43 protein-coding genes and 1 pseudogene (2 of these 44 running past the window's edge) are annotated in these 57,671 nt (G+C 64.4%); 26 read left to right on the top strand and 18 right to left on the bottom strand.

Annotated elements, in window-relative coordinates:
* The 6 genes from PW843_09565 to PW843_09540 all read left to right on the top strand — a co-directional run.
* Positions 1–502: the final stretch of a sodium/sugar symporter gene (locus PW843_09565; protein MDE1146854.1), read on the top strand. It extends 1,064 nt beyond the left edge of the window; the window shows 502 of its 1,566 coding nt (coding positions 1,065–1,566); the start codon falls outside the window, past its left edge; the stop codon is at positions 500–502.
* A 4-nt stretch (positions 503–506) separates the two neighbouring features.
* Positions 507–1,433 carry an SMP-30/gluconolactonase/LRE family protein gene (locus tag PW843_09560; GenBank protein ID MDE1146853.1) on the top strand — a complete coding sequence of 309 codons (927 nt, stop codon included), beginning with the start codon at positions 507–509 and terminating at the stop codon, positions 1,431–1,433.
* Positions 1,434–1,464: 31 nt separating this feature from the next.
* Positions 1,465–2,208 carry a FadR/GntR family transcriptional regulator gene (locus tag PW843_09555; protein MDE1146852.1) on the top strand — a complete coding sequence of 248 codons (744 nt, stop codon included), beginning with the start codon at positions 1,465–1,467 and terminating at the stop codon, positions 2,206–2,208.
* A gap of 169 nt (positions 2,209–2,377) precedes the next feature.
* Entirely contained in the window at positions 2,378–2,767 is a 390-nt protein-coding gene (locus PW843_09550; GenBank protein ID MDE1146851.1) for a methylglyoxal synthase, read from the top strand.
* Positions 2,768–2,912: 145 nt separating this feature from the next.
* Positions 2,913–3,440 (top strand): (2Fe-2S)-binding protein, encoded by a 528-nt coding sequence (locus tag PW843_09545; GenBank protein ID MDE1146850.1) that lies wholly within the window; start codon positions 2,913–2,915, stop codon positions 3,438–3,440.
* Positions 3,437–5,767: a molybdopterin-dependent oxidoreductase gene (locus PW843_09540; GenBank protein MDE1146849.1), complete on the top strand. Its 2,331-nt coding sequence runs from the start codon at positions 3,437–3,439 to the stop codon at positions 5,765–5,767. Before PW843_09545 ends, PW843_09540 begins: the two co-directional genes overlap by 4 nt.
* Positions 5,768–5,807: 40 nt before the next feature.
* Here the strand turns inward: PW843_09540 and PW843_09535 are convergent, their stop codons facing one another.
* Positions 5,808–6,380, bottom strand: a complete 573-nt coding sequence (locus PW843_09535) for a DUF4142 domain-containing protein (GenBank protein ID MDE1146848.1) — start codon at positions 6,378–6,380, stop codon at positions 5,808–5,810.
* A 159-nt stretch (positions 6,381–6,539) separates the two neighbouring features.
* On the opposite strand from PW843_09535, the gene PW843_09530 reads away from it, so the two are divergent.
* From PW843_09530 to PW843_09495, 8 genes are all read left to right on the top strand, one after another.
* Positions 6,540–7,163 (top strand): SIS domain-containing protein, encoded by a 624-nt coding sequence (locus tag PW843_09530; protein ID MDE1146847.1) that lies wholly within the window; start codon positions 6,540–6,542, stop codon positions 7,161–7,163.
* A 116-nt stretch (positions 7,164–7,279) separates the two neighbouring features.
* On the top strand, positions 7,280–9,085 hold the full coding sequence (locus tag PW843_09525) for an HAD-IIIA family hydrolase (protein MDE1146846.1): 1,806 nt from the start codon (positions 7,280–7,282) through the stop codon (positions 9,083–9,085).
* Between the two features lie 153 nt (positions 9,086–9,238).
* Positions 9,239–11,227, top strand: a complete 1,989-nt coding sequence (locus PW843_09520; protein MDE1146845.1) for a peptidase M61 — start codon at positions 9,239–9,241, stop codon at positions 11,225–11,227.
* Between the two features lie 484 nt (positions 11,228–11,711).
* Positions 11,712–12,266: an XRE family transcriptional regulator gene (locus PW843_09515; GenBank protein ID MDE1146844.1), complete on the top strand. Its 555-nt coding sequence runs from the start codon at positions 11,712–11,714 to the stop codon at positions 12,264–12,266.
* A gap of 246 nt (positions 12,267–12,512) precedes the next feature.
* On the top strand, positions 12,513–16,145 hold the full coding sequence (locus tag PW843_09510; protein ID MDE1146843.1) for a hydantoinase B/oxoprolinase family protein: 3,633 nt from the start codon (positions 12,513–12,515) through the stop codon (positions 16,143–16,145).
* The gene (locus PW843_09505) at positions 16,145–16,819 is read left to right on the top strand and encodes a DUF969 family protein (GenBank protein MDE1146842.1); all 675 of its coding nucleotides are present in this window, start codon (positions 16,145–16,147) and stop codon (positions 16,817–16,819) included. Before PW843_09510 ends, PW843_09505 begins: the two co-directional genes overlap by 1 nt.
* A complete protein-coding gene (locus tag PW843_09500; protein ID MDE1146841.1) occupies positions 16,816–17,775 on the top strand; it encodes a DUF979 domain-containing protein in 960 nt (319 codons plus the stop codon). The genes PW843_09505 and PW843_09500 overlap by 4 nt, the downstream gene beginning before the upstream one ends.
* Before the next feature lie 8 nt (positions 17,776–17,783).
* Positions 17,784–18,812 (top strand): DUF2891 domain-containing protein, encoded by a 1,029-nt coding sequence (locus PW843_09495; GenBank protein MDE1146840.1) that lies wholly within the window; start codon positions 17,784–17,786, stop codon positions 18,810–18,812.
* Positions 18,813–18,959: 147 nt separating this feature from the next.
* Here PW843_09495 and PW843_09490 read toward each other — a convergent pair whose 3' ends face one another.
* Positions 18,960–19,691, bottom strand: coding sequence for an SDR family NAD(P)-dependent oxidoreductase (locus PW843_09490; protein MDE1146839.1), 732 nt, complete (start codon positions 19,689–19,691; stop codon positions 18,960–18,962).
* A gap of 171 nt (positions 19,692–19,862) precedes the next feature.
* On the opposite strand from PW843_09490, the gene PW843_09485 reads away from it, so the two are divergent.
* Positions 19,863–20,795: an AraC family transcriptional regulator gene (locus PW843_09485; protein ID MDE1146838.1), complete on the top strand. Its 933-nt coding sequence runs from the start codon at positions 19,863–19,865 to the stop codon at positions 20,793–20,795.
* A gap of 25 nt (positions 20,796–20,820) precedes the next feature.
* Positions 20,821–21,699: a DMT family transporter gene (locus PW843_09480; protein MDE1146837.1), complete on the top strand. Its 879-nt coding sequence runs from the start codon at positions 20,821–20,823 to the stop codon at positions 21,697–21,699.
* Here the strand turns inward: PW843_09480 and PW843_09475 are convergent.
* A complete protein-coding gene (locus PW843_09475) occupies positions 21,696–22,463 on the bottom strand; it encodes an alpha/beta hydrolase (GenBank protein ID MDE1146836.1) in 768 nt (255 codons plus the stop codon). The genes PW843_09480 and PW843_09475 overlap by 4 nt on opposite strands.
* Positions 22,464–23,274: 811 nt before the next feature.
* On the opposite strand from PW843_09475, the gene PW843_09470 reads away from it, so the two are divergent.
* The 7 genes from PW843_09470 to PW843_09440 all read left to right on the top strand — a co-directional run bounded on the left by PW843_09470 (position 23,275) and on the right by PW843_09440 (position 34,154).
* Positions 23,275–24,807: an aldehyde dehydrogenase family protein gene (locus tag PW843_09470; GenBank protein MDE1146835.1), complete on the top strand. Its 1,533-nt coding sequence runs from the start codon at positions 23,275–23,277 to the stop codon at positions 24,805–24,807.
* Positions 24,808–24,845: 38 nt separating this feature from the next.
* Entirely contained in the window at positions 24,846–25,739 is an 894-nt protein-coding gene (gene mmsB, locus PW843_09465) for a 3-hydroxyisobutyrate dehydrogenase (protein MDE1146834.1), read from the top strand.
* Between the two features lie 150 nt (positions 25,740–25,889).
* A complete protein-coding gene (locus PW843_09460) occupies positions 25,890–26,816 on the top strand; it encodes a hypothetical protein (GenBank protein ID MDE1146833.1) in 927 nt (308 codons plus the stop codon).
* A 6-nt stretch (positions 26,817–26,822) separates the two neighbouring features.
* Entirely contained in the window at positions 26,823–30,332 is a 3,510-nt protein-coding gene (locus PW843_09455; protein MDE1146832.1) for a glycosyltransferase, read from the top strand.
* Positions 30,333–30,916: 584 nt separating this feature from the next.
* Entirely contained in the window at positions 30,917–31,966 is a 1,050-nt protein-coding gene (gene gmd / locus PW843_09450; protein MDE1146831.1) for a GDP-mannose 4,6-dehydratase, read from the top strand.
* Positions 31,967–32,045: 79 nt separating this feature from the next.
* Positions 32,046–33,626, top strand: coding sequence for a GDP-mannose 4,6-dehydratase (locus tag PW843_09445; protein ID MDE1146830.1), 1,581 nt, complete (start codon positions 32,046–32,048; stop codon positions 33,624–33,626).
* 3 nt (positions 33,627–33,629) lie between these two features.
* Positions 33,630–34,154: a hypothetical protein gene (locus tag PW843_09440; protein MDE1146829.1), complete on the top strand. Its 525-nt coding sequence runs from the start codon at positions 33,630–33,632 to the stop codon at positions 34,152–34,154.
* 12 nt (positions 34,155–34,166) lie between these two features.
* On the opposite strand, the gene PW843_09435 is transcribed toward PW843_09440, so the two are convergent.
* The 6 genes from PW843_09435 to PW843_09410 form a co-directional block, all read right to left on the bottom strand.
* Complete coding sequence (locus PW843_09435; GenBank protein MDE1146828.1) at positions 34,167–35,057, bottom strand: radical SAM/SPASM domain-containing protein; 891 nt, start codon at positions 35,055–35,057, stop codon at positions 34,167–34,169.
* A gap of 149 nt (positions 35,058–35,206) precedes the next feature.
* Positions 35,207–37,474 (bottom strand): glycosyltransferase, encoded by a 2,268-nt coding sequence (locus tag PW843_09430; protein ID MDE1146827.1) that lies wholly within the window; start codon positions 37,472–37,474, stop codon positions 35,207–35,209.
* A 113-nt stretch (positions 37,475–37,587) separates the two neighbouring features.
* The gene (locus PW843_09425) at positions 37,588–39,315 is read right to left on the bottom strand and encodes a glycosyltransferase (GenBank protein MDE1146826.1); all 1,728 of its coding nucleotides are present in this window, start codon (positions 39,313–39,315) and stop codon (positions 37,588–37,590) included.
* Between the two features lie 15 nt (positions 39,316–39,330).
* Positions 39,331–40,488, bottom strand: a complete 1,158-nt coding sequence (locus PW843_09420) for an acyltransferase (GenBank protein ID MDE1146825.1) — start codon at positions 40,486–40,488, stop codon at positions 39,331–39,333.
* Positions 40,485–42,815: a glycosyltransferase gene (locus PW843_09415; GenBank protein MDE1146824.1), complete on the bottom strand. Its 2,331-nt coding sequence runs from the start codon at positions 42,813–42,815 to the stop codon at positions 40,485–40,487. Before PW843_09415 ends, PW843_09420 begins: the two co-directional genes overlap by 4 nt.
* Before the next feature lie 302 nt (positions 42,816–43,117).
* Positions 43,118–43,969 (bottom strand): hypothetical protein, encoded by an 852-nt coding sequence (locus PW843_09410; GenBank protein MDE1146823.1) that lies wholly within the window; start codon positions 43,967–43,969, stop codon positions 43,118–43,120.
* Between the two features lie 488 nt (positions 43,970–44,457).
* On the opposite strand from PW843_09410, the gene PW843_09405 reads away from it, so the two are divergent.
* Both PW843_09405 and PW843_09400 read left to right on the top strand, forming a co-directional pair.
* Positions 44,458–45,582, top strand: coding sequence for a class I SAM-dependent methyltransferase (locus tag PW843_09405; protein MDE1146822.1), 1,125 nt, complete (start codon positions 44,458–44,460; stop codon positions 45,580–45,582).
* A gap of 99 nt (positions 45,583–45,681) precedes the next feature.
* A complete protein-coding gene (locus tag PW843_09400) occupies positions 45,682–46,449 on the top strand; it encodes a hypothetical protein (GenBank protein MDE1146821.1) in 768 nt (255 codons plus the stop codon).
* A 226-nt stretch (positions 46,450–46,675) separates the two neighbouring features.
* Here PW843_09400 and PW843_09395 read toward each other — a convergent pair whose 3' ends face one another.
* The 6 genes from PW843_09395 to rfbG are packed head-to-tail and all read right to left on the bottom strand — an operon-like array spanning position 46,676 to position 52,695.
* Positions 46,676–47,989: an NAD(P)/FAD-dependent oxidoreductase gene (locus PW843_09395; GenBank protein MDE1146820.1), complete on the bottom strand. Its 1,314-nt coding sequence runs from the start codon at positions 47,987–47,989 to the stop codon at positions 46,676–46,678.
* A 19-nt stretch (positions 47,990–48,008) separates the two neighbouring features.
* Positions 48,009–49,031: a lysylphosphatidylglycerol synthase transmembrane domain-containing protein gene (locus PW843_09390; GenBank protein MDE1146819.1), complete on the bottom strand. Its 1,023-nt coding sequence runs from the start codon at positions 49,029–49,031 to the stop codon at positions 48,009–48,011.
* Positions 49,028–49,807 (bottom strand): glucose-1-phosphate cytidylyltransferase, encoded by a 780-nt coding sequence (gene rfbF / locus PW843_09385; protein ID MDE1146818.1) that lies wholly within the window; start codon positions 49,805–49,807, stop codon positions 49,028–49,030. The genes PW843_09390 and rfbF overlap by 4 nt, the downstream gene beginning before the upstream one ends.
* Before the next feature lie 13 nt (positions 49,808–49,820).
* Positions 49,821–50,783, bottom strand: coding sequence for a glycosyltransferase family 2 protein (locus PW843_09380; protein MDE1146817.1), 963 nt, complete (start codon positions 50,781–50,783; stop codon positions 49,821–49,823).
* A complete protein-coding gene (locus tag PW843_09375) occupies positions 50,783–51,616 on the bottom strand; it encodes an NAD-dependent epimerase/dehydratase family protein (protein ID MDE1146816.1) in 834 nt (277 codons plus the stop codon). The genes PW843_09380 and PW843_09375 overlap by 1 nt, the downstream gene beginning before the upstream one ends.
* A complete protein-coding gene (gene rfbG / locus PW843_09370; GenBank protein MDE1146815.1) occupies positions 51,613–52,695 on the bottom strand; it encodes a CDP-glucose 4,6-dehydratase in 1,083 nt (360 codons plus the stop codon). Before rfbG ends, PW843_09375 begins: the two co-directional genes overlap by 4 nt.
* Positions 52,696–53,369: 674 nt before the next feature.
* Between rfbG and PW843_09365 the strand changes: the two genes are divergently transcribed.
* Positions 53,370–55,298 carry a hypothetical protein gene (locus tag PW843_09365; protein ID MDE1146814.1) on the top strand — a complete coding sequence of 643 codons (1,929 nt, stop codon included), beginning with the start codon at positions 53,370–53,372 and terminating at the stop codon, positions 55,296–55,298.
* Positions 55,299–55,339: 41 nt separating this feature from the next.
* On the opposite strand, the pseudogene PW843_09360 reads toward PW843_09365, so the two are convergent.
* The 3 genes and pseudogenes from PW843_09360 to tnpB all read right to left on the bottom strand — a co-directional run.
* Positions 55,340–55,561, bottom strand: a pseudogene (locus PW843_09360) (IS630 family transposase).
* A 107-nt stretch (positions 55,562–55,668) separates the two neighbouring features.
* Positions 55,669–57,321 carry an IS66 family transposase gene (locus PW843_09355; protein ID MDE1146813.1) on the bottom strand — a complete coding sequence of 551 codons (1,653 nt, stop codon included), beginning with the start codon at positions 57,319–57,321 and terminating at the stop codon, positions 55,669–55,671.
* Positions 57,322–57,380: 59 nt separating this feature from the next.
* Positions 57,381–57,671: the 3' portion of an IS66 family insertion sequence element accessory protein TnpB gene (gene tnpB / locus PW843_09350; GenBank protein ID MDE1146812.1), read on the bottom strand. The gene runs 57 nt beyond the window's last position; the window shows 291 of its 348 coding nt (coding positions 58–348); its start codon lies beyond the right edge, outside the window — the gene reads right to left on this strand; its stop codon occupies positions 57,381–57,383.

The following is a 57,671-nucleotide window of genomic DNA, read 5'->3' as shown; positions in this document are numbered from 1 at the left end:
CACCCTGGACCTCTACGCCCACGCCAAGAAGAACGCGACCCAGCATCACCTGGTGGCCGTCGGCCGCATCGTCAGCGTGCTGGCCGTGATCATCGGCATCGTGGTGGCCAAGCCGCTCCTGGGCAACTTCGACCAGGCCTTCCAGTACATCCAGGAATTCACCGGCTTCTTCACGCCGGGCATCTGCGTGATCTTCCTGCTGGGCATGTTCTGGCCGCGCGCCAACGCGGCGGGCGCCCTGACGGCGGCCGTCGGGTCCGCCGTGCTGTCGCTGATCCTGAAGATCTGGCTGCCCGAACTGCCCTTCATCGACCGCGTCGGCGTCACCTTCCTGGCCTGCCTGGCCGCGGCGGTGGTGGTGTCGCTGGTGGCACCCGCCCTGCAGCCCGGCCAGATCAAGGTCAAACTGAAGGGCATCGACTATTCCACCAGCACCAGCTTCAACCTGGGTGCGCTGGTGGTGCTGGTGATCGTTTCCGCCCTCTACATAACCTGGTGGTGAACCCATGAGCCTGAGGATAGACGCGCCGCTGATCGCCACCTTCCCCATGGGCAACACCCTGGGCGAAGGGGTGACCTGGGACCAGCGCGACCAGTCGCTGTGGTGGTCCGACATCCACGAACGGCGGCTGCACCGCCTGGACTGGGCCAGCCGGACCATCGAGACGTTCGATGCCCCCGAACGCGTCTGTTCCTTCGGCCTGGTCGAGGGCGATCCCCAGCGCCTGGTGGTGGCGTTCGAATCCGGCTTCGCCCTGTTCACCCCCCGCACCGGCCATGTCGATTGGCTGGTGCGGCCGGACCTGGCGGCGGGCGTCCGCTTCAACGACGGCCGCGTCGACCGCCAGGGCCGCTTCTGGGCCGGCAGCATGGTGGAGGATGAGGCGGCGCGTGAGTCCCGAAGCCTGGCCGGCGCGCTCTACCGCCTGGATGGGCGCGACCAGGCCACGCCCCTGGTGCACGGCGCCCTGATCTCCAACAGCCTGTGCTGGAGCCCGGACGGGACGTCCATGTACTACACCGACGGCCCCACCCGGCAGATCCGGGTGTTCGACGTCGATCCCGCCACGGGTGCTCCCGGCAATGAACGCGTGTTCGTGACGACGGCGGAGGGGGCCTATCCCGACGGCGCCAACATCGACGCCCACGGCCATCTGTGGAGCGCGCAGTGGGGTGCATCCCAAGTGGTGCGGTACAGCCCCGACGGCGGCGTGGCGGGCGTGCTGCCCATCCCCACGCCGCGGGTCACCTGTGTCGCCTTCGGCGGGCCGGATCTGGGCCTGCTGTTCGTCACCACGGCGCGTGAAGGCATGAGCGACGACGAAATTGCAACCGATCCACAGTCGGGCAACCTTTTCGTTTATGATACCGGTATCGCGGGCGTGCGCGGCCTGGTGGACAATGAGTTTAAATTATCCACGGCGGGGCTATAAGCTGGTTCCGGAAACGCGTTGGGGAGGCGGTATGATTGCCAAGTTTCGGGGCCAGAACCTGACGTTCAGCATCGTCCAGGATCTCGGGGCGGCGATCGTCACCGGGACCTACAGCGCCGAAAAGCCCTTCCCCATCGAGGCCGAGCTTTGCAAACACTACGGCGCCAGCCGCAGCGTCCTGCGCGAGGCGGTGAAGATGCTGACCGCCAAGGGCCTCCTGCGCGCCCGGCCCCGCCAGGGCACCTGGGTGGAGCCGGAGGAAAGCTGGAGCCTGCTGGACCCCGACGTCTTGCGCTGGATCCTGGAGCGCAAATTCTCCCTGCCCCTGCTGGCGGAATTCACCGAGATCCGGCTGGCGGTGGAACCCCTGGCGGCGCAGCTGGCCGCCGCCCGGGCGACGCCGGAGGAAAAGGCCGCCATCAAGGTCGCCATCGACCGCATGTATGCGGCCGAGCAGGGGGAGGATGATCCCCTGACCACCGACATCAACTTCCACGTTGCCATCCTGAAGGCCAGCGGCAACCGCTTCTACCTTCAGCTGCGGGAACTGATCGACACCGCCCTGCGTTTCAGCATCCGGCGCACCAACCAGCGCAAGGGCGTGCGCCTGGCCAGCGTGGCCGACCACGCCGCCGTGGCCGACGCCATCCTGGCCGGCGACCCGGCCCGCGCCGAGACGGCCATGCGCTCCCTGATCCAGGAGGCGCTGGATCTGCTGACCCGCGGCGATGAGGCGGAGCCCAAGCCCGCCGTGGCCGAGCCGGCGCTGATTTGATTGCCGGAATATGGGTCGCGGCGGCATGAGCCCGCTCATGCCGTAGGCCCCGACTGGGGCCGCCGGAGATTTCCGGGCAGCGTCAAGCGGACTGGGAATCGAGGATTAGCCAAGCCGGCGGATGTCGGCGCCCGGCGCCTGAGGGCACAAAAAAAACTGGAGCTTAAGAATGCGTGAGGACGGCCGCCGCGCCATCGGGCTGATCGCCCATGACGGCAAGAAACAGGCGATGGTGGATTGGGCGCTGGCCCATGCCGGCTTCCTGCGGGCGGGCAAGCTCTACGCGACCTCGTCCACCGGCGCCCGCCTGGAAGAGGCGATGGACGGCCTGGACATGACCCGCTTCCGCAGCGGGCCGCTGGGCGGCGACCAGCAGATCGGCGCCCTGATCGTGGAGGGCGGCCTGGACATGCTGATCTTCTTCGTCGATCCGCTGGGCACCCTGCCGCATGACGTGGACGTGAAGGCCCTGATCCGCCTGGCCACCCTGTGCGACCTGCCCTTCGCCTGCAACCCCGCCACCGCCACGCTGCTGGTCGGCTGCATGACGGCGGGCTGAGGGGCCTGGCCCAGCACGCCGCCGCATTCATGAAAGCCGTTCATAGGCTTATCCTGTTCCACCCCCCTAATGGCGGGCCGCCCCGCTCTTTATCTCTGGTCTTTGGCCCCGGTGACGGGCGCCCTGACCGATTGGGGGAACAGGCATGGTCACGATCGTCGTCAATGGCGAAAGGCGGGACGTCCAATCGTCGGCCGATACGCCGCTGCTGTACGTCCTGCGCAATGAACTGAACGTGATGACGCCCAAGTTCGGCTGCGGACTGGCGCAATGCGGCGCCTGCTCCATCCTGCTGGACGGGGAAGAGGTGCGCGCCTGCATAACACCGGTGGACATGGCGGTGGGCAAGGAGGTCACGACGGTGGATGGCCTGGCCGCCCGCTGGGCCAAACAGCGCAAGCTGACGCCCGAGGCGGCGGCCAAGACCCTGCATCCGGTGCAGGAGGCCTGGGTGGATGAGCAGGTGCCCCAATGCGGCATCTGCCAGTTCGGCATGATGATCAAGGTCACCGAATTGCTGGAGCACAATCCCAGGCCCAGCGACGCCGACATCAAGGAGGCGCTGACCAATTCCGGCCCGTCGCCCCACCTGTGCCGCTGCGCCAGCTACGCCGCCATCCTGGAGGGGGTGCACCGCGCGGCCCAGATCATGGCCGGGGGGGACGTGGGATGAACCACTGGCAATCCACCCAGGACCGTTCCATCCATGGTGCTGCGCTCAGCCGGCGCGGTTTCCTGGCGGCGGGCGGCGCCCTGGTCGTCGCCGTCGCCATGAAGCCCGGTGCGGCACCCGGCGCCCCCGCCACCTCCCTGGACGCGACGCGGCCGGCCTCGTGGATCGAGATCCATGCCGACGACACGCTGCTGATCCGCACCGGCAAGTGCGATTTCGGGCAAAGCTCCATCTTCACCGCCTATCGCCAGATCGTGGCGGAGGAATTGGGCGTCCCGTTCGAGGCGATCACCACCGTGGTGTCCGGCGATACGGACCGCACGCCCGATGGCGGCGGCACCTTCGGCCTGCTGCGCACCAATGTGATGAACCTGCGCAAGGCCGCCGCCTACACGCGTGAGGCCGCCCTTGAACTGGCGGCCCAGCGCTTCGGCGTGCCGCGCGACCAGGTGACGGTGGCGAACGGCGTGGTCGCCGGCGGCGGCAAATCCGCCACCTACGGCCAGCTGGTGGCCGGGCAGGATCTGCGCCTGACCATCCCCGTGGGGGGTGAGCTGACGGGCTTCGGCGGGCTTCAGGTGCTGGGCACGCCACCGCTGAAGCCCACCGCCGACTACACCATCGTCGGCAAGCCCTATAAGAACACCATCGTCCGTCCCAAGGTGTCGGGCGAGACGGTCTGGGTGGGCGACGTCAAGCTGCCGGGCATGCTGCACGCCCGCGCCGTGCACCCCGCCACGTTGGGTTCCAAGCTGGTGGCCGCCGGCAAGGTGGACAAGGCGCAGTTCCCCGGCGCGCGTGTGGTGGTGATCGGCAACCTGGTGGCGGTGGTTTCCGAAAACGAGTGGGAGGCGGTGCAGGCCGCCCAGCAGGTCGCCGCCGATACCAAATGGACGGAATGGAAGGGGCTGCCCGGCCATGAGGGGCTGCGCGACCATCTCCGCCAGTCGGTGAAGTGGGACGAGGTGCCGGCGGGCAAGGGTGGCGCCAACAAGGGCGACGTGGTGGTCGCCGCCGCGAAGACCCATGCCGCCGCCTATTTCATGCCCTATCTGAAGCACGCCCCCATCGGCCCCACGGTCTCGCTGGCCGATGTGCGGCCCGACGGTTCGGTGACCCTCCACACCCACACCCAGAACCCGCAATACCTGCGTCACCTGATCGCCAAGATGCTGGGCCGGGCGGAGGATGCGGTGGTGATCCGCACATATCCGGGCCCTGGGCATTTCGGCCGGTCGAACGGTGGCAATGCCGGGTCGGAGGACGAGGCGGTGCTGCTGTCGCGGGAACTGGGTCGGCCGGTGCGCGTGCAATGGATGCGGGCCGACGACATGCAATGGTCCACCCAGTCCTCGACCTCGCAGGCCGACATCACCATCGGCCTGGACGGCAAGGGCCGCATCGTGTCCTACCAGGCTGACCACAAGGGCCCGCCCATGCAGGACGACCGCCCCATCGGCGCCATCCTGGCCGGCCTGCCCACCATCGATCCGCCGGGGCCGGACAACAAATCCCCCGTCCACGGCGCGGTGATGAACATCGCTGACCGCTGGGTGTATGGTGCGGTGCCGAATGTGGCCGAGATCGGCCACGGCACCTATCAGATCGGCCAGCGCGAATCGCCCATCGGCGTGGGTCTGCGCGACCACAGCATGCGCACCCCCATCCAGTTCCAGCAGAACTTCCCGCGTGAGGTCGCGATCACGGAAGCGGCCGCCCTGGCGGGCATCGACGCCTTGCAGTTCCGTATCGACCATACGGATGACGGGCGTTTCAAGGCCATCCTGGCCCGCCTGCGGGAAGAGAGCGGGTGGACCACCCGGCCATCGCCGGCACCCCACGCCCGCGCCACGGGTGACGGCGTGGTGCGGGGGCAGGGTGTTTCCATCATGCTGCGCGATAACGGATACTGGGCCTGCGCCGCCCATGTCGCGGTCAACCCCGCCACGGGGGAGGTGCGGGTGGAACGGCTGACCATCGTCGTCGATCCGGGCATCGTGGTGAACCCGCTGCAGCTGCGGCGGCAGGTCCAGGCGGGCAGCCTGATGGGCGTCAGCCAGGCCCTGCATGAGGAGGTCGCGTTCGATCAGGGTGGTGTCACGTCCGAGGATTGGACCGGCTATCCCATCCTGACGATGGCGGAAATTCCGGACGTGAAGGTGGTCCTGGCCCCGAAACCGGATGTCGGCGTCTACGGCCAGGGCTCGGAAAGCGCCAACGCCTTGGCCGCCCCCGCCATCGCCGGCGCCTTCTTCGATGCCACGGGCAAGCCCGCGCGCCGGATTCCGCTGCGACCGGAATACGTCAAGGCGATGCTGGCGACCTGACGGTGGGCGGCCTCTGCGGAGGCCGCCCTGTCCGGTGCCCTTACTTGTCCAGCGCCTTGGCCATGTCCAGGTGGTGGGCGATGGCCGGTTCGGTCTTGGCGGCCCAGTCCTTCAGGGCCGCGTTCTCCCCGCCCTTGGCATAGCGCTGGAAGGCGCTGTCGGCGTCCTTGTGCGCGCTCACCTGGTCCTCATGGTATTGCTTCAGGAAGTCGGTGCCGGTCAGGCCCTTCAGCTTGTCCAGTTTCTTCTGGTGGGCGCTGTCCAGGGCCGTGGGGATGGTGGCCTGCACCGTGCCGCCGGTGACGATGGCCTTCAGTTCGGCCGAGGTCTTGGTGTGGGCGTCGATCATCCGGGTGGCGAAGTCCTTGGTGGATGGGTCGCCCTGCTGCTGGGCCAGCTGGCTGGACTCGATCTCGAACATGTCGCCGATGGCGGCCTCCTTGACGAAGTCCTCCGTCCGCGGGGTGACGCCCAGCACGGAATTGGCGCCGGTCTTCTCACCCACCGATTTCGCCTTGTCGCCCACGCTTTCCTGGGCCGATGCCAGGGCCGGGGTGAAAAGCATCAGGCATAGGGCGGCGGTGGTGGTCGCCTTGGCGCTGGGGATCCTCATGATGGCTGCTCCTCGCTGGGAAGGTGGGTCGCCGGCCTAAGGGCGCCCGATCCCCAGCAGAAGTGCCGAGCCGCCCGTCCGGTTCCCCACATCCCCGTACCGCCCGGCCACCCTTCGGTGTTATTTTCACCGTAGGATGGAGTTGCGGCGGCGGGGCCGATGCTGAAATTTCCGAACGCGCGTTATGACGATTGCGGCGCCTACGGCGACGATTATTTCGAACAATTGGCGCAGGCTGCCGCCAGCGTGGACCGGGCAGCACTGCACGCCGCCGCCGACCTGCTGGCCCGGACCATCGCCGGTGACGGCATCCTGTACGCCTGCGGCAACGGCGGCTCGGCCGCCATCGTCAACCATCTGGCCTGTGACTGCCTGAAGGGCGTGCGCACCGATACGGGCTTGCGTCCCCGGGTGCACAGCCTGTCGGCCAATGTCGAGATCCTGACCGCCATCGCCAACGACATCGCTTATCAGGACGTCTTCGCCTATCAGCTGGAATCGCTGGGCCGGCCGGGCGACGCGCTGGTTGCCATCTCCTCCTCCGGTGTTTCGCCCAACATCGTGCGCGCCCTTGAGGCGGCCCGGGGCCTGGGCATGGCCACCATCGCCATGACCGGCTTCACCGGCGGGGCCGCCGCGCCGGCCGCCGATGTCAGCCTGCACGTCGATGCCCACAATTATGGCGTGGTGGAGGATGTGCACCAGTCGCTGATGCACATCCTGGCCCAGTACCTGCGCCAGCGGCACATGGACGGCGGCCTGATCGCCCAGCGCAAGTTCTGACCGGCGCCACGTTTCGAGCAGGCGTGGGATTGCGCCGCCGGGGCCCGCCCTCTTATGGTGGCCGCCTGCCGGCGATTGGCGGCGATGGCGACGTTAGGGAGCGGTGCTTGGCCCAGGTGGTTATTCTTGCGGGTGAGGATGAGGCGCGCGCCCTGGTCGATGTGGCCGGCGTGCCGTTGCTGGGCCGGCAGTTGCGCATGGTCGCGCAGTCCACCCTGCGCGATGTCCTGGTATTGACCGGTTCCGCCAGCATCGCCGGCTATTGCGGCGATGGTGGCCCCTGGGGGCTGAACGTTCGCACCGCGCACCGCGGCGATGTCGGCACCCTGCTGGCCGATGTCGTGGTCGTCCTGCCCGGTGATGCCGTGATGGACGTGGATCTGGACCGGCTGCTGGACCATCACCATCGGCATGGCGCCGCGGCCACCCTGCTGCTGCGGCCCGCCGAACGGCCGGCGGCGGCCGACCTGGTCGATCTGGCGGACGACGGGCGGGTGCGCGGCTTCCTGCCCCCGGCACCGGCGGGGAATTTCCACAACCTGGCCTGGGCCGGCCCTTACGTCGTCGCCACCTCGGCGGTGGAGGCCAGCGACCTGCCGGGCCGCCTGATCTTCGACCGCATGCTGGTGGCCGGCCGGCCGGTGCGGGGCTATCAGACCCCTGAATATGTCCGCCGCATCGTGTCGGCCGGTGATCTGGCCCGCGCCCGGGCGGATGTGGCCAGCGGCCATGTCCGGCGACTGTCGTTGCGCCAGGCCCTGCCGGCGGTGTTCCTGGACCGCGACGGCGTGCTGAATGTGGAGCGGGACAGCATCAGCCGGCCGAAGGATCTGGTCCTGGCTCCGGGGGCGGCACCGGCGCTGGCCCGCCTGAACCGGGCGGACTATCGCACGGCGGTGGTGACCAACCAGGCGGTGGTGGCCCGGGGCGGCTGCACCCTGGACGGCCTGGCCGCCATCCACGCCCGGCTGGAAACGCTGCTGGTGGCGGAGGGCGCTTATTTCGACCGGCTGTATTTCTGCCCCCACCATCCGGACCGGAACCTGGCGGGCGGGGTGCCGGCCTTCCTGGGCCCGTGCGATTGCCGCAAGCCGCGGCCGGGCATGGTCCATGCCGCGGCGGCCGACCTGAACATCGACTTGGGGGCGTCCTGGATGATCGGCGACAGCTCCAGCGACATCGGGCTGGCCCGCGCCGCCGGCATCGGCGGCATCCTGGTGCGCGACGGCCATGGCGGCCGTGACGGCAAAAGCCCGGCCGTGCCCCATATGGTGGTGGATGACATGGCCGCCGCCGTCACCTTCATCCTGGACACCTGGCCCCGGCTGGCGCCCTGGCTGGACGGGTTGGCCGCCGGCGTCGCGGCCGGTGAGGTCATCTTGATCGGCGGCACCGCCCGCTCGGGCAAGACCACGCTGGCGCAATGCCTGTCGCTGCGCCTGGGGCAACTGGGCCGGCGCGCGGTGGTGGTCAGCCTGGACAACTGGCTGAAATCGCATGACCAGCGCGGTGAGGGCGATGGCGTGCTGGACCGCTATGACCTGGCGGCGGCGGATCAGGCCCTGACGGCGCTGCTGGACCGGGGCACGCCCGTCACCCCGCCGCGCTACGACGTGCTGACCCGCCTCAGCCACCCGGGGAAGCAGGCCGTGACCCTGGCGCCGGACGACATCCTGATCGTCGAGGGCGTGCCCGCCCTGACCCAGGCGGCCTGGCGCGCGCTGGCGGCACGGCGCTGGTTCGTGGGCGGGGACGAGGACCGGCGCCAAGCCCGCTTCGCGGAGGAGTACCGGCGGCGCGGCTGGCCGGACGACCGCGTGGCCGCGACCTATCAGTCACGCCTGCGCGACGAGCTGCCCATCGTGCTGGCCAGCCGGGATCATGCCGACCGGACCGTCAGCCTGGATGAGGTGTTAGGCTAGGGTGGGGCGCGACATTTCGATCAAGAATTTCGCTATTCAAAATATTAGAGAAACAATACAAGACTTTTGCACATAAATTGGATGGCTGAGCTGGATTCGGCCGTTGGCAACAGGCCTGCGCGGGGGCGGGCCAACAGCATGGGGTTTGTGTACGTGAAGCCTACCGTTCTGTCCCTGGCCGCCGTCCTGGCGGCCGGAACCGCCCTTGTCGGCCCGTTGGCGCTGCTGTCGCCGGCCCTGGCCGACGATGCTCCTGAGGCCGCCCAGGCCCTGCCGCAGCCGTTTCCGCCGGAACCGCCCATCCCCGAACCGCAGGACGTGGCCTATCCCGGCACCATCCGCCTGGCGGTGGACGCCACCGACACCGATCGCCGCATCTTCTGGGTGAAGGAGATGCTGCCGGTGAAGGGGCCGGGGCCCCTGGTGCTGCTGTACCCGAAATGGCTGCCCGGCAACCATTCGCCCACCGGCGCCATCGACAAGCTGGCCGGCCTGATCATCCGCGCCAAGGGCGGCCCCAATGACGGTCAGCGGGTGGAATGGCGGCGCGACCCGGTGGAGATCGCGGGCTTCCACGTCGACGTGCCCAAGGGTGCCACGGCGCTGGACATGGAATTCCAGTTCCTGTCGCCCACGGCGGAAAACCAGGGCCGGGTGGTCATGACCCCCGACATGGTGAACGTGCAGTGGAACGCCGTGGCCCTGTACCCCGCCGGCTATTTCACCCGCCGCATCCCGGTGGAGGCCTCGGTGAAGCTGCCCGACGGCTGGTCCTTCGGCACCGCCCTTGAGGCGGCGAAGGAAACGGGTAAGGACGGTGTCACCACCTTCAAGCCGGTGCCGTTCGAAACCCTGGTGGACAGCCCCATGTTCGCCGGCCGCTACTTCCGCCGGCTGGACCTGGATCCGGGCGGACGCTCGCCCGTGCACCTGGACATCGTCGCCGATCGGCCGGAACTGCTGGAGGCCACGCCCGACCAGATCGCCCTGCACCGCAACCTGGTGGTCCAGGCCGATAAGCTGTTCGGCGCCCGCCACTACGACCATTACGACCTGCTGCTGGCGCTCAGCGACAAGCTGGGCCACATCGGCCTGGAACATCACCGTTCCAGCGAGAATGGCACCACGCCCAATTACTTCACCGACTGGAACAAGTCGGCCGGGCATGACCTGATGAGCCATGAGTACACCCACTCCTGGAACGGCAAGTTCCGCCGCCCGGCGGATCTGTGGACGCCCAACTACAACGTGCCCATGCGCGACAGCGGCCTGTGGGTGTATGAGGGGCAGACCCAGTTCTGGGGCTGGGTGCTGGCGGCGCGCAGCGGCCTGACCACCCACCAGCAGGCGATGGACAGCCTGGCCAGCGTGGCCGCCACCCTGGAAACCCGCGTGGGCCGCGCCTGGCGCGACCTGGAGGACACGACCAACGGTCCGCCGGTCGCCATGCGCCGCCCCGCCCCCTGGGTCAGCTGGCAGCGGGCCGAGGATTATTACGTCGAAGGCCTGCTGGTCTGGCTGGACGCCGACAGCCTGATCCGCGAGCGGTCGGGCGGCAAGCGTTCGCTGGACGACTTCGCCAAGGCCTTCTTCGGGGTCAACGACGGCAGCTTCGTGCCGGCCACCTACACCTTCGACGACGTGGTGAAGGCCCTGAACCAGGTGGAACCCTACGACTGGGCGTCCTTCCTGCGCCAGCGGCTGGACACCCACCAGTCGGCCCCCCTGGATGGCCTGGCGCGCGGCGGCTACAAGCTGGTCTACACCGACCAGCAGCCGCCCGAGGCCAGCCGCGCCGGCGAGGCGCCCGGCTCCCTCGCCATGACCTATTCGCTGGGCCTGGCGCTGGACAAGGGCGGGATGCTGACCGCGGTGCAGTGGGACGGCCCGGCCTTCAAGGCGGGGCTGACCGTGGGCGCGCAGGTGCTGGCGGTCAACGGCGTGGCCTATGACGTTGAACGCATCAAGTCGGCGGTGATGGCGGCCAAGGGCCAGGGCCCGGCGGTGGAACTGATCGTCAAGAACGGCGATCGCTTCCGCACCGTGCGCTTGGACTACCACGGCGGCCTGCGCTACCCGCACCTGGAAAAGGTGGAGGGTCAGCCGGCCCGCCTGGACGACCTGCTGGCGCCCAAGGGCTGATGGCATGACAGCAGCGGCACGAGGACTTTCCTCGTGCCGCTGTAGGCCCCGACTGGGGCCGCCGGAGCGTTCCTGGGAGCCGAAGGCGGACTGGAAAGTGAGGATAGCCCAAGGGCGCGGATGCGCCCGTCCGGCGCCTGGGGGAACACGGACAAAGAAACCCTGCTTCCGGATGCGGCCGGAACCAGAGTTCTTGAAATAAAATGTCCCTGACCAAGTACCTACGCGCAATGCAGGCCCCGCCAACGGGTAATGGTCACGGAACAAAATTATCCTATGGTGGCAACGCTAAATTTTCCGGCTCAAAAATTTTGAGCCAATGCCATTCGTTGACAGGGCTGGGGCGGCCACCGCCCCGGTGGGGGGCCTTAAGGGTATTTCAGGAGGGGGCGTTGGGGGGCAGCCGGTAGGGCCGGGCCTGCCCATTGTGGAAGGTCGAGGATTCCCTATGCAGATTTTGAGTACCCGGACAAAAAAGCCGGCGATGCCGATTGGGGAGCAAATCCGCAAGCGTCGTAAGGAAATGGGCCTGACGCTGCAGCAGTTGGCCGACCGTTCCGGCCTGTCGGCACCCTTCATCAGCCAGGCCGAACGCAACCTCAGCGTCCCGTCGCTGGTGTCCCTGCTGGCGCTGGCCGAGGCGCTGGAGGTCGACATCTCCTTCTTCATGCAGGTGCCCAACACCGGCACCATCGTCCACCGCGCCGCCAAGCCCAACGTCATCGAGGTCGACAGCCCCGTCCAGTACATCGACCTGGCGTCGGACCTGGACGACCGCAAGCTGGACATCATCCTGATGCGGATCCCGCCCGGGCACGCCTTCCCGGTGGACACCCGCAACGGCGAACATTTCCGCTACGTCCTGTCGGGCGAACTGTACGCCACCGCCGGCAACACGCGCACCACGCTGAAGGCCGGCGACAGCATGCATTTTGACGCCCGCATGAAGCACACGGTGGAAAACCGCACGGAGGAAGAGGCCGTGCTGCTGTACGTGGGCACGCCCAGCGTCTTCAAGAAGATCGTGCGGGGGAAGTAGGTTTCTTGTCCTCAGGCGGCGGGCGCGGCCATCCGGCCGCTTGCCTCGTCCTCAATTTCCAGTCCGCCTTCAGCTCCCCGGAAATTTCCGGCGGCCCCGGTCGGGGCCTACAGCGGCACGAGTCAGAATCCCGTGCCGCTGGTTTCATTTTGCGCGGATAATTGGATAAAATATGCGCCAATAGCGCCTTGGCCCTGGCCGCCCGCCCGATGTAGGGTGCGGGCGGCAGGAACAGGGAAAAGTGTCATGGCGCATAGGCATGCGGACGCAACCGGCTGGGAATTCTGGGTCGATCGCGGCGGTACCTTCACCGACGTGGTGGCGCGCCGGCCGGACGGCAAACTGCTGACCGCCAAGCTGCTATCGGAAAATCCTGAGCAATACCGTGACGCCGCCGTGGCCGGCATCCGGTCCCTGTTGGCCGAGCATGCGGATTTCCCCGCATCCATTGATGCCGTGAAGATCGGCACCACCGTTGCCACCAACGCACTGCTGGAACGCAAGGGCGAGCCGCTGCTGCTGGCCATCACCCGGGGCCACGCCGACGCGCTCCGCATCGGTTACCAGGCGCGCCCCCGCCTGTTTGATCGCCACATCCGCGTGCCGGAGGCGCTGTACACCCAGGTGGTGGAGGTGGTCGAGCGGGTGGACGCCGACGGTGCCGTGCTGACGCCCCTGGATGAGGGGGCCACCCGCCGCGACCTTCAGGCGGCGTTCGACGCCGGTTACCGCGCCGTGGCGGTGGTGCTGATGCATGGCTATCGCTTCGACGACCATGAGAAACGGGTGGCCGCCATCGCGCGCGACATCGGCTACACCCAGGTGTCGGTCAGCCATGAGACCAGCCGTTTGATCAAGCTGGTGCGCCGGGGCGACACCACGGTGGTGGACGCCTATCTGTCGCCGGTGCTGCGCCGTTATGTCGACCAGGTGTCGGGCGCGCTGAACGACAATGACGGGGATGCCCGTTTGCTGTTCATGCAGTCCAACGGCGGGCTGGTGGACGCCCGTTCCTTCCAGGGCAAGGACGCCGTGCTGTCCGGTCCCGCCGGCGGCATCGTCGGCATGGTCAGCACGGCGGTGGAGGCCGGGTTCGACCGGGTGATCGGTTTCGACATGGGCGGCACCTCCACCGACGTGTCGCACTACGCCGGCACGTACGAGCGCACCTACGAGACCATGGTGGCCGGCGTGCGCCTGTGCGCCCCCATGATGAACATCCACACCGTGGCGGCGGGTGGCGGCAGCGTCTGTTCCTTCGACGGGTCGCGTTTCCGTGTCGGCCCGGAATCGGCCGGTGCCGTGCCGGGGCCGGTGTGCTATCGCCGCGGCGGACCGCTGGCCGTCACCGACTGCAACCTGATGCTGGGCAAGATCCAGCCGGCCTTCTTCCCCCACGTCTTCGGGCCCGATGCCGACCAGCCGCTGGATCTGGAGGCGGTCACGGCGCGCTTCCGGGACCTCGCCGAGGAGGTGAAGGCCGCGACGGGGGAGGCGCGGACGCCGCAGCAGTTGGCCGAGGGCTTCATCACCATCGCGGTGGAGAAGATGGCCAAGGCCATCAAGGAAATCTCCGTCCAGCGCGGCTACGACGTGGCGCAATACACGCTGGCCTGCTTCGGCGGGGCGGGCGGGCAGCACGCCTGCCTGGTGGCCGACGCCCTGGGCATGAAGCGGGTGATGATCCACCCCTTCGCCGGCGTGCTGTCGGCCTATGGCATGGGCCTGGCCGATCTGCGCGTCATCCGCGACGGCACGGTGGAACAGCCGCTGTCCGCCGACCTGGACCTGGCAACCCCGGCGCGTGCCCTGGCGGATGAGGCCAAGGCGGCGCTGGCGGCACAGGACGTGCCGGTGGCGGCGGTGGAGGTGGAACTGACCGCCCGGCTGAAATACGCCGGCACCGACACCAGCCTGACCGTGCCGCTGGGCGATGCCCAGGCCCTGGCCGACGCCTTCGCCGACGCCCACCAGCGCCGTTTCGGCTTCACCGCCCCCGGTAAGGTCGTGGTGGTGGAGGCGCTGGCGGCCGAGGCCATCGGCCACCCCGGCCGGGGGGCGGCACCCGCCGCCGATCTGGGCGCTGGCGGCGACCTGGCGTCGCTGGCCCAGGTTGAGACCTACATGGCGGGACAGGCCGCCCACACGCCGGTCTATGACCGCGCCCATCTGGCGCCGGGGCATGAGGTTGCCGGCCCGGCCCTGATCCGTGAGGCCACGGCCACCACGGTGATCGAACCCGGCTGGCGCGCCCGGGTGGACGCGCACGCCAACCTGATCCTGGAACGCGTGGTGGCGCTGGCGCCCCGCACCGCCATCGGCACCACTGTCGATCCGGTGATGCTGGAGGTGTTCAACAACCTGTTCATGGCGGTGGCGGAACAGATGGGCTACGCCCTGCAGAACACCGCCTATTCGGTCAACATCAAGGAGCGGCTGGATTTCTCCTGCGCCCTGTTCGACCGCGGCGGCGGGCTGATCGCCAACGCGCCGCACATGCCGGTGCATCTGGGGTCCATGGGCGACAGCGTGCGCGCCATCGTGGATGCGCGCACCCAGGACGGCCGGGGCATGAAGCCGGGCGACGTCTACATGCTGAACGCGCCCTATAACGGCGGTACCCACCTGCCCGACGTCACCGTGGTCATGCCGGTGTTCGATCGCGACGGCAGCCTCTTGGTGTTCGTGGCGGCGCGCGGCCACCAGGGCGACATCGGTGGCATCACCCCCGGCTCCATGCCGCCCAACAGCCGCACGGTGGAGGAAGAGGGCGTCCTGATCGACAACTTCCTGCTGGTGGAGGGCGGCCGCTTCCTGGAGGCGGAAGTGCGGGCCCTGCTGGCTGGTGGTGCCTATCCCGCCCGCAACCCCGACCAGAACATCGGCGATTTGCGGGCCCAGGTGGCCGCCTGCGCCAAGGGGGCGGAGGAGATGGCGACCATGGTGGCCCAGTTCGGCCGCGATGTGGTCGAGGCCTACATGGCCCACATGCAGGACAACGCCGAAGAGGCGGTGCGCCGCGTCATCGACGTGTTGCGCGACGGCACCTTCACCTATGAGATGGACAACGGCGCCGTCATCCAGGTGGCCGTCACCGTGGACCGCGATGCCCGCCAGGCCCTGGTGGACTTCACCGGCACCAGCGGGCAGCTGGAAACCAACTTCAACGCGCCGCTGTCGGTGTGCCGTGCCGCCGTGCTGTACGTCTTCCGCACCCTGGTGGATGACGAGATCCCGATGAACGAGGGCTGCCTGAAGCCCATCGTGCTGAAGGTGCCGGCCGGCTGCCTGCTGAACCCGGCCTATCCGGCGGCGGTGGTGGCGGGCAATGTCGAGACCAGCCAGGTGGTGGTGGACGCCCTCTATGGCGCCTTGGGGGTCATGGCCGGCGCCCAGGGCACCATGAACAACTTCACCTTCGGCGACGACGCCCGCCAGTATTATGAGACCATCTGCGGCGGCTCCGGCGCCGGCGCCGATTTCGACGGCACCAGTGCCGTGCAGACGCACATGACCAACAGCCGCTTGACCGATCCCGAGGTGATGGAGGTGCGCTACCCCGTGCTGGTGGAGGGTTTCGCCATCCGCCGGGGTTCCGGTGGCGCCGGGCGCCATCGGGGTGGCGACGGTGTGGAACGCCTGATCCGTTTCCGCGCGCCCATGACCGCCGCCATCCTGTCCAACCGCCGCCGTGTGCCGCCCTTCGGCCTGGACGGCGGCGAGGCCGGCGCGCCGGGGGTGACGGAGGTGCACCGCGCCGACGGCACGGTCCAGGTGCTGGCGGCCACCGACACGGTGGCCATGAACGCGGGCGACGCCATCCTGGTGAAGACGCCCGGCGGCGGCGGCTTCGGCAAGGCCAAGGGGACTGTTTCCTGATGCTGAGCCTGATCGGCATCGCCATCGTCGCCGCCGGTTTCGCCCTGCGCCTGAACCCGCTGCTGGTGGCGGTGGCCGCCGCCTTCGGTACGGGGCTGGCGGCGGGCATGGACGTACTGGCCATCGTCGCGGCCTTCGGCCGGCTGTTCAATTCCAACCGCTACATCTGCCTGGTCTATCTGTTCCTGCCGCTGATCGGCCTGCTGGAGCGGCTGGGCATCCAGGTGCAGGCCCAGCGCCTGATCGGCAGCCTGAAGGCCGCTACCGTGGGCCGCACCTACCTGGTGTTCTTCGTCATGCGCCAGGCGCTGGCAGCCTTGGGTGCGAAGGACCTCAGCGGCCACGCCCAGATGGTGCGCCCGGTGCTGGCCCCCATGGGCGTGGCGGTGGCGGAAGAGACGCTGGGCCGCTCCCTGGATGGGGCCGAGCGCACCGAGGTGCGGGCCCATGCGGCGGCGGCGGAGAACATCGCCCTGTTCTTCAGCGAGGACATCTTCGTCGCCATCGGCTCCGTCATCCTGATCAAGGGCTATTTGTCGGCCAACGGTATCGAGGTCAGCCCGCTGGACGTTTCCGTCTGGGCCATCCCCACCGCCATCGTGGCGGTCGTGGTGCACGGGACCCGCCTGCTGCTGCTGGACCGGCGCCTGCGCCGCAAGGCGGTGGCCCCATGATCACCATCACCCTGGCCTACGATCTGGCTGGCCTGATGTTCGCCGCCATCGCCTGGGTGGCGGCGCGCGACCGGGGCAACCCGCGCCGGTTTGGCGCCGGGCTGTTCTGGGCTCTGCTGGCGCTCAGCTTCCTGGCCGGCGATTACCTGGGCGACATGGGCAACGGCGTCCTGGTGCTGGCGCTGGCCGCATTGGGCGGCTTCGGCCTGATGGGCCGGGGGACGGAGGAATGCGCGCCGAAGGAGGCGCGCGAGGCCCAGGCCCGCCGCTGGGGCTATTGGCTGTTCCCGCCGCTGTTCCTGCCGCCCATCATCGCCGTGGCCGGCACCGTCTGGGGCCCGCATCTGACGTGGAACGGCCAGCCGCTGGTGGACCCCAAGCAGGGTACCCTGATCTGGCTGGCCGTTGGCATCGTCGCCGTGCTGGCCCTGGTGCTGGTGGTCAGCCGCCGGCGGCCGCCCACCGCGTTGCGCGACGCGCGGCGCCTGGTGGACCTGATCGGCTGGGCCGCCATCCTGCCCCAGGTGTTGGCCGCACTCGGCGGCATCTTCGCCCTGGGCAAGGTGGGTGACGCCGTCGCCACCCTGGTGGGGCAGTACCTGACCCTGGACCACCGCTTTCCGCTGGTCTGCGCCTATACCGTGGGCATGGCCCTGCTGACCGTCCTGGTGGGCAACGCCTTCGCCGCCTTCCCGGTCATGACCTCGGGCATCGCCCTGCCGCTGCTGGTGGGCCGCTTCGGCGGGGACCCGGCGGTGATCTCGGCCATCGGCATGCTGTCGGGTTTCTGCGGCACGCTGATGACGCCCATGGCCGCCAACTTCAACATCGTGCCGGCGGCCTTGCTGGAACTGCCCAACCGCAACGCCGTCATCCGGGTGCAGATACCCACGGCCCTGCTGGTGCTGGCCGCCAACACCCTGCTGATCGAATTCCTCGGCTTTCCCCATTCGTGAGTGATGCCATGACTGAAAGCGCTTTCTCCGGCCTTGATGAGGCCCACGCCGTGCGTTTCGCCGAAATCGCGCTGGGCCACGTGACGCGGGAATACCCCAACGTCATCACCCACATGCTGAACGGGCCGCAGGACATCCAGGCGCCGCGCGCCATGCACCCCATCTTTTTCGGCAGCCTGGATTGGCATTCCTGCGTCCACGGCCATTGGCTGCTGGCCCGCACCCTGCGCCTGTTCCCCGACAGCGCCGTGGCGGACCGCATCCGCAGCCTGTTCGCCGACAGCTACACGCCCGACAAGGTGGCGGGGGAGATCGCCTACTTCCGGCGCCCCAACACTGAAACGTTCGAACGGCCCTACGGCTGGGCCTGGTATCTGCTGCTGGCGGCCGAATTGCGCCACACCGGCATGGGGGCGGTGGGGGCGGCCTGGGCCACGGCGCTGGCCCCCCTGACGGCGGAGATCGTGGGCCGGCTGAAGGTTTACCTGCCCAAGGCCACCTACCCGGTGCGCACCGGCCTGCACATCAACACCGCCTTCGCCCTGGTGCTGTCCATGGCCTATGCCCGCCGCCGGGGTGATGACGGCCTGGCGGCGCTGATCACCCGGACGGCCCAGGCGTGGTATGGCGCCGATGCCGACGCCCAGGTGTGGGAACCGTCGGGCACCGACTTTCTGTCGCCGGTGCTGACGTCGGCCGCCTGCATGGCCGCCGTCCTGCCGCAGGCCGACTTCCGCGCCTGGTTCGCCCGCCTGCTGCCCGGCGTGTCGGCCGGCCAGCCCGTCCCCCTGTTCACCCCCGCCACCGTCAGTGATCGCAGCGACGGCACCATCGCCCATCTGGATGGCCTGAACCTCAGCCGCGCCTGGTGCTGGCGCGCCATCGCCGCCCAGTTGGACCCGGCCGATCCGGCGGCGGCCCAGGCGCTGGCCGCCGCCGACATCCACCTGGCCGACGCCCTGCCGCATTTGGACAGCGACTACATGGGCGAACACTGGCTGGCCAGCTTCGCCGTGCTGGCGCTGGACGGGGTGTGATGGGAGGGGATACGCGCGCCCTCAAGCGCCGGGCGCCAGCATCCGCTGGCTGGGCTATCCTCGGTTTCCAGTTCGCCTATGGCTCCCCAGAAACCTCCGGCGGCCCCGTCGGGGCCTAAAACGACATGAGCAAAGGGCTCATGCCGTTCACCAGGGCAACGGGCCATCCTCATTGAAGAAGCCGCCGGTGGGCCCAATCGCCGGCAGGGTTGCCAGGTCGATGATCACCGTTGCCGCCTGTTGCACCGTGCGCGGCCCGCTGTGGCCGTTCAGGTCGGTGGCGGTGTGGCCGGGGCAGGCGGCATTGACCTTGATGCCGGTGTCGGCCAGATCCTTGGCGAAGGCCAGGGTGACGGCGTTCAGGGCGGTCTTCGAGGTGCAGTAGGCCAGTGAATTGACGGCGTAATAGGGCCCGTTCGGGTCCGACTGCCCGGTCAGGGAGCCCAAGCCGCTGCTGACCATCACCACCCGGGCGGCGGTCGCCGCGCGCAGCAGGGGCAGGAAGGCCTGGGTGACGCGGGCGGGGCCGAAGACGTTGACCTCGTACACCGCCTTCATCGCGTCGATGCTTGCGTCGCTGGGCCGCGTGCGGGCCTCCGCCAGGATGCCGGTGTTGTTCACCAGGATGTCCAGGTGGGACATCTCCTGCGCCAGCGCCGCTGCCGCCTGGGCCACGCTGGCCCCGTCCGCCACGTCCAGGGCGATGAAACGGACGTCCAGCCCGGCCCCGCGCAAGGCCCCGGCCGCCGCCTCGCCCCGGCCGGTGTCGCGGCAGCCCAGCCACACGGCGTGGCCCTGTTCCGCCAGGCGCCTGGCCACCTCATACCCGATGCCCTTGTTGGCGCCGGTCACCAGCGCCGTCTTCTTTTCGGTCGTCATCTCGATCACTCTCCGGGTTGCGATGTCGCATCAGAGATGACGGTTGGGTCGCCATCGGCGTTAGCCGGATGCTGCCGCCTTCTTGCCTAATCCTCTCAAACTGCCAAACTGGGGCCGGCATCGGCTTGGCCGGGCGGGGGCGCCTGCCCACCTGTGCCGCATACTTTGGGGATGACGCTTGTGGATGAACTCAGCGACCTGATCGAACGGCATGCCGGCGGCCAAGGCCTGTGGCGCACCGCCGTGCCGCGCCTGTCGGTGGCCTGCGCCACCAGCGGCATGCCGCGATCCTGCATGACGGTCACGCCGCAACTGTGCGTCATCGCCCGGGGCAACAAGCGGGTGTCGCTGGGCGACCGGGTGTTCGACTATGGTGCTGGCGACCTGCTGATGGCCACCGTCAGCCTGCCTGCCAGTGGTGAGGTGCTGGGCGCCAGCCCAGCCCAGCCCTACCTGGCCGCCAGCCTGCATTTCGACCCGGCCGTGATGGCCGGCGTGCTGCTGGACATGCCGCCGCCCTCCTCGGCCCGCACGCCCGCCACCGGCCTGACCATTCGTCCCCTGCCGGCGGAGGTGCACGACGCCTTCCTGCGCCTGGTCCGGCTGCTGGACCGTCCGGCCGACATCCCGGTGCTGGCGCCGTTGGTGGAGCGCGAGATCCTGTATCGCCTGCTGTCGGGGCCGGAGGGCGCGCAGTTGCGCCAGATCGCCCTGCCCGACGGCCGCATGGCCCAGGTCAACCGCGCCATCGCCTGGATCCGCACCAACTTCGCCCAGCCGTTCAGCATCGCCGCGCTGGCCCAGGCGGCGGGCATGAGCCCATCGTCCCTGCACCGCCATTTCAAGGCGGTGACGACCCTCAGTCCCCTGCAATACCAGAAGCAGATCCGGTTGCATGAGGCCCGGCGCCTGCTGCTGGGCCAGCCCATCGATGTGACCGCCGCCGCCTTCGCCGTGGGCTATGAAAGTGCCACGCAGTTCAATCGCGAATACGGCCGCCAGTTCGGCGTGCCGCCCGGCCGCGATGCCCAGCGCCTGCGGTCGGCCCCGGGGCCGGTGCGGGGAAGCGCCCTTGACGAAACGCCGGTCGCCGGCATCTTGTAAGGCCCTATACCGCCTGGAAATTCCCATGCCGCGCGCCGCCGCCCTGCGCCTTTTCGCCCCCTGGATCTTCGTCCTGCTGTGGTCCACGGGTTTCCTGGTCGCCCGCGCGGTGATGCCGTATGCCGACGTGCAGCTGTTCCTGGTGGCGCGGTTTGGCCTGACGGCGCTGGTCTTCGTCCTCGCGGCGTTGGCGGCCGGGGTGGCCTGGCCGCGGGGGCGGGTCCTGGGTTTGCACCTGCTGACCGGCGCGCTGATGCTGGGCGCTTACATGGGGCTGTCCTACTGGGCCATTGCGCGTGGCTTGGCCGCCGGCATCATGGCCCTGCTGGGCGCCCTGCAACCGCTGTTCACCGCCCTGATCGGCGGGGTGCTGTTCCACCAGCGCCTGAGCGGCCGCGCCTGGGCGGGCCTCGCCATTGGTTTCGCTGGCGTCGCCTGCGTGCTGGCGCCGCGCATCGGCCTGTCCGGCGCCGGTGGCCTGACGCCCTTCGGCATCATCCTGGGATTGCTGGGCGTGCTCAGCGTCACCGTCGGCACCCTGTTGCAGAAGTCGCCGACCACGGCGGGCAACGACCTGCGCGCCGCCGGCGTGGTGCAGAACCTGGGCGGGGCGGCGGTGACCGGCCTGCTGTTCCTCACCATCGGCACGCCGCATTGGGACCCCCACCCCGTGCTGTGGGGCGCCTTGATCTGGGCGGCACTGGGCCTGTCGGTGGCCGGCATCTCCCTGCTGGTGTGGATGGTGCGCCACGGTGGCGCCACCCAGGCCACCGCCCTGATGCTGCTGGTCCCGCCGCTGGCGGCGCTGGAGGCCTTCTTCCTGTTCGGGGAAACGCTGACGCCCGTGCAGCTGGCGGGCTTCGCCCTGGCGCTGGCGGGTGTGGGTCTGACGCGGCGGGGTTAGGGCTTCAAGCCTTGCAGCCAATTGATCACCGCCGCCTCCAGTGCCACGCGGTGGTCGGACCAGCCATGGTCGGTGGCGGCGTGGGCTGTCGTCACCTTGGTGCCGCCGTGGGCGCGGATGCTGGCCACCAGGGCGTCGGTATGGCTGGCCAGGCCGTCGTCGGAGGTCAGGGCCAGCAGGGGTGTGGCCGTCAGGTCGGGCGCCAGGGCCGGGGTAGCGAAGGCGTCGGCGTTCTTGGCCACCTCCTGCGCCATGCTGTCGGGGGTCACCCCTTCCAGGGTTTCGCGGTTATCGGCCATCACGGCCACCAGCTTGTCGGCCGGCATCTTGCCCAGGACGCCCATGTCGCCCATGGAAATCAGGATCAGGCCGGCCAGTGCATGATCTTTCGCCGCCGTTTGGGCCGCCACCCAGGCGCCCATGCTGTGGCCGGCGATGACCAGGCGCTTGGTGTCCACGCCCAGTTCCTGCGCGTGATTGGGGTCGCGCAAATAGGCCAGGGCGGCGGCCGCGTCGTCCGGGTTGCGGGCGAAGCGGAAGCTGCCGGGGCTGCCCCACGATCCGCGATAGTTGAGGGTGACGGCGTTCCAGCCGGCACGCCGCACCGCCTGGGCCAGATCCAGGTTCTTCTCGTTGCCGGGCAGGCCGTGCAGCAGCAGCAGGGTGGGGTGGGGGCCGGCGCCGGACGCCAGGTAAGCGACGCCGTTGATGGCCACCGCGTGTCCGCCGGGCCCCTTGCCGGTGGGGATGTGCAGCACCGCCATGCGGGCCGGATGCTGGGCGTCGGGGGCCGGGTCGGCGCCGCATGGCGGCCGGGATGGTCTGGGTCGCCAGGTCGATGCTGGCGGGCGGCCCCTTGCCCCAGGCGCTGGCGGTCGCAATCATCAGGCCCGCCGTCAGGGCGGCGGTGAACAGGCGTGCGCGCATGGTCCCCCACTGGAACTATCAAGATCCCCAGCCCCATCCTGCCGGAAGCAGGGCCGGTCGCAAACGGTCAAGTTGTGGGATTGCTCAGCGCACGCCCCGGGGCGCGGGCAAAAAAAAGCCGGGACGACGCGCGTCCCGGCTTGGGGAGATAAGACCCTGGGAACGGGAGGGTTCTCACAGGGCCATCAGGTAACCCCTGCCGGACCATGAGCGGGCCATTGCAGGACTTGCCAGATGCGATGTGCCGGTGGTTGACCGACGAAACTCAACGATGTGATGTCTTGGAAACCGGAAGTGCCGGCCGTTGGGCCGACCCGCGCCCTCTCAAGGGCGGCGCTTACAACTTCGGGTCTATATCCATCCCCATCTTATGCGACCCATCCCGCCGGACCGGTCGCTTGAGAAATATATTATTTATTGGTCCGATGATCGTCAAGTGTCTTTTGTTAGCGGTAACAAATTTTAATGGCGTTACCTAAATCGCTTCCATCCCACCCTCATGCGCGCATTTTTGCACAATGGTTGGGCAGTCTTGGCGTCTATGCCGTTCGGGTGGCCGCCGGGATACTGGCAAGTGCCCGACGGTGCCGCCATTTCATGAATGCGGTACCGTGGCGCGCAGAATAAACATCAGGGAAGGAACGTCCGATGGCCCCCACCATCCCCCCCACTGGCCCCAACGCCGCCGGCGATGACTTGGCGCCGCAGCTGGATCCGCACGCCCTGGCGGATGCGCTGTCGGGCCGGCACCTGATCGGTGGCCAGTTGGTGCCGGCGGTCTCGGGCAAGACCTTCGACGTGATCAATCCCGCGCACGGCACCGTCATGGGCCGCGCCGCCTTTGGCGAGGCGGCGGATGTGGACGCCGCGGTCGCCGCCGCCGTCGCGGCCGGCCCGGCGTGGAAGGACACGCCGGCGCGCGAACGCGGCCGCCTGGTGGCGGAATGCGGCCGCCGCCTGACCGCGCATGCCGAGGAACTGGCCCGCCTGGTGGCGCTGGAAACCGGCAAGGCCCTGCGCACCGAAAGCCGGGTCGAGGCGGGGGTGCTGGCCGACGCCTTCACCTTCTTCGGCGGCTTGGGCGGCGAGTTGAAGGGCGAGACGGTGCCCTTCAATCCCAGGATGCTGACCCTCACGGTGCGCGAACCCCTGGGCCTGGTGGGCGCCATCATCCCGTGGAACGTGCCCATGATGCTGATGGCGCTGAAGATCGCGCCCGCCTTGGTGGCCGGCAACACCGTGGTGGTGAAGTCGGCGGAGGAGGCGCCGTTCGCCGTGCTGCGCGCCTGCCAGATCATGGCCCAGGTGCTGCCTACCGGCGTGCTGAACATCCTGTCCGGTTTCGGCCCCGACTGCGGCGCGCCCCTGGTGGCGCACCCGAAGGTCGCCAAGGTCACCTTCACCGGTTCGGTGGAGACCGGCCGCATCGTCTCAAAGGCCGCGGCGGAAAAGCTGATTCCCGTGACCCTGGAACTGGGTGGCAAAAGCCCGATGATCGTCATGGGTGACGCCGACCTGGACAAGGCCATCGCCGGGGCCGTGTCCGGCATGCGTTTCACCCGCCAGGGGCAAAGCTGCACTGCCGCCAGCCGCATCTTCGTGCACGACAGCCTGCACGACGCCTTCGTCACCGCGCTGAAGGCCAAGGTGGATGCCATGGTGATGGGCGATCCGCTGGATGAGAAGACGGACATCGGCACCATCGTCTCCCCCCAGCAGTACGACAAGGTGCGGGGCTACATCGCCGATGGCGAGGCGTCGCCGGGTGCGGTGGCCCACGCCTGCTCCGCCCTGCCCACCGACCCGGCCTTGGCCCAGGGCCTGTACGTGCGCCCGGTGATCTTCACCGGCATGGCCAACGACAGCCGTCTGGCGCGGGAGGAGATTTTCGGCCCCGTCACCTGCGTCATCCGCTTCACCGACTATGACGACGTCATCAACCAGGCCAACGACAGCGAATACGGCCTGGCCGCCACCATCTGGACCCGCGACCTGAAGACGGCGCTGGACGCCACCCACCGCCTGCAGGCCGGTTTCGTCCAGGTGAACCAGAACCTGGTGGTGCAGCCCAACCTGTCCTACGGCGGCGTCAAATCCTCAGGATTGGGCAAGGAGGCCACCTTGGAATCCATGCTGGAACACTTCACCCATAAGAAGACCATCATCCTGAACATGGGATGACCGCCGGCCTTTCAAAAAAACCACGGGAGAAAACGACCATGACCCGCATCGCGTTCATCGGCCTGGGCAATATGGGCCTGCCCATGGCCCGCAACCTGCTGAAGGCCGGTCACGCCGTCACTGGTTTCGACCTGGCGCCGCAATCGCTGGCGGCGTTGGCCGAGGCCGGCGGCGTCATCGCCGGATCGGTGGGGGATGCCGCCCAGGGGGCGGAGGTGGTGGTGACCATGCTGCCCGCCGGCCGCCATGTGCGCGGTGTTTATGAGGATGCCGGCAACGTGTTCGACAGCGCCGCGCCCGGCGCCCTGCTGATCGATAGCTCCACCATCGATGTCGACAGCGCCCGCGCCGTGGCGGCCGCGGCGGCGGCGCGCGGCTTCGCCATGGTGGACGCGCCGGTCTCGGGTGGCACCGGCGGGGCGGCCGCCGGCACGCTGACCTTCATGGTCGGCGGGGATGAGGGGGCGGTGGAGCGCGCCCGGCCCCTGCTGGCGCTGATGGGCCGGACGGTGGTGCACACCGGCGGCCCCGGCACGGGCCAGGCGGCCAAGATCTGCAACAATATGATCCTGGGCGTTTCCATGATCGCCGTCGGTGAGGCATTCGCCCTGGCCGACAAGCTGGGCCTGGACCGACAGAAGCTGTTCGATGTCAGTTCCACCGCGTCCGGCCAGTGCTGGTCGCTGACGACGTATTGCCCGGTGCCGGGGCCGGTGCCGACCTCCCCCGCCAACCGCGACTATGCCCCGGGATTCACCGTCGACATGATGCTGAAGGATCTCAAGCTGGCGCAGGCGGCGGCGGCAAGCAGCGGCGCCGCCACGCCCCTGGGCGCCAACGCCGCGGCGCTGTACGCCCTGTTCGCCGGCGCCGGCAACGGCCAGCTGGATTTCTCGGCGATTTTCACGATGCTGGCGGGGGAGGGGCGTTGACGGGACTGAAGGCAACAGTGTCCGGAAATATCCTCCGTGTGATGCTGGGCGATGCCTACCCCTTCTGGCCCCCCGGCTATGGCCGGGAACACCCCTGTCGGGCGCGTGGCGAATGGTATATGCCTGGGTGGAGGAGGAGCCGCTTCGCAGATGATCAACGATATCCTGAAGTCCTACGGGGCTGAATTCATCCAGGCGATTTACGAGAAGGTCCTCGGGCGGCAGCCCAGGGCGCAGGAGATGGACAAGGGCCTGGGGCTATTGCGGGATGGCCAGGGAAAGCGTCAGGTCCTGCTGGAGATCCTGCAGGCGGAAAAAGATCAATCGCCGTCAGGGGCGAAAGAATTCGATCCCACATTGGAAGACATGCTGTCGCAAGCGAAGCGGGAGCGGGGTGCTTGGGGCTGGCTCCGGCGCGGCCGGCGACTAGAGCGCGAAATCCATCAGCTCGAATGGATGCAATATGAGTCCACCGTAGAACTGAATACGGACGTTTCTCATATACATCAAACCATGACGGGTTTGGCTGGGAACATATTAAGTATAAACCATAAGGTTGGCGGTACGGCACAGGAAGTATATGAGAAAATCTATCCCAGCGTCATGGTATTGCAGCAATCAATTGAAGAGATATCACTGAGCGTACTGACGCTGTCCGCCAAAATTGATGCCATGAATCAAAAAATTGACAGAGAGATAACGGGCATTAAGAAATTTTCAGAAGATCTAAATGGAAAAATTATAGGGACGATGGCCGCCCTTGAGGGCAAAGTCTTGGATAAAATGCAAAGTCTTGAGGGTAGAATTCTGGACCTTGAGGGCGATGTCGCAAATGGAACGGAAAAAATAGAGAATAGTATTGATGGTTTTCAGGAAAACATTGAGAAAAAAACGGAGATGATCGCCCTGCGCTTGCGGGAAAACCTGGATACGCTTGAACATAGATTGGAAAATAAAGTTAAGCGTTTGGAGGCGCCGGTGGCGCCGGACATCGTTGTCGATATGACCCGTTTGCCAGAGGGTGCCCAACGGCTGGTGAAGCGTCGCCGCAGGCTAACCATTCGCGGACGGGAGTGAGCCAGGGTGCGGGTCGTTATTGATTTGCAGGTCTGCCAAGGGCGGGGCCTCCAGTGCGATGCCAGCCTTTCCGTATTGGCTTTTGCCTCGGCATTGGTTCGCCAGCAGGCGGCGCATGAGGTCATCATCGCCCTGAACGGTAGCGCGGTGGAAACCGTCGATGCGATCCGGGCCCGATTCCCGGCCTTGCCGCCACAGTGCGTCAAGGTTTGGAGCGCGCCGACCCCCGGCCATCCGGCGGCACCGTTGCTGCGTGAAGCCTATATGGCGGCGCTGGAACCGGATTGGGTGTTGCAGCCGCTGTTGCTGGATGCGGATGATGCCATCATCGGCCGCAATCAATTTTACGGCCTGCCGACGGTGCACCTGCTGCTGGGCCCGGCCTCATCCCCGGGCTGGCATGACCGCCTGGATGATGCGCGATGCGCCGACCTCATTCTGACGCCGTCGCCACAGGCGGGTGCACAGGCGGTCGACCGCTTGGGTTTCGAGCCCGAGCGGGTGATCACCCTGCCGGAATGGGCCGGTTTTGACGATGGTCAGGCCATGGACGAGGCCGCGTGGGACCGCGTGGCCCGATACGCCTGGTCGGGCTTGGCGCAATTCCACCAAGGCCGTCCCCCGCTGTCGATGCCGCAGGATCGGGGCGGGCGCCCCCGCTTGGCTTATGTCGTGCCCCAGCCCGTCCATCAGGACGGCGTTCCAGGCCCGGTCGCCGACCTGGTTCCGGAACTGGCCCGCTGGTATGAGGTCGACGTCGTCGTCAAGGCGCCGGAAATGGTGGGTGACCGCCTGGACCGCGCACACTGCGGCCTGGTCTCGATCGATCAGTTCTGGCGGTCGGCGCCTTCTTATGACCGGGTCGTCTACAACTTCGCGAACGTCGACGCCTGCGACCCGTTATTCGATCTGCTGCGGGACATTCCGGGCGTCGTCGTCCTGCGTGACTTTTCCCTTGCCGGGGCCCAGGAATATAGTGAGCGCCAGGGCCGGCGTCCCCATTGCCGCACCCGGGCGCTGATGCGGGCGCATGGTTACAAGGCCGTGGCTGAACGCGACCAAGCCGTCCCGTCCTATCCCGCGAACCTTCCCGTGCTGCAGGACGCATTGGGCATCATCGCGTCCGACCACCATACCCTTGGCCTGGCGGATGATTGGTACGGTGAGGGCACAAGCCGGGATTGGGCGGTGGTGGCACCCCCTCACGCGCCGGAAAAACCGCCCCGCCGGAATTCGGCGCGCGACGCGCTTGGGATGGATCCCGATGCGCTGATCGTCTGTGCCTTTGATGTGCCGGGCGGCACGACGCTCAGTCCCCTGCTGCTGGACGCCTGGTTGGAATCGCCGATCTCAAAGGCCGATAACGCCTATCTCGTGTTCGCGGGGCCATTGGCACCGGAAAGGTCGGCGCACCTCCGGCGGCGGCTGCGGCGGGATCCCCGTGGGCCGCGTGTTCTGGTCTGCGGCCACATCACGTCGGATGACTATAGAACGTGGTTGGCGGCTGCGGATGTCGCCGTGCAATTGCAGGAAACCGCGTCCGGCGACGGCATTGACGCGATCCTGGACTGCCTGGGCTTCGGTCTGGCAACGGTGGTGAACGCCATCGGCGGCGTGGCGGAACTGGACGATGGGGCCGTCCGCATGCTGCCGGCGGATGTCGGGCCGGCCCAACTGGCCGAGGTACTGACCGCCCTGTCCGTCGACGCGGCGGGCCGCGTAGCCTTGGGATCGGCCGCGATGCGGTTTGTCCGGGATCGGTACCATCCGCGGCACTGCGCCAAGCAATATGCGCACGTTGTGGAGCAAATCTATGCGCGGCTGCATCGTGGTGGCCATGGAGTGCCGGGGAAACTGTCGGGCCTGCGCCTGACGGGGGACGAGTTGGCGGACGCGGCGCGCGCGTTCAACCGGAATCATCCCCCCACGCCCCGCCCCCGGCAATTGCTGGTCGATGTCTCGGAACTGGTGCGCCATGACGCCGGCGCCGGTATCCAGCGGGTCGCCCGGGCGGTCTTGAGCGAATGGTTGCGTGACCCGCCGGCCGGTTACGTGGTGGAGCCTGTCTATGCCACAGCCGACAAGCCGGGCTTTCGTTATGCGCGCCGGTACACCGCCGCTTCTCTCGATATTTCCGGCGCGTGGATGGAGGATGACGCCGTCGAAGCATGGGATGGCGACGTGTTCGTGGCGGTGGACCTGCAACCGGTCGTCATTCCGGCCCAGGCGCCGACCTTGCACGACTGGCGAAACCGCGGCGTCAGGGTCGCTTTCGTCGTCCATGACGTGTTGCCGCTGCTGCTGCCGCATCGTTTTCCGCCGGAAACCTATGGCGCGTTCCTGAATTGGCTGACGACCGTCGCGCAGTTCGACGCCCTGATCGGTGTTTCGAAGACGGTGGCGGCGGATATTCTGAATTGGCTTGAAACCGTCAATCCCGAACGCAGCCGTCCGGTCGCCGTGGGCTGGTACCATAACGGGGCGGATATCGCCCGGTCGTGGCCGTCGCAAGGCCTGCCCGCGCAAGCCCAGGCGGTCCTGGAACAACTGCGGGCCCATCCGTCGTTTCTGATGGTCGGCACCCTTGAGCCCCGCAAGGGGCATGCCCAGACATTGGCGGCTTTCGAGCAACTGTGGCGGAAGGGGCTCGAGGCCAATCTGGTGATCGTGGGCAAGCAGGGATGGATGAATGAAGATGTGGTGAACAGGCTGCGTCACCATCCCTTGGCTAATTCCCGGTTGTTCTTTCTGGAAAAGATCAGCGACGAATATTTGGAACAAGTCTATGAGGCGTCGGCCTGCCTGATCGCTGCCAGTGAGGGCGAGGGTTTCGGCTTGCCCCTGATCGAAGCGGCCCACCATCGGTTGCCCATCCTGGCGCGGGACCTTGCGGTCTTCCGGGAAGTGGCCGGCGGCCACGCCAGTTATTTCCCCGATGATCCCGACCCGGCGACCATCGCGGCGGCGGTGCGCCGTTGGCTGGAGGCATATGGCCAAGGCCGGCATGTTCGCGCTGACGACCTCAGTCACCAAACCTGGCAGGAAAGCGCGCGTCAGTTGTGGGACGCCATCCGGGATCGCAGCCGGTCCGTCGACTGGTCGATGCGGTCCCGGGATGACCACGTGTTTTGGGGAAGCGACCGGCGGTTGAACACCAGCTGCGGTTCACGTCACGGGCGCGACATTGTGACGACGAATACGCGGGGTTTCCTTTTTTTCGGTCCCTATCTGCCGTTGCGGCCAGGAACCTATCGATTGACGGTCAGGGGACATGCCGGGCACATGACCGGCGAGGAGTTCCTGGACATCAGCGGCAAGGCGGGTAGCCGCACCTTGGTTCGATATGACGTCGGCGACCTGCTGCCGCTTGCCGATCCCATGGAAATCGGCGGCCTTGTCACAGTCGATGAGCCCATCGCCGATTTCGAGATCCGCTTTTTCGTCGTGGAAGAGACCGTGTGCACGGTATCGGAGATCCGGATGGAGTGGCTGGCGGACAGTCCGTCCGGGTCCTGAGTCTCTTGGCCAAGGCGGAATGATCAAAAGGGTGCGCAAACATCATTGCGGCGGCACGAGACAGAGCCTTGTGCCGCCGTATGCCCCTGTCCCCTTCAGGAGAGAGGCCGCCTGAGCTTTGGGAACTGGAGCGGGAATGTCCTTTGGGCCGTCACTGCCTTCCCGAATGATCGGCGGCTTGCTTGTGCATAAAATTCGAATTAGGGGAAAAGTCACGTCGAGGATATGATGGCAGAGATTTGACCATTTTGTTTGGCGCGAAGTCATGGCCCATTAATTATAGATCGTAATTTTGGGGTGTTTATTTGCGGTTATTGACCGCATGCTCGCGAATTTGGATGAAATCCAACGAAAGTCATAATGAAATATTTCGCAAATTCTTTTGCATGATTGTTTTTGGCATTTCTTCCCTGGGTAAATCTCCCCTTCACTCCTTGGTCGGCGGTTTGGTATAGTCCTGGAATAGATGGCGGTAACGACATTCTCAAGCGGATTTATCTTGACAGTGTTGTTTTCTTGTTTTCTGAACGCCTTGACGCGTTCGTGGTAATTTCCAGGAGGGGTAGTTGGGAAAAGTTGCTTTAATCACCGGGGTTACGGGGCAAGACGGGGCGTATCTGGCCGAAATCCTGCTGGCTAAAGGATATGAAGTCCACGGCACGATGCGGCGCGCATCGACGTTCAACCTTGATCGCATAGACCATCTCTTCAAGGAAGAGGTGACTGCGGCCTCGACGTTCCGGCTTCACCACAGCGACCTGACCGACGCCACGAACCTGATTCGTCTTGTCCATGAAATCCAGCCGGATGAGATTTACAATCTGGCGGCCCAAAGCCACGTGCAGGTCAGTTTCGAGACGCCGGAATACACCGCCAACGCTGACGGCACGGGTACCCTGCGTTTGCTGGAGGCCATCCGGATCCTGAAGCTGGAAGAGAAGACGCGCTTCTACCAGGCCTCCACCTCCGAACTATACGGCAAGGTGCGGGAAACCCCGCAAAGCGAACTGACGCCCTTCTATCCGCGCAGTCCGTATGCCGTCGCCAAGCTGTACGGCTATTGGATCACGGTGAACTACCGTGAGGCCTACGGCATCCATGCCTCGAACGGCATCCTGTTCAACCACGAAAGCCCCATCCGCGGCGAAACCTTCGTTACCCGCAAGATTTCCCGTGCGGTGGCCGCCATCAATCACGGCCGGCTGAACAAGCTTTCCCTGGGTAACCTGGACGCCCGGCGCGATTGGGGCCACGCCCGCGACTACGTCTACGGTATGTGGCAGATGCTGCAGCAGCCCGAGGGCGACGACTATGTCCTGGCCACCGGCGAGACCCATTCCGTCCGTGAATTCGTGACCCTGGCGTTCGGTCACATCGGCCGCACCATCGAATGGGTGGGCAGCGGCGCCGATGAAAAGGGCCTGGACGCGCGGGACGGTTCGTTGCTGGTGGACATTGATCCGCGATACTTCCGCCCCACGGAAGTCGACCTGCTGCTGGGCAATCCCGCCAAGGCGAAGGAAAAGCTGGGCTGGCAGGCCACTACGCCGTTCGAAGAACTGGTGCGTGAGATGGTGACCTCCGACGTGGAACTGTTGAAGGTGGAACCGATCCGCCACAGCTACCGCGACTGATGCCCGGATAATCGTAAATCGGCAGCCCCGCGTCACACCGGGGCTGCCGGCGGCATTTCTTCCCGTACGAGTTGCTAGAATGAGCCAGAAGACCGCTTTGATACTTGGGGTGAGTGGGCAGGACGGTGCTTATCTTGCCAAACATCTGTTATCGAAAGGGTATGAGGTTCACGGCTCGTCCCGGCGGGATAAATACCAGCGGATCGCCAATCTGGAACGATTGGGCATCCATGATGATGTGACCGTCCATTCCATTCAGACTGACGATTTCTACAGCCTGTACCGTACCTTGCGGGAGCTGCGTCCTGATGAGATTTACAATCTCTCAGGCCAGACGTCGGTGGGTTTGTCTTTTGAAGTCCCCATAGAAACCTTCGGCAGCATTGCCAATGGCACCGTGAACATCCTGGAATGCTTGCGCATGCTGGACACGCCCGCCAAGTTGTTCAACGCGGGCTCCAGCGAATGCTTTGGCAACACGCCCGTGCCGGCCACCGAGGAGACGCCGTTCCAGCCCCGCAGCCCCTACGCCTCGGCCAAGGCGGCGGCGTTCTGGATGACGGCGAATTACCGTGAGGCCTATCATCTGCCCGTCTGCACCGGCATCCTTTTCAACCATGAATCACCGTTGCGGCCGTCGCAGTTCGTGACCCGGAAGATCATTGCCGCCGCCGCCCGGATTTCCCGCGGTTCAGCTGAACGCCTGAAGCTGGGCCGGTTGTCGATCTATCGCGACTGGGGCTGGGCGCCGGAGTACGTCGATGCCATGTGGCGCATGCTGCAGCGCGACACCCTGGAGGATTTCGTCATCGCCACGGGTGAGTCCCGGTCGCTCGAGGACTTCGTGGCCCTGGTCTTCGAGACCGTTGGCCTGAACTGGCATGACCATGTCGATGTCGATTCCCACTTTTTCCGCCCGTCGGAAATCGATCACAGCGTCGGCAATCCGCTCAAGGCCCAGCGCCTTCTGGGCTGGAAGGCGGAGATGGGCATCTCGTCCACCATCGCCGAATTGATGGCCCACGAACTCAGTGACGGGCGACTGATACCAAGTAGCGATGATCCTGACCTACGGCCAGGCTCATCGCCCTCAGACGCCGGCGCCGTCATCGGGCGGCCGCCGCCGATACCAAACGGCGATGAGTTCCACTCAACGCAATTTGGTATGAGGCCGGGCGTTCTTTCCGGGAAGGCGTTGCCGCTGGTTCCAGGCGGCCCCGGCCTATTCGTCGTCGATCAGGTCGGCCAGCCGCTCACGGCGCCCGCCCGAGGGGTGCAGGCAAAGCAGGTTGATGAACCCGCGGCTTTCCACCGGGATGCGCCGCTCAAGCCAGGACGCCACGTCGTCCTGCCTCAGCCGCGTCAGGCGCGGTTCCGTCTCCAGCAGCTTGTACGTGGCATACCCCAGCGCATCCAGCTGCCGCCAGAGGGCGCCGGCGTCATCGCCGGTGCCGTGCAGGCCGTACGGCCAGAATTCCAGGATCATGTCGGGCCGCCAGCCCTGGCCCAGCAACTTGCCAGCGCCCCGCAGGACGCGGGCCTCCGATCCCTGGGTGTCGGACTTCAGCAGCGTCGGCAAACGCTTGCGCCCGAGAAGCAGCTCATCCAGCGTCCGGATGTCGATGGATATGGAATCGCGGTTTTCGTGATGGGCGAATAGGTTGTGGTCGCCGCGATTGATGGGCGACAGGAACAGGGTGCCTTTCTGCCGCCCGTCGCCGATGGCGATGTTGAAGGTGCGAACCTCGGCCGCCGATGGAATCAGGCCCACGTTCTTGCGAAGGATGGCGTAATTCGTCGGATCCGGTTCAAACGCGTACACGCAGCCGCGGCTGCCGGTCACGCGGGCGCCGACGCCGGTGTACCAACCGATGTTGGCGCCTATGTCCAGGATGAACTCATCTTCCCGGCAAAGCCGGCAGTAAACCTCGGTTTCGAAGGCTTCCCAGATGCCGTCCTTCTCCAGCTCGGTGGAGATGTACTTGTCGCCGCCGGTGTGGATGTGGAAGCGGAAGGGGGCGAGGCGGGGGGTTTTTACCTCCACGACCTTGGTCTCGACGGGCTTGGCGGTCAGCGACCTGACGAATTCCCGGAACCTGTCGATGAACAATATCGCCTCCATGGCCAAGTCACGCACCGCCATCCCGCTGAACCGACGCGGTTGCTTCAGCATATGTGGGCAGTATAACGGCTTTATTATCTACTGGCGCAGGGATTCGCAATTGCGACAGAGGGGATTTTCGACGCGGTTGGACAGGAATTCCAGGCGCAAGGCGCGCAGGGCCGGACCATTCCAAATATCGGCCAGCGATTCCGACAGGACGTTCCCAAGGACATAACGCTTGTCGAAGTCGAAACAGCAAGGGACGACGTCGCCATCCCAGGTGATCGTGACGCTCTGCGACGGGAACTTGCAGCTGACGGGCGCCGTATCCGGTGACGCCTCACGACGCCTAAGGGCGGAGACTTCCGGGGAGTTGCCGTCAAAGGTCGTGAACGGCTTGTCCAAAAACTGGTCGATGCCCTCCCTGTTTTCCCAATAGGCGCGCATCTTTTCGATGCTTTCGATATTGGCGTCGAAATGAATCATCGAGAGGATGACGCGGGTGGCGGGGCTCAGCGCCCTTTTCTGCTCCAGAAAGGCCAGCAGCCGTTCCACGGATTTCTGGTAGGCGTTCTCGACACCACGAATGCGGGCGAAGCTTTCGTCGTCATGGCCGTCAAGCGACAGGTACAGCTTGGCGGGTTTGGCCATCAGCAGGCGCTCGGCGGTCTTTTCGGTCAGCATCAGGGGATTGACCGACAAACCGGGGGCGACCCCGCGGCCGGCCGCATAAGCCATCAGCCGGTCGAATTCCGGATGCACCAGGCTTTCGCCGAAATGATGCAGCCAGACACCATGGTTGCGCGCGTATTCCGGATTGGCGTCGACCAGCTGGTCGATGATGCGTTGGAAAACGTCGAACGACATGTGCCCCAGGGCGCGTGTCATGTCGTGCGTTCGCGGACACATCACGCATTTGAAGGGGCAATGATTGGTCAGTTCAATGTTGAAGACCGCGAAGGGCGTGTTCAGACGGCCATCGAACAAGACGCTCACTCCATCAGGGAATATGGTTCCAAGGCTATGCCATGGTCGGTGATTGGTGAAGGCGACGAACCGATATCATGGCTGGCGACGGGCTGGTGTCAATGAAACCTGGCCACGCTTGTTCCCGGCGCCGCCCCCCACCCGCCATTTCAATCGGGCGCGCCCCAAGCGGGCGTGGGATAGGGATTGCAGAGACCATACAGTATGTCACCCATCTTCAAGGCGTAATCCTCCCAGTCCGACATGGGGCGCGCGGTCAATTCGGCCCGCAGCCGTGCCAGCAGGGCATCGTCCGTGGCCAGGCGCTCCATGGCGGTCGATATCGCGTCGATGTCGAACACGTCGGTGGTGAGGCAACCGCCGGGCCGCGCCAATTCCGCCATGACGCCCCCTTGCGAACAGATGACCGGCTTGCCCAGCCAGAGGCTTTCCATGATGGGCAGCCCGAATCCTTCGAAAACCGATGGATAGATGGTGAACCGCGACGCCGCGTATTCCGCGAGCAGTTCCTGGTCGCTCAGGATGCCGCGCCAGGCGATGGCGATGCCTTCGCGGCCTGCCGCCGCGATCTGTTCCGCCAGTTCATCGGCGCCGACATAGCGGTTGCCCACCAGGGTCAGACGCAACGGCAGGTCCGGACGCCGCCGGGCCAGGCGGTTGAACGCCTCCACCAGGCGCTGGTGGTTCTTGCGCGGCTCAATGGTGGAGACGCACAGCAGGCGGATTTCGGGCCCGGCCGATACCGGCGCCTCCCTTATCCGCAGGGTGTTGGAGAATTGCGCCGGCGACCAGACAGACCGTGCATCCGGTGGCAACTCGGTCTGCTGTTCATCCGCATAGTGCCGAAGGTCCGTCAGCGTGTTGTCCGAAACGGCGATGACCTGGTCCATTTTCGGGATGACGGGAAGATAGGTGGCGAAGCCGTCGATCACCTCATGCGTGCAGTACTGCTTGTGATAGTGGGGGATCAGGTCGTGGAGGACGGTGGAGACCAGCAGGCTACGGTCCCGGGCCCAGCGCATCCGGCTTTCCAGGGAACCGTCCAGGCAGACTTCCGGCATGAACAGGATGGGGGCCAGGGGCAGCCGGGGGTCGGCCGCGTACAGCAGGCGATCCGGCTGAATGTGGGCTGTCGACGGATCGTAAAAGATCCCATGGTCGTCATGGGGACCGGCATAACTGGCGAGTTGGCTGCCGTCCGGATTGATCAGGCTGTAGCTGTAGCGATCCCTGTCCCAACGGACGCAGACGATATCCAGGCCGGGATGGCGTTGCAGGCGTTTGGTCAGCTGGCGGGAAACGCGGATGACACCGGAATTGGCGGGGTCCTGGCAACTGTTGGACAGATCAACCAGGACCAGGCGGCGGCCGGTGGGCGTCGGCGCGTCCGCACGTTCGGCCAGGGTGACGACCTCCCGCCACCAGGCATCCAGGGTCTGGCTCCAAGGCAGGCGGCTGGAATAACGCGCCAGGGCCCGAAAGGGCCGCTCCGGCCACCTTTCCGCATCCGTCCCCAACAGCAGTTTGGCCTTGTCGGCCATCTGGTGCGCATTGGCGCACAGGAACCAGGGGTCGGCGACCACCTCCGGATGCGCGCCAGCCACGAAGCCCAGGACCGGCTTGCCGATGTTCTGCATTTCCGCCAGGGGCAGGTTGAAGCCTTCCCACAGGGATGTGGTCAGGCCCAGGTCGCATTCCCGCATCACGGCCAGCAGGCCGGCGTCGCTGGGGTTGCCGATGGCCAGCACGGCCGGCGCCAGATCCGGTGGAACCGTGAAATCCGATGCGCGGCCCAGTACGACCAGCCGGGCGTCAATGCCGGCCGCGCGCACCTCGCGCAGGATGGCAAGGCTGACGGGGGAGTTCTTATAGCCCTCTTCCTCGAACCGTCCCAGGTTGATGATCAGCTTGCCGCCCCCGGCCGTGATCGCGCGCAAGGGGTTCAGCAGGGACTGGTGCGCGGCATCCGGCTCCGCCGCCGACGCGACGAGGTGATCCGTGCCGATCAGCACCGTGCGCACCCCGCGATCATGTCCCCGATCCCGTTCCGTCTGGGAAAGGCGAAGAAAGTCGCTGATGGGCAGCAAACCGCTGATGAAGGGCAGGGTCAGGGCGCGGATGCGGCGCAATTCCTGCTGCGCGTTGGTGGCGTGTTCAGGCAGGCCGCTGTGGGGCACAGCCCCCACGTCCTGGTAACAGCTGGGAATGCCCAACGCCGGGGCCTTGGAGGCCAGGTCGAAAAAAGGCCAGCCGCCAACCATCAGGACATCCGGCCGCTGTTTCAGCCAACTGGCCATCATATGCTGGGTGGTTAGCTTTTCGGTCGCCTGCATGTCCAGCCCGGGGGGGATCTCGACCTTCTCGACCTTGAAACCTAGGGCATCCACCAAGGCGGGATCGTATCGCAGCGCGGCCAAGCTGACTTCCGCCCCCTGGGACCGGAAATGCTGCGCGGCCAAAAGCATCACGCGGTCCAAGCCGAAACGGGACAGCAAACGCTCGTTGCAGATCTGTACGCGAATTGGCTTCTTCATTTCAGATCCGCTGCCTCCAGGCGAAAATCACGCCGATCCCGCAGCATGGTGTAGGCCCTCAGGATGGATTCGGTTCTGGCCGCCGCGATGCCGTCTTCTTTCGGTGCGTTCCGCGTCAGCAGGTGTTGGATGATGCCGGCGAAATCCTCCGGCCGCTGGTAGGCGTGCAAATCCGTTACCCATGCGAAACGAGTTTTTAGATCCGGATGGTTGTGGATCAGCATGGGGATGCCATACCGCGCCGCCCGCTCGATGGCCGGTAGCAGATCCCCGCCCGTCGTCCAATGCCAGTAGGCCAGCGCGCCGGTCCAGGTCCGCGCCTCCGCCCAATCCTGCCAGATGAGGCGGACGGGCGTATCCGGCAGCAGTTCGTTCAGGCGGTTGATCAGCGTTTTGGCACCAATGTCCGCTTCGCCGCCGCCGCAAATGATCACCGGGGCCGACGCTGGCAGCGGTGGCGGGGGATCGGTCAGCAGGGTTTCGATCCGATCAGCGGTGTAATGTTCCGACAAGGATTGGGACCGCGCCAAATTGGCGGCGCTGATAGGCGGGATCAATGCCTTTGTGTTCTCGACGAGGCGGGCCATGACAGCCGCCAGGGCCGCCGGATTGTCGCGTTCGACCAGGAAGCCGGTCTCGCCATCGCTGATCAATTCCGGGTTGCCCCCTAGATTGGTGGCGATGGGCACCGCGCCGGACGCGATGGTCTCCAGCAGGATCACCGGTTCGTTTTCCGGCCAGATGGACGCCAGGACGACCGCGTCCGATTGGCCCAGGGTGCGGATCAGTTCGGCACGCGGCACTTTGCCCAGAAAGCGGACGGTATCGCCGAATTCACCGCTGTCGATGCGGGCCCGCACCACAGCGGCAAGATGTCCCCCGCCGGCCAGGGTCAGGCTCCACCGGCCGCGCAGGTCTTGGCGGCGGTACAACAAGCCGGCGGCTTCCAGCAGTTGGGGGATGCCTTTGTGCTCACCCATATATGCCGCGCACAGGAACCTCACCGGCCCCTCGCCGCTACGGACGCACGACGGAATGGAATCCAGGTCGATGCCGTTGGAGATCGCATGGATACGCTCCGCCCCCACCCCGGCCTCGGCGTAGGATCGGGCCATGAAGTGGCTGGGGGTTATCAGGGTGTCCGTCTGCTCCACGCACCAGGCGATGTAATCGCGCCGCACACGCATCGGCAGGCGTCCGGCCCGGGGAACCTCGATGCCGGGATGGCAGGCCCAGCATTCTTGTGGTGTATCGCAGACGCTGCCGTCTTCGCGCAGGCGCGTGGCCCGGTAGCAATGCCCCCAATTGTCATGCAGGGTCGTCATCACGCGTAGGCCCATTGAACGGGCCAGGGGAATGATGCCCGCGCTCAAGCCAATGAGATTGTGACAGAAAACCACCTTGATATCGTAGGCCGACACCAATGCGCGAAAATAGGCCTCGGCCAGGGGCCAGCGGAAATTGTGGTCCGGATCCAGCGAGGCCATTTCCAGACGGTAGACGGGAATACCGTCATACTCATCCACGGTCAGCGTGCCGCCGGGTACCGCCCCGGAGGAAACCATGCCGGCGAAGGCGAAGACCTCCCAGCCCCGGTTCTTGAGCGCCAGGGCCTGACGATGGGCAACGACCTCGGCGCCCCCCACGGTTACCGGGGGATAAAAATTGCTGACGAAGACGATCCGTTTATCTAAATCAGCATCACGCATGTCGGACGAACCCATGTCAAAATTCCTGGCTTAGGCGGCACAGCTTTCAGCACCTTGGACGTGGCCCGTCAAATGGCCGGCGATGCGGCGGCCAGCATTTATTGTTGGAATCTCCACGTACTTATACATCAACCTGGCAGGTATTATTGTCAGAATCGATGCGCCGATACCGATGGCAATCCCAAGTTCGATGTGCCGATCATTGTGCGGCGGCAGGATCCGATACGCAGTGCGATTTAAGATTTCCAACGCAAGCGGGTTGAGCAAATAAAAACTGAACGATATTCGGCCAAGATATTGAGACAGGGGGTTTGAGAGAAGGCGCGCCATCGGATCCCTCTCCGCATCGGCGTTGGAGATCTTGCAAATCAGCAGGAAGACAAGCAGGCCTTGGCAAATGACCACACTGAAATGCCGGTAGGGGGAGAACATGACCCCCAGCAAGAGCAGGCCAAGAAGGGCGGGTGCCGGAATGCGTTTCATGGTGCCGCCGATCCGGGTGCCGACTTCCGTGCCCGCCAGCGCGCCCAAGGCGAAAAGAAACACATGCTTCGCGCCCAGGGTGGAAAGGAAGGCGACCACGCCAATGGGGCGGGGGGCGTTCGGATCAAGCATGGGGGGCAGCAGCATCAGCAGCGCGGCCAGGAGAAGCACACCGGCATTACCCAGGCCACGGCGCATGAAATCCGCGCCCAGCAGGATGGGAATGGCCAGCAATTCCATGGACAGGGTCCAGGAGGCACCGAACATGGGGGCCGACATCAAGGATGCGTTGATCAGCACCTGCTTGAAGGTGAAATACACGACCCAGAGGTCGGGCATCAGATAAGCCGCGCCGACAAACACGCCGATATAGGCCACCAACGCGACCCAAAACGGGGGATAGAGGCGGCATAGGCGTTTCGCAGTGAAAGCCAGGATTGTGGAACCGGGCCTTTCCCCCGCACGCTGCAGGGAACCGAACAGCACCCTGCCGCTCAGCACGAAAAACACGATGACGGCGGCATTGCCGTTGAAGATCATCAGGGAAAGCTTGGATATGGCTGCGAAGACGCTGTCCGTGTCCTGTATCCGGACCGCCAGATACGTCTGGGTGGCGGGGGCCATAAACAATATGCCATGGTGCAACGAAACAATCACGGCGGCCCATCCCCGCAGGCCGTCCAGCGCCGGAAGTCGTTGCGTCATCGCAATGTCTCTCTTTTGCTGACGGCGTGCGTGTAGACGTCGATCAGTTGATCGGCGACCCGGCCATAGTTGAAGCGGTCCTGCACAAAGGCGGCACGCTGCCGCCGCCGTTCCGGCGTGTCGCCACCCAGCGCAAGGCGAAGGGCGTCATATATGGACTCGACGCTCCAAGGGTCGCAGTAATGGGCGTAATCGCCAAAATACTCGCGTTCCGAGGACTGGCTGCTGAGCACCAGCGGCACGCCGAACGCGCCCGCATCCAGGGCGGAAAGGGGCGCCCCTTCCGCCCAGCTGGGCAGTGCCAGCACGGCGGCGTTTTCCATCATCGCGCGAAGCAGGCCGTCATCCTTGATATGGCCGGTTATGTGCGTCCACGGCGTCGCGAAGCGCCGCAGCAGTTTGCCATAGGGGCTGTTGTCGTCACCACCCACGAGCACCAGCGGCTGGTTGAGGTCGCGACAGGCTTGCAGCAGCAACAGTTGATTCTTGCGAGGTTCCAGATTGCCGATGCACAGGATATAGCCGCCTTCCCGGATGATCGCCGGAACATGGCCGGCCGCAGGCACATTCAGCAGCTGGTGGCTGGGGGCGTTGCAGACGATGGAATGCACAGGCAGGTCAAGGCGGTAATCCCGCAGCAGGTTCAACTCGAACCCGCTGGTCAGGACCAGATGGTCCGTGAGGGCCAGCATGCGCTGCACCAGGTCGGCATAACCGGGAACCACCCGGGCAAGGGTTCGGCGGCGATCCACCACGGCGTCACGATGCCGTTCCCCCAGCGCGGCCAGCGCCTGCTCCACCTCACCGAAGGTGCGGGCGGCGTCAAAGGCGTCCGGTACCGCCGTCTGAACCTCATCGACGGCCAAGTCGATGAAAATTGAGGAAAAGACCGTCGGCAGGTGCCGGCGCCGTGCGCTCTGCAGGAGTTGCAGCGCGCTGTTCGGCTCCCAGACGTTGAATATGTGCGCCACGTCGGCGACCGCGGGGCTGGGCAGATCCCCACGATGCAGGATGGCGGCATGGCCTGCCCGAACCAGGGCGGCGGCCGTCTCCGCCGCGCGGCGCGACGGGCCGCCAATGCGGCCCTGGCCTTCCGGCTTGTGCAGCACAAGCGCCGCCCGCAAGGGATCAGCCGGTTTCGTGCGGCCGGTCCTGGCGCCCTTCAGCAGATATTGGAATTGGCTGTCGTGCTGGTGGGCCCACGCGTCCCAGCTGTACCGCTGCGCCATCTGCCGACGGTTGACCCGTTCTTCCACCAGCCGGGCTAGGATGCGCCGCACGGCCTTGGCGTCGCCGGTGGGATAACTCAGGTGCGGCAGCTCGCTGACGAACCCGACCTCCGGGGCGATCAGCGGCGTGCCGCAGGACAGCGCCTCCAGTGCCGTCATGGGGCCGCCTTCATAAGACGACGGCACCAGCAGATAATCGATGGCATGGAAGAAGCGGTGGCGGTCATGGTCCGCATACATGACGCAAGGCCCCGGCCATCCCTCGCCGGAGAAGTGCCATTCCACACCGGGCAGATCCATCAGCTGGGCCACCAGGGCTTCGCCTTTGCGGCCGCTGCCGTAGGTGCGCCCGGCCACGCCGATGCGCAGGGGGGCCAGCGGGAATTCATCGGGGTCGACGCCGGGGGTGATGCGCGCGCCGCGCCGGGCGTGTGTCTGCACCAACGAACGATAGAAGTCCGACATGTAGATGGCCAGGTCGACCTCTCCGCAGGTGCGGATGAACCGTTCCCGCATCACCGGGTCCTGCTCCACATGGGTGAACAGCGCCACATTGACGCCGGGTGCGGTCTCCTGTCGGGCGGAATAGGGCAGGAAATATTGAATGGGCGCCGATCCGGGGGCCGTGCCGATGGTGACATAGGGCAGGCGTTGTTCGATTTCGGACGCCAGCCGTTCCAGGATCCAGCCCCGGTCGGCAAGGATGATGTTGACCAGGGGGCGGGTGTTGTCCTGGTCAAGGTCGCTGACGGCCACCCGTAACGGTCCGCGCGACCGGCATTCCTCGCCCTGGGCGATGCTCAGGATGACGCCGGCCCGGGTCATCGCGCCGCTCGCCACCTGGTCCTGGAAATAGGCGCAGCCGGTTTCGTCGATGTCGCGGCTCAGCAGGAAAGTATAAAGGTCCGGCAGGAAATGCGCGTCGGGATGCAGCAGATCCCGCCAGTGATAGAAGACGCGGGTGGTCGCGGCCCCTTCCGGGCTGTCCGCGAGAATGGCGATGGCCGACAGGCGGCTGACCTCTCCCTCTTCCAACTGGCGCAGCAGGTCCGCGCTGGCGTTTTCTTCGGCTGGCCGCAGAAAGATCTGTTCATACAAGTGGTTCAGATATCGCTGGTTATTCAGCGCCTTGCCAAATGCTAGCAACTCCGACGCGCTCAGATATCTAAGCATTTTGGCCATAGGTTTTGTTGTCGATGGACCCGTGCCCCTGAGGCCGTTGGCCCCCGGGGAAGGAAAACTCTGACTAACAGCAAGAAAATTTGACCACCAGTGGAAAGGCCGCCCATCGCACGAAATTAGGGAATGCCCGCAGTTGCGCCGCCGTTTTCGCAGGGGTCCCGGCGCGCCATTCCTGTGCGTGGGGGAAACCGGGTTCCGGGGCCAGTGGCGCCATGGCGTTAGTCCACCGGCTCCGCCTTGCTCGCGATGCCGTGTGCCGTTTGGGCACGGACGAATTGCCAAAGGTCGGTCATGTCATTCGACAATGAGTGCCGCACGTTCATCAGTTGATCCTCCAGCGCGTCGGTCTGATCGACCACGGACCGGATGCGGGCGGACAGGGTGGTGTTGAGTTCTTGGGCGCCGGCGCTCAATTCACTGGTCAGGTTCTCGGCGTGGGTGCTCAAGCGCCCCTCAAGCATGGAGACGCGCTCCTCCAGCGTCGCCATCTCCACCGTGGAGGCGAAGGTGCCGGCCTCCACCACTTCGGCGGTCAAATTCCGCTCGGCGGGCAGGGATGCCGACACAGCGTCCAGGCGAGACGACAGGGCGCCGATGTCGGTGCCCGTACGCTTCACTGCCGCGATGGCGCCGACGAAGCTGGGCACATAGACACGCCATTGCGCCTGCAGGTCATTGGCCGTCGTGGAAACGCGGTGCAACTGCGCCTCAATGTGGTGCAGTCGTGTTTCGATCTGATGCAGTCGTGTCTCGCTGGATGCATTCCGGTCGGCGACATGCGCCTCCAAGATGGCGAGGCGCGCCTCCACGTGATTGCGCACGGACACTTCCAGGTTGGCCACGTGCCCCACCAGAGCGTCGACCTGGTTCAGGCGTTCAAGCAATGAGATGTCGACCCTGTCCAGCCGTTCACGGAACGATCCCTCAATCTGGTCCAAGCGCCCGTACAATGGCGCCTCGACGTCGTCCAGGCGCTCAAGCAATGACACTTCCGCCCTGTCCAGGCGCTCGTGCAACGACACCTCGACCCTGTCCAGGCGCCCGTGCAGCGGTATAAGGCGCACGTCCATCCGGTATGCGACCCGCCGCCAGATCGGCATGAATGCCAGCTTTGCGATTTTCTTAATAAAACGTCGAATCATTACAAACCTTGACGCTAAAGTGGCGGCGAAACCAAATCATAATTGTAATTATGATTGGCGTGGGCCACATGGCGGATAGATGTCAGTAAATCTATTAAATTCTGCTACAGGAAACGGCCATTTAATCTTAGGATAACCCAATTCTTTAGCTGCCACTGCAGCGCCCCCATGACGTCGTCGACGTCAACACAACTGATGTCACAGTGACATTCCGGCCCCGACGCTGTCAAGGCGACGGCGCCCCGAATCGCGGGAGAGGTAGGGGCGGGACGGGCGCGGTCGGCCGGCTCGCATGAGAGTTTATCTTCCAACGCCGCAAGCGCCTTATGATTGACAGCCGATGCCGGTTACAGCCAATTTCGATGGTACGGTCTCTGACGCCGAATATTCCCTTATTCTTTATAGGTATCGATACCTTGACCTCACATGACACTGCTGGGCCGCTATCCGCCGACAACACGCCGGCGGCGGTTGGCGGAACGGACCTGACCAATCCGGCTTCCTTGCTGGCTCGGGCTGTCCTGCATCTGCATGAGGGCAATCCGGCTGAGGCGGAAAGGTGCTACGACGCATGCATCGTCGCCGATCCGGACGGGGCGGTGGCATGGGGTGGCAAGGCCAGGTGCCGGTTGGCCGTCGCGGATTACGCGTCGGCCACGGAATTCGCGGTTGCCGCCCTGGCGCGCGCTATCGACGCCCCTGAATACGGCCGGCTGCTGATGGAGACGGCCGCGCGCGCGGGCGATTTGGAATTGCTCGGTTTGGCGGCAAAGCGGCAGGTTCGGCTTTTCCCGGAAGAACGCGATGCCGTGGCGTTCCGCCAGTTGGTTCCCGAGACACTCCTGACACCCGCCGATGAAGATGGGGACGCCCTTGAGGCGATCGAGCACGTGTTGCGGACGGTGCGGGACCGGCGGCCGCGACGGTACGGCCAGCTGCTGCAGTGCCTGCTGGCGCGTCGACCGCGATCGATCCTGGAGATCGGCGTGTTCGACGGCAGGAACGGGGCCGACATGATCCATGCCGGCGGCCGCACGCCGGCCGGCACCCGCGCGCTTCGCTACATCGGTTTCGATCTGTTCGAGGAGATGACGGCGGAAGTCCACAAGAAGGAGTTCTCCAAATACCCGCTGTCGCGCCTTGAGGTCGGCGCTGCGCTGTCGGCCTTCAATGACAATCACCTCCTGGTCCAGGGCTACACCCAGGACAGCCTGAAGGCGTTCGGTGCGGCATGGGATGGCGCCGTTTCGCCCGTGGACTTCGTCTTCATCGATGGCGGCCATAGCGAAGAGACGATCGAGTCCGATTGGAACAACGTCGCCCCGCTGATGTCGGAAAGGACGGTCGTCATTTTCGACGATTGTTATCTCGACAAGGTCGCCGCACTGGATGGCTTAGGCTGCAACAGCCTGGTCGGGCGCCTTGCCGAAGATCCGCGTTATCTTGTCGAATACCTGCCTATCCGCGATTGTTTTGAAAAGGAATTCGGGACGCTGACGATCGTGGTGGTCAAGGTCAGGCTCCGGCCGTCTTTCATCTGATGCCCGGCGATGCATTGAGGAACAGGGGGCAAGGCGGAAATGGATGAGTTGGCGGAGATCCGGCGGATGGCGGCGTCCTTGCAGGCGTGCGCCAGTTCGTTGAGGGATGTCGCCATCCAGGATGCGAACCTGCGGTTCCAGGCCGCTCATCCCAATCCCCTGAACCGGTTCGGCCGCAAGTGTTTCTCCCAGTCCGACGAGGACGGCATCACCCTTGAGATCATCCGTCGGCTGGACCTGTCCGCCGGGACGTTCGCGGAATTCGGGGTCGGCAACGGGCTGGAAAACAATACCGTCATTCTGGGAAGCCTGGGGTGGCGCGGCTTCTGGGTGGGGGGCCAGGACCTGGCTTTCGATCCGGCGCCCCTGCCCCGCTTGTCTTACATCCGGGACTGGATCACCCTGGACAACGTGGCCGGCCATGCCCGGGCCGGTAGGGCGGCCCTGGGGGTGGATGCGGTGGACCTCGTGTCGCTGGATCTCGACGGCAACGACATCCACCTTGTCGGGGCGCTGTTGGCGGACAGTGTAAGGCCGAAGCTGTTCATTGTTGAATACAATGCGAAATTCCTGCCGCCGGCGCGATTCCAGATAGATTATGATCCGGAACACCGTTGGGGTGGTGACGATTATTTCGGGGCGGCGCTCCAGAACTTCGTCGACCTGTTCTCCGCCTTTGATTACGACCTGGTCTGCTGCAACGGTTATTCCGGGGCGAACGCGTTCTTCGTTGCTCGCGAATTCGCCGACAGGTTCCCGGAGGTGCCGGTCGACATCCGGGACATCCACGTGCCACCCCGTTACCAGCTTTATGCCGCCTACGGGCATAGGGTTTCGCCCCGGACCGTCGCGGCCCTGTTTTCATGATGGTGAAACGGGAAAACCCGAGTTGGGGGCGCCGGCATCAATGGCAGGAGACGTGATACCAGCGGCATTTGACCGTGGCCGCCCAAATGCCGCCCCGCAGTCGCTGGGTGCCGACATTCCCGCTGGGCTCATCCCTCGCTTTCCAGTTCGCTGCGCTTCCCGGAAAGCTTCGGCGACCATGGTCGCGGTCTACAACGGCACGAGGCGGAATCTCGTGCCGCTGGTATTATTCCCCCGCCAATAGACGCTTGGCGAAGGCGCGGCCTTCCCGGATGGCGTAATTGGTGCCGCGATCCTCCGGATAGATTTGCGCCATGGTGGAAATCCAGGCGTTGATGAAGGGCGTTTCCGCTCCTGGCACGTACTGGGAATAGTTCCGCTCCGTCACGGGCTGTGCATAGCTGGATCGCCATACCTTGTAATCCAACACCCAGCTTTCATCCATGTTGGGGAACATGCGCTTGAGGTGAGCCAACGCGAAATCAAAGTATTGCGCGTCATTGTAGGACCAAACAGGATCCTCCACCGCCAGGTATCGGGATAGATAGGCGATGCGCGAGCCTTTGTAATTATCCGGCGAGTCGAAATTGGTGTGCTCAATCACGCCGACGAAGGGGAAACCGGGATCATTGACGTTGAGCCAATAAGTTTCCGACAGGCTGCGCTTCAGACGCAGGACCAAACACATATTTCCCAGGTACCGCACGCGTCGCAACTTGGCCAGCCACGCCGGGTCGGCGGCACCTTCAAGGATGTCCGCTATCTGGGGGAAGGAGGGGCTGAATAGGAAATTCTCGCCAGCGATCTCGCCCCGCGCGGTCTTCAACGCGGTAATGCGGCCCTGATCCGTCACCACACCGGTGGCGGGGCATGAGAACTCCACAGTCCCACCGGCGTGGCGGATGGCTGCAACCAAAGACTCCGCGAGGCGGCCGAAACCGCCCTTGAAATAGGCGAGTTCCTCCCCCCCCTTGTCGTTGCGCGTGCTACCCCGCAGGACCAGCTTCTTCCACATCCAGACAGCATTGACCGCCTCGGCGTAAACCGAGAACTTGGCGGTGATCAGCGGTTCCCACACAACCTTGTAAACGGCCTTGCCGCAGAGCCCTTCCAGCCACTCCCGGATGCTTAAATTCTCAATGGTCCTCCAGTCCTTGATGCGCCGGACTTGGAATACCAGCAGGCCCAACCGGATGCGATCAACGAAGGACAGGGCCTTGAAGCGGAGCAAATCCAGCGGGGTTGACAGCTTCCACATGCGGCCGTTGAAATACATCCCCGTTCGGCTGGGCAGCAGGACCACATCACCGTCCATACCCAGTTCCTTTACCAGTTCCGGAACATAGACATCGTTGTTGAACCAGTGATGATAAAATTTCTCCAACCGGACGCCATCGGAGAATTCGAATATTCCCGCGAGGCCACCGGGCGCGGAATCAGCCTCCACCACGCAGACTTTCTTCCCCTGCTTAGCCAGAACATAAGCGGCGGTCAGTCCCGTGAAGCCGGCACCGACAATGACGACATCATACTTATCCATGAATCAGAATCCGGCGATTTCAAGAGGGAGAGGTAGAGTGCGATTGCTGGCGTGCCAGACGGAACAATTGGGGGTGTGTCCAAATGGCCGCCGCGCCGACGATGGTGGTGGATAACCACAGTGCCAGGTGGACCAACACCGCGTAAATCCCCGCTTGGGCATCCGTGCCGCCGACCAGGGAAATCGCAGTGAACGCTGCCAAATGAAATGGGCCGACATAACCTGGCGAAGAGGGGGCCAGCGTCGCCAGGGTTGCCAGGGACATGACCAGCAGCGCCGCGGTGGGGGCGGGCAGGAAACCCAGACCCAGCAGGACCGAGTAGAACAGACCTGCCTCCCCCAACCAGATGGCCATGGAAACCAGGATCATCGGGAACAGCACCCGCAAACTGGACATCTGCTTGAAGTTACGAAGAAACTCGGCAAGCAAACCCAGGGCGCGCCCCATGCGGCTGGTCTCTCCCCAGCGGTCTTGCAAACGGATGAACAGAAGCGACAGGCGGCCACTCAGCAAGAAGCCCCCGATCAACAAAAGCCCCGCAACAGCGGCGAGCAAGATGCCGGAGTCTTTGATGGACGGCGGAATGTCGACCGTGCGGATCGACCACACTCCCAGCGACAGGCAAGCCAAAAGGGTGATGAGGTCGATCAGGCGCTCGACCACCAAGCTGGTCAGGGCGGTCACACGCGTCAGACCCATCGCCTGGGGGAAGACGAAGGCACGGATCGCGTCCCCCAAGCGCAACGGCAAGACATTATTGAGGGTGATCGCCCCCAGGAACGGGGCGGCGCAGGTGCGGAAACTCACCCTCGCCCCCGTGGCGCGCAGCATCATGCCCCAGCGATGAATACGCAAGGCATAGTCAATCGCCAGCGACAACAATCCTAGGAGCAGGTAGGGCCACTTGAAATGGTCCAACGCCTCCCGCGCCTGGGCGAAATCGACTTTGCGGACCAGGATGATCAGGCAAAGCACGGTGATCCCGATGCCGACGACATGCTTGATCCACCCATTTGCTCGGGGCTGGGAGGACCGGCTCAAGACATCCCCCAGGTGCGCCAGGGCGCTCGGCCATTCAGCCAGAGAGCTTCAAGCTCACGCCTGTCGCGCAGCGTGTCGCAAGGCTGCCAGAAGCCCGTATGGTGGAAGGCGGTTAACTGGCCATCGCGGGCGATATTCATCAGGGGCTCACGTTCCCACGACGTGCTCTCGCCGTCGATATATTTGATCACCTCCGGTTCCAACACGAAAAAGCCGCCGTTGATCCAGCCGATTTCATCTTGCGGCTTTTCCTTGAAAGCGGACACGGTCTGATTTTCATCGATCTCCAGCACACCAAAGCGTCCCGGCGGCTGCACGGCGGCCACGGTCGCCAGCTTGCCGTGGCGCCGATGGTGTGCGATCTCGGCGGTGATATCGATGTCCGACAGGCCGTCGCCGTATGTAAAGCAGAAGGTTTCGTTCTCCAGATGGGGGGCTACCGCCTTGAGTCGGCCTCCCGTCATGGTGTTCGGCCCCGTATCGACCAGTGTGATACGCCAATCCTCCGACGCGCTCGACAGAATCCGATGTTCACCGGTTCCGAGGTCAATGACCATGTCGGACATGTGGCGGTAGTAATTAAAGAAGAACTCTTTGATCACGTAGCCTTTGTACCCAAGGCAAATAACAAAATCCTTAATGCCGTGATGCGTATACATTTTCATGATATGCCACAGAAGCGGCCTGCCCCCCACCTCGACCATGGGCTTGGGTTTTGTGTCCGACTCTTCGGCGATGCGAGTCCCCAGCCCACCTGCGAGAATAACCAACTTCATTGTCATCTCCGTATTATAGCTTGATATCGGATGGGGGGAAATTAAAGCTATGCTCAACAGTCGCGATGGGCTCATCGCGTAGGACAAGATAGATCCTGAGCAGGTATTCGCCGATAATTCCTAGTAGAAACGCGTTAAGGCCAATTCCAAAGAGTACCAATATATGTATGCTCGCCAAACCTTGCGGCAGATCCGGTTCCAATATCTTTAGAATGAAATAATAGAAGGCGCCGAGAAGACTGGCCAGAAGGATGGTCGCGCCAACGAAGGAAGCCACGCGCAAGGGCACTGTCGAATGGTTGAATAGCGCTGTCAGCCCCAACCGCAACAGTCGAGAAAGATTGAATTTGCTTTCGCCTGCGATGCGGGCGTCGCGCTCATAAGGTATGCCGATCTGATTGAAACCCAGGCCGGCAATCATGCCGCGCAGGTAGGGACTGGCGGTCTTGATCTTCAGGGTGGCCTCAAGGACCTTGCGATCAACCAAACGGAAATCACCGACATCCCGCGGAATGGAATGCTCGCTCAAGCTATCGATCACCCAATAGCCAAGGCGGCGGAAGTTGTTGATCAGCCACCCTTCTTTGCGTTTCTTCCGAACGCCGTAGACGACGCTGTATCCGGCTTGCCATTTCTCGAAGAAGGCATCCAACATTTCCGGGGGGTCTTGCAGATCAGCATCGATCTGCATCACCGCACTGCCCCGCGTATGCAGGTAGTTCGCCATGATCGACCGCTGGAACCCATAATTCTTCGAAAAGCGGATGGCGCGGACCCGGGGATCACGAAGCGCGATGTCCCCCAGCATTTTCCAGGTGGCGTCATCCGAATGGTTGTCGGAAAATACGAATTCCAGGTCGCATTTGTCACGCATCTGGTCCGCGACGGCGACCAGGCGCGCGTAAAGGCGGGCGATATTCCCTTCCTCATTCAGGACGGGAATTGATATGGACACCAGCGGCTTTGGTGAACTCATCAGTTTGTGCCCAGTCGCAACTGCGGAACGCAGGTTTTCATGTATTGAACGACACCGTCAACCGGCTTCCTGAAGTGGAGGTGGGCGATACGGTCGTTCTTGGTGAATGTCGTCCCGTAATTTTCTTCAGTTGGACGATTGAGTGCGCCGATGCTGAGCAGGTGCCGTTTGTCGAATGCGTCGAACACGGACTCCGCCAAAAGCCGGAGTTTGACGGGATTGCCGAAGCTCAGATCGTTTATTCCCCACCCTTTCGCATCCATCAGGGCGCGGATACCATGGGCAGCATCCTTCATATGATGATATTCCCGCAATTGCTCACCCGATGTCATGGCGAATGGCTTGTCGCTGGCCAACGCCTGCGCCATCTGGCCCAGGAACATGAACCTGCTGGGGACGCCACCCCCGTAAAGGGTATGAAGACGGATGTGCATCACCGGGGCCCCCAGGGCCGCCTGGCTGGCGACGATATCGGCCAATTGCAGCTTGCTGGCGATATAATTGTTTTTATGGGCAATAAGGCTTTCCATCACCGTGCCGACGGTGACCACGGAGATCCCAGTGTCCTGAAGCGCGACGATGATATTTTTCGGCAGCAGGACGTTGACCCGAAAATGCTCTTGCGCATCCGCGCCGGGATCTAGAACGCCGGATGCGACTACGACGGATGTGATCTCGGGCGATGATGAGGTCAACAGACGACGTATGTCGGCGATGGACTCCTCTCGCCACCAGGTCTCATAGGTGGGTCGGTCAAGCGCGGAGGCGGCGCCCTCAAAGGCATGGAGAAGGGTTCGGCCCAAACGCCCCCGCCCGCCGATGACGACAATCATTGCCCAAGCCCTTCCCGCCAGGACCGGATTTGAGCCAGGGTTATATCGCGTGCGCGTGTCGGATCTTGGTCGTATTGCCGGTACCAGTCGGCGGTTTCCTTGATCACCCTTTCGGTGTCCCATACCGGCACCCACCCCAAGGCGTTGCGGGCCAAGGAACTGTCCAGAGCCAGCGCGCCGGCTTCAGGCAGCGGGTTATCCATGTAATGGACGTCCGGCATCTTCCAATGCCGTCCCATCATTTCCAGGATGTCGCGTACCGGGAACTGTCGCGGATCCTGCGGCCCCAGGTTCCAGGGCCGGGCATAATGACCAGGGTTATCACCCAGCAGCCCGGCCAGAATCATCAGATAGCCGTGGACCAACGCCAGAACGTGCTGCCATGGGCGTGTCGCCCCGGGATAGCGTAGAACCATTCTCTGCCCGCCGATCACCGCACGGACGAAGTCAGGAACCAACCGGTCGGCGGACCAATCGCCACCGCCAATAATGTTGCCGCCGCGAGCGATGGCGATGGCTGGGCCTTGGCCGGATGCCCACGGGTACGACATCGCATAGCCATGGATCACCATCTCGGCCGCCGCCTTCGATGCGCTATAGGGATCCTTACCGCCCAGCGGGTCGTTTTCCCGATAGGGCCAATCCCATTCCTTGTTCTGGTAAACCTTGTCCGTGGTCACGCACAGCACGCCACGCACACTTTTCACGGAACGCGCGGCTTCCAGCACGTGGGCCGTCCCCTGGGCGTTGACCATGAAGGTCTGCATCGGTTCCTGGTAAGAGCGGCGGACGAGCGGTTGCGCCGCTAGGTGCAGGACCAGGTCGGGCTGATAGTCGTGAATCGCCTTTTCCAGTGCGGAAAAATCACAGATGTCGCCAAATCGAGACTCTACGTCCGCGGCCGCACCTGTTTCCACAAACAACGCTGGCGTCGTTTCCGGGGGGAGGGAAAACCCCCCAACCTGGATGCCAATGGAATTCAGCCATAGGGACGCCCACGTTCCAGTAAAGCCGCTATGACCTGTGATGAAGATCTTCTTACCAAGAAGAGTTTGTTCAAAGCGCGAAAGACCGTACATTATCAATCGTCACCCCAAAATGAAACAAATCTTATAGAAATAAGAATATTTGAAGGAATGCGGAATATGGAATTTAAGTTTTCCAACATTGCCTTTCATCCCCTGAAAGGGGCGCTAAAATTCCCTCCACAAAATCCCACTACTCCATTATCCATCAATCCGCTGGCGAATAGTGGGCCGACGTTCGCTGTCTCGGCGTGGAGCATACCCTAAGCGGCGTTGAAGGCGTGAGGTTTTCTCCGCTGAAAGGCGCCTACCTTCCATGAAAGGGCTCAGGCAGGCTCATGCCGGATATTTGGGGAACGCAATTCGCGACCCATGCCGATGATGGATATGGTCCGCAGAGCTCCTGGCAGAAAAGAAATGTCCATGCTGGATGGGGCGCCGTCGTCTCGGAAATCACACGCCGCAGCTGCTTTCATAAGACGGCGGTGCTTGTGTTCCTGGGCGGTCTATCGATCCTCAGGTGGGCGCATCGCAAAGATCTTGCGACGCCACTGCCATTATCCGCGTCCTTGCCCGGGCGCTCAATCCATGAACCTTACCTTGACAGGTCGGGCCGCTATCTGCCACTAGCTCGATAGGGCTGGGCAGGGTGGCTCCTGGTGTTTGGTTCTTCTCTTTGTTGTTGATATTTCCAGCTATAACAATGTTATGTCGAAGGAAATAGGCAGATGCTTTTGAGCCGAAAAATAATGATCTTTATTTTGGCTGCCACGATTATGGCTTTATATATTATATGTAATGTGAATAACTTTTTTTCTCTCTCCATCGATGCCGCCCACCATTACGCCTTGGCGTATGCGATTGCGGATGGTCTCGGTGTCGATAAACTTGATCCCGTTACCTTGAGTGAGATGAGTGTATATCCATATTGGTCGCATATTTTGGCGGCCATTCTGGGGTATGTGTTGAATTCTTATTTCCTCGGGATGCACATTGTTGCCCTACTTTTCATTTCTATCACTTGGTTATCTATATTCTTGATATTGAATACACTTTCAGCGCCGATAAAAATTATTTCATATATCGTATTAAGCATGCTCGTTGTTTTTAATTATTTTGTTCTTCGGGTGGATATTCATGGATATGAGATAGTTAATAACTATTTCTATGCTCAATTGGTCGGGCAGGGCGCTTTGTTCCTGCTGATGTTGGTTTCTATTTTTATCGAGAGACGTTATGGGCAAATGCCAGCCGTCCTTTTGTGCGTCGCATCCGCTCTTGTCATCACAAGCATCCATTTGTTGCCTGCGATTGAAATGCTGGGCCTTGGGGCTGGCTTGCTAGCATGTTATGTCTTATTTAACTATAATAAGAACCATGGTTTCTTTAAAAGACTAGTCTTCTCTGCATCGGTGCTTGTCATTGGTGTTCTTTCATTCGTCGACCGTCCTTCCTTTTCTGCCATGCGTCATATTTCCGAGAATAACGGCGGCCTTACCCTTAATCATTTCGGTTATCCCGGCGGGGTGTTGCTTTTATGTCTGCTGGTCGCATTTCTGTCGGCCGCGGTTTTCTTGGTTTGGTGGCGTAGCGCGAACAGGGTTGGGGCCGTCGCGCTCAAATACATTGCGACTTACGGCATGGCGGTGGTGGCGTTATGTATGCTTCAGTTGGTGCTGACCCACTACGGCCAGGGTTCTGAATATGCGGTGAAGAAATATGGCTTTGGGCTGAGTACCGTACTGTTCATCGACGTCGCCATCCTGTCTGCTTACGTGATCCGTGCCCTTCTTCCCGGCTTTCCAGCCGGTTCCGCCTTGTGGGATATTGGTACACTCATACTCTGTTTCTCGTTGGCGCTTTTCTGGTTGCTGCCTGAGAAGAAAACTCAGGACGTCGCGTCTATCGTCGCGGCTGAGCGACAGATCATAGCCCTGAACGAAACCGTCATTCCCAGAAGTTCTGGGAATGATATGAATATAATTAAAGGAATATTGGGAGTTCCGCCAGTATTTGAATATATGTTGTCTAATTCCATATTGCGAACCCCTCGTGTTGATGCTGTAAATTTCTACTTTTCACATGGGAAAGAAGAATATTATAAATTCAATTATGTGGTTTCTGACCCGTCATTGCAAAATGGCTCAACGGGCGTATCCGCGTGCGCATCATTGTCGCCGGGGCCACTGGCTGTTTATCCTGCGGACTGCCTTGATCGCGCCCAGCGGACCATCCGTGAATGCCGGCAGGGTCTGACTTTCAATGATGAATCGTTTATTCCGCCGGTCATGATCGACGGTTTCGGCGAGCCAGAGCGGTTCGGCCGTTGGACGGTTGGAAACAAGGCGCATATCCGATGCAGCAATTCCGGAGCGCCCGTGGAAAAGATGACGCTGGTTTTAAATCCATTTTTCTTTAACGGCCTGACGCGGCAGCGGCTGCTCGTATCCCTTAATGGAACGCAGATCGGCAGCTATGAACTCAACAGCGGTACGCCGAATCCGCCCATCACTATTGAAATTCCGAAGTCGCTGACTGACGCGAACAATGTGTTTGAATTCGAAACGCCGGATGCCCAGTCGCCGGCGTCGTTGCAACCTGGAAATCAAGATGGGCGGCATTTGGCTTTTGGCTTTGTGAAGGTCATGTTCCAATAGCCAAAGAGCGGCAGGAAGCGAAGCCTGGTGCCGACCTTAGCGGCCAGCTTATGGGCAGGCAAGTTATCCATGATGACGATGTCCCCTGGCGCCAGGCTCGGGGCCAGCACCTGCTCGACATCGGCCGTGAAGGCCGGGCCGGTCATGCCTTCCAATCGCAACGCGCTGACGAAGGCCGTTGTTTTCCAGTGGCCGTGCGGAACCGGCGCCCGGCACCGTTGCCCGCGCGGGGCCCGGCCATGCCGGCGAGCCATTTTGGTTGATACCAAGTAGCGATGAATAGAACTCATCGCTACTTGGTATGAGGCGTAAGCATGCGGCGTAGGCCGCAGGATACTAACGGCCTTATCGCCTGGGCCGTAGTTCCCGATCAGGCCGCTACGGCGGGCGTTGCCGCTGCCTTGGGCGTCCAGCGCCAGGGCAGCAATTCGTCGAGCCGGTGAGCCGGGTGCGCGGCGATCCGGGCGAGGACGTCGGCCAGCCAGGCCTGTGGGTCGACGCCGTTCATCTTGGCGGTGACGATCGGGCTGTACAGGGCGGCGGCACGCTGGCCGCCACGGTCGGAGCCACAGAACATCCATGACTTCCGTCCGAGCGCGATGCCGCGCAAGGCGCGTTCGGCGGCATTGTTCGACAGGCAGACGCGGCCATCGTCCAGGAACAGGGTGAAGGCAGCCCATCGCTTCAGGATATAGTCGATGGCCCGGGCGAGGTCGTGGACACGGGAGAGCTTGGCGCGCTGCTCGTGCAGGTAGGCCCGCAGGTCCTCGACCAGCGGCTTGCTCAATTCCTGGCGGACCGCCCGGCGTTCGTCGGCGCTCTTGCCATTGATCGGCCGCTCGATGGCGAACAGGGCGTCGATGCGGCGCACCACCTCGATGGCGATGGGCGAGAGCGCGATCGTCTTCTTGCCCGCGGCCTGGCGCCGGGCGCTCTCCTCAAGATCGGCCATGGCGAAGAACGGGCGCCGGGCATGCACCCAGCATCCCGCCTCCCGGATCGGACCGGGACTTCGCTCGGCCGCGTACAGCGCGCGATAGCCGTCGAAGGCGTCGGCCTGGAACAGCCCGGCGTATCCGGCCAGGTGGCCCTGCGGATGCTCGCCCTTGCGGTCGCGCGAGTAGCGGAACAGCGCCGCCGGCGGTGCCGTCCCGCCGAAGGGCCGGTCGTCGCGGACGTAGACCCAGCAGCGCCCGGTGTCGGTCTTGCCCTTGGCCAGGACCGGCACGGTCGTATCGTCGCCATGCAGGCGTTCCGCCGCCATCACATGGGCCTCGACCCGTCGCAGCAGCGGCTCCAGCGCGGCACAACTCGACCCCACGCCGTCGGCCATGGTCGACAGGCTGACCGGCACGCCTTCCAGCGCATAGCGCTCGGCCTGCCGGTTCAGCGGCTGGTGCTGGCCGAACTTCTCGAACAGGATCATCGCCAGCAGGCCTGGCCCCGCCCATCCCCGGGGAATGGCTTGGAAGGGTGCGGGGGCCTGGCTCACCTTCTCACAGTCCCGGCAGCTGAACTTTTCCCGCACCGTTTCGACCACCTTCCACTGGCGCGGGATCACTTCCAGCGTCCGGGTCACATCCTCGCCCAGCTTGCGCAGCCGCGTGCCGCCGCAACAACCACAGGCCATCGGCGGATCGATCACCACCCGCTCACGCGGCAGATGGTCGGGGAAGGTGGTGCGTTCGGCATGCTTGCGGGTGAAGCTCGCCACGGTCGTGGTCTTGGACACGGCGGCTTCCGCCGCCAGCTCGTCCTCGGTGGCGCTGGCCTCCAGTTCCTCGAACTGCAAGGCCAACTGATCGACCAGCCGCGCCGACCGTTCCGAGCGCTGGCCATAAACCTGGCGCTCCAGCTGGGCGATCCGCAACTTCTGGTGCGCGATCAGGGCCAGGTCTTCCGAGGCCTTGGCCCGCGCCACCGCCAGCTCCGCCGCCGCCTCCAGCGCCTGCGCGCGCGCCATCACCAGTGCTGCTTTCAGCGCCGCGATGTCGTCCGGCACGGTGGCATGATCGGCGTCCATGACCATGAGTGAATCACGAATCCGCCATCGCCGCTCCTGGAAAGTGGCGCCGGTCAACCCTATCCGGCACTGGTCGGCCGCCAGGTGTGCCGAGGGTTCCGCCAATCGATGCCGTCGAGCAGGTAGGCCAGCTGCGCCGCCGATATGCCGACCACGCCGTCGGCCGGCGACGGCCATAGGAAGCGCCCCTTCTCCAGCCGCTTGGCGTAAAGCGACATGCCCAGGCCGTCATGCCACAGGATCTTGATCAGGTCGCCCCGGCAGCCCCGGAAGACATAAAGGTCACCCGCGTGGGGATCGCGGCCCAGCGCCTCCTGCACCTGCAGGGCCAGGCCGGTCATCCCCCGCCG

The organism is Azospirillaceae bacterium, from assembly GCA_028283825.1.
Lineage (GTDB): Bacteria > Pseudomonadota > Alphaproteobacteria > Azospirillales > Azospirillaceae > Nitrospirillum.
Note: the sequence above shows the minus strand (reverse complement) of the source record. Positions and strands in the feature narration are given on the sequence as shown.

What these genes read in the sequence shown, in the direction of transcription:
- PW843_09560 (MDE1146853.1), top strand. Translation starts at nt 507, where the DNA reads ATGAGCCTGAGGATAGACGCGCCGCTGATCGCCACCTTCCCCATGGGC.
- PW843_09425 (MDE1146826.1), bottom strand. Translation starts at nt 39,315, where the DNA reads ATGGGTTCGTCCGACATGCGTGATGCTGATTTAGATAAACGGATCGTC.
- PW843_09555 (MDE1146852.1), top strand. Translation starts at nt 1,465, where the DNA reads ATGATTGCCAAGTTTCGGGGCCAGAACCTGACGTTCAGCATCGTCCAG.
- rfbG (MDE1146815.1), bottom strand. Translation starts at nt 52,695, where the DNA reads ATGTACGGTCTTTCGCGCTTTGAACAAACTCTTCTTGGTAAGAAGATC.
- PW843_09500 (MDE1146841.1), top strand. Translation starts at nt 16,816, where the DNA reads ATGATCACCATCACCCTGGCCTACGATCTGGCTGGCCTGATGTTCGCC.
- PW843_09445 (MDE1146830.1), top strand. Translation starts at nt 32,046, where the DNA reads ATGAGCCAGAAGACCGCTTTGATACTTGGGGTGAGTGGGCAGGACGGT.
- PW843_09515 (MDE1146844.1), top strand. Translation starts at nt 11,712, where the DNA reads ATGCCGATTGGGGAGCAAATCCGCAAGCGTCGTAAGGAAATGGGCCTG.
- PW843_09365 (MDE1146814.1), top strand. Translation starts at nt 53,370, where the DNA reads ATGCTTTTGAGCCGAAAAATAATGATCTTTATTTTGGCTGCCACGATT.
- PW843_09490 (MDE1146839.1), bottom strand. Translation starts at nt 19,691, where the DNA reads ATGACGACCGAAAAGAAGACGGCGCTGGTGACCGGCGCCAACAAGGGC.
- PW843_09545 (MDE1146850.1), top strand. Translation starts at nt 2,913, where the DNA reads ATGGTCACGATCGTCGTCAATGGCGAAAGGCGGGACGTCCAATCGTCG.
- PW843_09375 (MDE1146816.1), bottom strand. Translation starts at nt 51,616, where the DNA reads ATGATTGTCGTCATCGGCGGGCGGGGGCGTTTGGGCCGAACCCTTCTC.
- PW843_09505 (MDE1146842.1), top strand. Translation starts at nt 16,145, where the DNA reads ATGCTGAGCCTGATCGGCATCGCCATCGTCGCCGCCGGTTTCGCCCTG.
- PW843_09540 (MDE1146849.1), top strand. Translation starts at nt 3,437, where the DNA reads ATGAACCACTGGCAATCCACCCAGGACCGTTCCATCCATGGTGCTGCG.
- PW843_09530 (MDE1146847.1), top strand. Translation starts at nt 6,540, where the DNA reads ATGCTGAAATTTCCGAACGCGCGTTATGACGATTGCGGCGCCTACGGC.
- PW843_09410 (MDE1146823.1), bottom strand. Translation starts at nt 43,969, where the DNA reads ATGGACGTGCGCCTTATACCGCTGCACGGGCGCCTGGACAGGGTCGAG.
- PW843_09510 (MDE1146843.1), top strand. Translation starts at nt 12,513, where the DNA reads ATGGCGCATAGGCATGCGGACGCAACCGGCTGGGAATTCTGGGTCGAT.
- PW843_09470 (MDE1146835.1), top strand. Translation starts at nt 23,275, where the DNA reads ATGGCCCCCACCATCCCCCCCACTGGCCCCAACGCCGCCGGCGATGAC.
- PW843_09495 (MDE1146840.1), top strand. Translation starts at nt 17,784, where the DNA reads ATGACTGAAAGCGCTTTCTCCGGCCTTGATGAGGCCCACGCCGTGCGT.
- PW843_09420 (MDE1146825.1), bottom strand. Translation starts at nt 40,488, where the DNA reads ATGACGCAACGACTTCCGGCGCTGGACGGCCTGCGGGGATGGGCCGCC.
- PW843_09535 (MDE1146848.1), bottom strand. Translation starts at nt 6,380, where the DNA reads ATGAGGATCCCCAGCGCCAAGGCGACCACCACCGCCGCCCTATGCCTG.
- PW843_09475 (MDE1146836.1), bottom strand. Translation starts at nt 22,463, where the DNA reads ATGGCGGTGCTGCACATCCCCACCGGCAAGGGGCCCGGCGGACACGCG.
- rfbF (MDE1146818.1), bottom strand. Translation starts at nt 49,807, where the DNA reads ATGAAGTTGGTTATTCTCGCAGGTGGGCTGGGGACTCGCATCGCCGAA.
- PW843_09485 (MDE1146838.1), top strand. Translation starts at nt 19,863, where the DNA reads ATGACGCTTGTGGATGAACTCAGCGACCTGATCGAACGGCATGCCGGC.
- mmsB (MDE1146834.1), top strand. Translation starts at nt 24,846, where the DNA reads ATGACCCGCATCGCGTTCATCGGCCTGGGCAATATGGGCCTGCCCATG.
- PW843_09480 (MDE1146837.1), top strand. Translation starts at nt 20,821, where the DNA reads ATGCCGCGCGCCGCCGCCCTGCGCCTTTTCGCCCCCTGGATCTTCGTC.
- PW843_09380 (MDE1146817.1), bottom strand. Translation starts at nt 50,783, where the DNA reads ATGAGTTCACCAAAGCCGCTGGTGTCCATATCAATTCCCGTCCTGAAT.
- PW843_09355 (MDE1146813.1), bottom strand. Translation starts at nt 57,321, where the DNA reads ATGGACGCCGATCATGCCACCGTGCCGGACGACATCGCGGCGCTGAAA.
- PW843_09460 (MDE1146833.1), top strand. Translation starts at nt 25,890, where the DNA reads ATGATCAACGATATCCTGAAGTCCTACGGGGCTGAATTCATCCAGGCG.
- PW843_09395 (MDE1146820.1), bottom strand. Translation starts at nt 47,989, where the DNA reads ATGGATAAGTATGATGTCGTCATTGTCGGTGCCGGCTTCACGGGACTG.
- PW843_09550 (MDE1146851.1), top strand. Translation starts at nt 2,378, where the DNA reads ATGCGTGAGGACGGCCGCCGCGCCATCGGGCTGATCGCCCATGACGGC.